The organism is Fibrobacter sp. (assembly GCF_045601785.1).
Taxonomy (GTDB): domain Bacteria; phylum Fibrobacterota; class Fibrobacteria; order Fibrobacterales; family Fibrobacteraceae; genus Fibrobacter.
Genome location: NZ_JAZSAF010000057.1, coordinates 115,057 through 172,727, shown reverse-complemented (window position 1 = coordinate 172,727; position 57,671 = coordinate 115,057). Strand labels below are relative to the sequence as shown.

46 protein-coding genes (2 of these 46 only partly in view) are annotated in these 57,671 nt (G+C 51.3%); 30 read left to right on the top strand and 16 right to left on the bottom strand.

Going from position 1 to position 57,671, the window contains the following annotated elements; genetic code table 11:
- The 6 genes from ACKI61_RS09315 to ACKI61_RS09290 all read left to right on the top strand — a co-directional run.
- A protein-coding gene (locus tag ACKI61_RS09315; RefSeq protein WP_407457458.1) for an MFS transporter crosses the window boundary here: on the top strand, window positions 1–1,109 show its 3' end. The gene continues 2,284 nt to the left of window position 1, outside the view; only the last 1,109 of its 3,393 coding nucleotides appear in the window; its start codon lies off the left edge, out of view; the stop codon is at window positions 1,107–1,109.
- Between the two features lie 119 nt (window positions 1,110–1,228).
- Window positions 1,229–1,735, top strand: coding sequence for a RidA family protein (locus ACKI61_RS09310; protein WP_407457457.1), 507 nt, complete (start codon window positions 1,229–1,231; stop codon window positions 1,733–1,735).
- Between the two features lie 353 nt (window positions 1,736–2,088).
- On the top strand, window positions 2,089–3,807 hold the full coding sequence (ilvB, locus tag ACKI61_RS09305; protein ID WP_407457456.1) for a biosynthetic-type acetolactate synthase large subunit: 1,719 nt from the start codon (window positions 2,089–2,091) through the stop codon (window positions 3,805–3,807).
- A gap of 11 nt (window positions 3,808–3,818) precedes the next feature.
- A complete protein-coding gene (ilvN, locus tag ACKI61_RS09300) occupies window positions 3,819–4,316 on the top strand; it encodes an acetolactate synthase small subunit (RefSeq protein ID WP_072799415.1) in 498 nt (165 codons plus the stop codon).
- Window positions 4,317–4,563: 247 nt separating this feature from the next.
- Window positions 4,564–5,211, top strand: coding sequence for a hypothetical protein (locus ACKI61_RS09295; protein ID WP_407457455.1), 648 nt, complete (start codon window positions 4,564–4,566; stop codon window positions 5,209–5,211).
- Entirely contained in the window at window positions 5,208–6,290 is a 1,083-nt protein-coding gene (locus tag ACKI61_RS09290) for a radical SAM protein (protein WP_407457454.1), read from the top strand. Before ACKI61_RS09295 ends, ACKI61_RS09290 begins: the two co-directional genes overlap by 4 nt.
- 4 nt (window positions 6,291–6,294) lie before the next feature.
- Here ACKI61_RS09290 and ACKI61_RS09285 read toward each other — a convergent pair whose 3' ends face one another.
- A complete protein-coding gene (locus ACKI61_RS09285) occupies window positions 6,295–6,708 on the bottom strand; it encodes a hypothetical protein (RefSeq protein WP_407457453.1) in 414 nt (137 codons plus the stop codon).
- 327 nt (window positions 6,709–7,035) lie between these two features.
- Here ACKI61_RS09285 and ACKI61_RS09280 point away from each other — a divergent pair, with 327 nt between their 5' ends.
- The 4 genes from ACKI61_RS09280 (at window position 7,036) to serC (ending at window position 12,973) form a co-directional block, all read left to right on the top strand.
- On the top strand, window positions 7,036–8,331 hold the full coding sequence (locus ACKI61_RS09280) for a CobW family GTP-binding protein (protein WP_407457452.1): 1,296 nt from the start codon (window positions 7,036–7,038) through the stop codon (window positions 8,329–8,331).
- A gap of 391 nt (window positions 8,332–8,722) precedes the next feature.
- Window positions 8,723–10,996: an aconitate hydratase gene (locus ACKI61_RS09275; protein ID WP_407457451.1), complete on the top strand. Its 2,274-nt coding sequence runs from the start codon at window positions 8,723–8,725 to the stop codon at window positions 10,994–10,996.
- Between the two features lie 150 nt (window positions 10,997–11,146).
- Window positions 11,147–11,671: a hypothetical protein gene (locus ACKI61_RS09270; protein WP_407457450.1), complete on the top strand. Its 525-nt coding sequence runs from the start codon at window positions 11,147–11,149 to the stop codon at window positions 11,669–11,671.
- Window positions 11,672–11,866: 195 nt separating this feature from the next.
- Window positions 11,867–12,973, top strand: a complete 1,107-nt coding sequence (serC, locus tag ACKI61_RS09265; RefSeq protein WP_407449927.1) for a 3-phosphoserine/phosphohydroxythreonine transaminase — start codon at window positions 11,867–11,869, stop codon at window positions 12,971–12,973.
- A gap of 130 nt (window positions 12,974–13,103) precedes the next feature.
- Here serC and ACKI61_RS09260 read toward each other — a convergent pair whose 3' ends face one another.
- The 6 genes from ACKI61_RS09260 to ACKI61_RS09235 form a co-directional block, all read right to left on the bottom strand.
- On the bottom strand, window positions 13,104–13,439 hold the full coding sequence (locus ACKI61_RS09260) for a GerW family sporulation protein (protein WP_407457449.1): 336 nt from the start codon (window positions 13,437–13,439) through the stop codon (window positions 13,104–13,106).
- Window positions 13,440–13,527: 88 nt separating this feature from the next.
- Window positions 13,528–14,367: a hypothetical protein gene (locus ACKI61_RS09255; RefSeq protein ID WP_407457448.1), complete on the bottom strand. Its 840-nt coding sequence runs from the start codon at window positions 14,365–14,367 to the stop codon at window positions 13,528–13,530.
- A 19-nt stretch (window positions 14,368–14,386) separates the two neighbouring features.
- Window positions 14,387–15,253: a hypothetical protein gene (locus ACKI61_RS09250; RefSeq protein WP_407457447.1), complete on the bottom strand. Its 867-nt coding sequence runs from the start codon at window positions 15,251–15,253 to the stop codon at window positions 14,387–14,389.
- A gap of 17 nt (window positions 15,254–15,270) precedes the next feature.
- Window positions 15,271–16,122 carry an archaetidylserine decarboxylase gene (gene asd / locus ACKI61_RS09245; RefSeq protein WP_407457446.1) on the bottom strand — a complete coding sequence of 284 codons (852 nt, stop codon included), beginning with the start codon at window positions 16,120–16,122 and terminating at the stop codon, window positions 15,271–15,273.
- Window positions 16,123–16,203: 81 nt separating this feature from the next.
- Entirely contained in the window at window positions 16,204–18,054 is a 1,851-nt protein-coding gene (locus ACKI61_RS09240) for a hypothetical protein (RefSeq protein ID WP_407457445.1), read from the bottom strand.
- 8 nt (window positions 18,055–18,062) lie between these two features.
- Window positions 18,063–18,887 (bottom strand): TIGR02147 family protein, encoded by an 825-nt coding sequence (locus tag ACKI61_RS09235; RefSeq protein WP_407457444.1) that lies wholly within the window; start codon window positions 18,885–18,887, stop codon window positions 18,063–18,065.
- A 175-nt stretch (window positions 18,888–19,062) separates the two neighbouring features.
- Between ACKI61_RS09235 and ACKI61_RS09230 the strand changes: the two genes are divergently transcribed.
- The 12 genes from ACKI61_RS09230 (at window position 19,063) to ACKI61_RS09175 (ending at window position 37,459) form a co-directional block, all read left to right on the top strand.
- Window positions 19,063–19,821 carry a hypothetical protein gene (locus ACKI61_RS09230; RefSeq protein WP_407457443.1) on the top strand — a complete coding sequence of 253 codons (759 nt, stop codon included), beginning with the start codon at window positions 19,063–19,065 and terminating at the stop codon, window positions 19,819–19,821.
- A 151-nt stretch (window positions 19,822–19,972) separates the two neighbouring features.
- A complete protein-coding gene (locus tag ACKI61_RS09225; protein ID WP_407457442.1) occupies window positions 19,973–21,817 on the top strand; it encodes a DNA topoisomerase IV subunit B in 1,845 nt (614 codons plus the stop codon).
- Between the two features lie 106 nt (window positions 21,818–21,923).
- A complete protein-coding gene (locus ACKI61_RS09220; RefSeq protein WP_407457441.1) occupies window positions 21,924–23,012 on the top strand; it encodes a DUF3300 domain-containing protein in 1,089 nt (362 codons plus the stop codon).
- A 44-nt stretch (window positions 23,013–23,056) separates the two neighbouring features.
- Window positions 23,057–24,736 carry a glutamine--tRNA ligase/YqeY domain fusion protein gene (locus ACKI61_RS09215; protein WP_407457440.1) on the top strand — a complete coding sequence of 560 codons (1,680 nt, stop codon included), beginning with the start codon at window positions 23,057–23,059 and terminating at the stop codon, window positions 24,734–24,736.
- 228 nt (window positions 24,737–24,964) lie between these two features.
- A complete protein-coding gene (locus tag ACKI61_RS09210; protein WP_407457439.1) occupies window positions 24,965–26,722 on the top strand; it encodes an AAA family ATPase in 1,758 nt (585 codons plus the stop codon).
- 66 nt (window positions 26,723–26,788) lie between these two features.
- On the top strand, window positions 26,789–28,117 hold the full coding sequence (locus tag ACKI61_RS09205) for a hypothetical protein (protein WP_407457438.1): 1,329 nt from the start codon (window positions 26,789–26,791) through the stop codon (window positions 28,115–28,117).
- Between the two features lie 34 nt (window positions 28,118–28,151).
- Window positions 28,152–29,330: a LysM peptidoglycan-binding domain-containing protein gene (locus ACKI61_RS09200; RefSeq protein WP_407457437.1), complete on the top strand. Its 1,179-nt coding sequence runs from the start codon at window positions 28,152–28,154 to the stop codon at window positions 29,328–29,330.
- A gap of 40 nt (window positions 29,331–29,370) precedes the next feature.
- Entirely contained in the window at window positions 29,371–31,434 is a 2,064-nt protein-coding gene (locus ACKI61_RS09195; RefSeq protein WP_407457436.1) for a sensor histidine kinase, read from the top strand.
- Between the two features lie 2 nt (window positions 31,435–31,436).
- Window positions 31,437–32,147 (top strand): response regulator transcription factor, encoded by a 711-nt coding sequence (locus ACKI61_RS09190; RefSeq protein ID WP_407457435.1) that lies wholly within the window; start codon window positions 31,437–31,439, stop codon window positions 32,145–32,147.
- A 1-nt stretch (window position 32,148) separates the two neighbouring features.
- Window positions 32,149–34,677, top strand: coding sequence for a tetratricopeptide repeat protein (locus ACKI61_RS09185; RefSeq protein WP_407457434.1), 2,529 nt, complete (start codon window positions 32,149–32,151; stop codon window positions 34,675–34,677).
- Window positions 34,678–34,799: 122 nt separating this feature from the next.
- A complete protein-coding gene (locus ACKI61_RS09180; RefSeq protein ID WP_407457461.1) occupies window positions 34,800–36,551 on the top strand; it encodes an ABC transporter substrate-binding protein in 1,752 nt (583 codons plus the stop codon).
- Between the two features lie 98 nt (window positions 36,552–36,649).
- Complete coding sequence (locus ACKI61_RS09175) at window positions 36,650–37,459, top strand: CDP-alcohol phosphatidyltransferase family protein (protein WP_407457433.1); 810 nt, start codon at window positions 36,650–36,652, stop codon at window positions 37,457–37,459.
- On the opposite strand, the gene mpaA is transcribed toward ACKI61_RS09175, so the two are convergent.
- The 3 genes from mpaA to ruvC are packed head-to-tail and all read right to left on the bottom strand — an operon-like array spanning window position 37,456 to window position 39,386.
- Window positions 37,456–38,130: a murein tripeptide amidase MpaA gene (mpaA, locus tag ACKI61_RS09170; RefSeq protein WP_407457432.1), complete on the bottom strand. Its 675-nt coding sequence runs from the start codon at window positions 38,128–38,130 to the stop codon at window positions 37,456–37,458. The genes ACKI61_RS09175 and mpaA overlap by 4 nt on opposite strands.
- A 9-nt stretch (window positions 38,131–38,139) precedes the next feature.
- Window positions 38,140–38,805 carry a M15 family metallopeptidase gene (locus ACKI61_RS09165; protein ID WP_407457431.1) on the bottom strand — a complete coding sequence of 222 codons (666 nt, stop codon included), beginning with the start codon at window positions 38,803–38,805 and terminating at the stop codon, window positions 38,140–38,142.
- Entirely contained in the window at window positions 38,805–39,386 is a 582-nt protein-coding gene (gene ruvC, locus ACKI61_RS09160) for a crossover junction endodeoxyribonuclease RuvC (protein ID WP_407457430.1), read from the bottom strand. The genes ACKI61_RS09165 and ruvC overlap by 1 nt, the downstream gene beginning before the upstream one ends.
- Window positions 39,387–39,440: 54 nt before the next feature.
- Here ruvC and ACKI61_RS09155 point away from each other — a divergent pair, with 54 nt between their 5' ends.
- The 6 genes from ACKI61_RS09155 to ACKI61_RS09130 all read left to right on the top strand — a co-directional run bounded on the left by ACKI61_RS09155 (window position 39,441) and on the right by ACKI61_RS09130 (window position 46,876).
- Window positions 39,441–41,336: a CHC2 zinc finger domain-containing protein gene (locus ACKI61_RS09155; protein ID WP_407457429.1), complete on the top strand. Its 1,896-nt coding sequence runs from the start codon at window positions 39,441–39,443 to the stop codon at window positions 41,334–41,336.
- On the top strand, window positions 41,336–42,523 hold the full coding sequence (locus tag ACKI61_RS09150) for a glycosyltransferase (RefSeq protein ID WP_407457428.1): 1,188 nt from the start codon (window positions 41,336–41,338) through the stop codon (window positions 42,521–42,523). The genes ACKI61_RS09155 and ACKI61_RS09150 overlap by 1 nt, the downstream gene beginning before the upstream one ends.
- The gene (locus ACKI61_RS09145; protein WP_407457427.1) at window positions 42,520–42,837 is read left to right on the top strand and encodes a Dabb family protein; all 318 of its coding nucleotides are present in this window, start codon (window positions 42,520–42,522) and stop codon (window positions 42,835–42,837) included. The genes ACKI61_RS09150 and ACKI61_RS09145 overlap by 4 nt, the downstream gene beginning before the upstream one ends.
- A 67-nt stretch (window positions 42,838–42,904) precedes the next feature.
- Window positions 42,905–43,399: a hypothetical protein gene (locus tag ACKI61_RS09140; protein ID WP_407457426.1), complete on the top strand. Its 495-nt coding sequence runs from the start codon at window positions 42,905–42,907 to the stop codon at window positions 43,397–43,399.
- A 7-nt stretch (window positions 43,400–43,406) separates the two neighbouring features.
- Window positions 43,407–45,236 (top strand): UbiD family decarboxylase, encoded by a 1,830-nt coding sequence (locus tag ACKI61_RS09135; protein WP_407457425.1) that lies wholly within the window; start codon window positions 43,407–43,409, stop codon window positions 45,234–45,236.
- A complete protein-coding gene (locus tag ACKI61_RS09130) occupies window positions 45,236–46,876 on the top strand; it encodes a hypothetical protein (RefSeq protein ID WP_407457424.1) in 1,641 nt (546 codons plus the stop codon). Before ACKI61_RS09135 ends, ACKI61_RS09130 begins: the two co-directional genes overlap by 1 nt.
- Window positions 46,877–46,881: 5 nt before the next feature.
- On the opposite strand, the gene ACKI61_RS09125 is transcribed toward ACKI61_RS09130, so the two are convergent.
- Genes ACKI61_RS09125 through ACKI61_RS09110 form a run of 4 tightly spaced genes read right to left on the bottom strand, consistent with a single transcriptional unit; the run spans window position 46,882 to window position 52,355 of the window.
- Window positions 46,882–48,450 (bottom strand): glycoside hydrolase family 57 protein, encoded by a 1,569-nt coding sequence (locus tag ACKI61_RS09125; protein ID WP_407457423.1) that lies wholly within the window; start codon window positions 48,448–48,450, stop codon window positions 46,882–46,884.
- 39 nt (window positions 48,451–48,489) lie between these two features.
- Window positions 48,490–49,671: a DUF4912 domain-containing protein gene (locus ACKI61_RS09120; RefSeq protein ID WP_407457422.1), complete on the bottom strand. Its 1,182-nt coding sequence runs from the start codon at window positions 49,669–49,671 to the stop codon at window positions 48,490–48,492.
- Between the two features lie 24 nt (window positions 49,672–49,695).
- Window positions 49,696–50,937 (bottom strand): hypothetical protein, encoded by a 1,242-nt coding sequence (locus tag ACKI61_RS09115; protein WP_407457421.1) that lies wholly within the window; start codon window positions 50,935–50,937, stop codon window positions 49,696–49,698.
- Window positions 50,937–52,355, bottom strand: coding sequence for a hypothetical protein (locus ACKI61_RS09110; RefSeq protein WP_407457420.1), 1,419 nt, complete (start codon window positions 52,353–52,355; stop codon window positions 50,937–50,939). The genes ACKI61_RS09115 and ACKI61_RS09110 overlap by 1 nt, the downstream gene beginning before the upstream one ends.
- A 110-nt stretch (window positions 52,356–52,465) precedes the next feature.
- Here ACKI61_RS09110 and dapA point away from each other — a divergent pair, with 110 nt between their 5' ends.
- The gene (gene dapA, locus ACKI61_RS09105; RefSeq protein ID WP_407457419.1) at window positions 52,466–53,422 is read left to right on the top strand and encodes a 4-hydroxy-tetrahydrodipicolinate synthase; all 957 of its coding nucleotides are present in this window, start codon (window positions 52,466–52,468) and stop codon (window positions 53,420–53,422) included.
- A gap of 168 nt (window positions 53,423–53,590) precedes the next feature.
- On the top strand, window positions 53,591–54,295 hold the full coding sequence (locus tag ACKI61_RS09100; RefSeq protein ID WP_407457418.1) for a hypothetical protein: 705 nt from the start codon (window positions 53,591–53,593) through the stop codon (window positions 54,293–54,295).
- 228 nt (window positions 54,296–54,523) lie between these two features.
- Here the strand turns inward: ACKI61_RS09100 and ACKI61_RS09095 are convergent, their stop codons facing one another.
- Entirely contained in the window at window positions 54,524–56,008 is a 1,485-nt protein-coding gene (locus ACKI61_RS09095; protein WP_407457417.1) for a DUF1846 domain-containing protein, read from the bottom strand.
- A gap of 105 nt (window positions 56,009–56,113) precedes the next feature.
- Window positions 56,114–57,671, bottom strand: partial view of a GGDEF domain-containing protein gene (locus ACKI61_RS09090; protein WP_407457416.1) — the 3' portion only. Its footprint extends 230 nt past the window's final position; the window shows 1,558 of its 1,788 coding nt (coding positions 231–1,788); its start codon lies off the right edge, out of view — the gene reads right to left on this strand; it ends in the stop codon at window positions 56,114–56,116.

The window sequence follows — 57,671 nt, the reverse complement described above, 5'->3', positions numbered from 1 at the left end:
ACCTGAACGATGATGCGGTCATCCTCTTCAGTTCGGGTTCCGAAGGTACACCGAAGGGTGTTGAACTCACCCACAAGAACGTGATCTCGAACGCCCAGCAGGGCGACCACATTATTAAGCTCCGCCGTACCGACGTGATGACATCGCTACTTCCGCTGTTTCATTCGTTCGGTTTTACCATGACATATATGATGCCGCTTTTGGACGGTGTGCCCATGGTGCTCTGCCCCGACCCGACCGACATCAAGACGCTCGCCCGTGTGTGCGCCCAGTACAAGACCACCATTATGATGGGGACTCCGACTTTCCTGCGCGCCATTGCCATTAACCGCTGGGTCCACCCCATGTGTTTGGATTCGTTGCGTTACATCATTGCCGGTGCCGAAAAGCTGCGCCCCGAAATGCGCGAAACATTCAAACTCAAGTTCGGCAAGGATGTTTACGAAGGCTACGGTTGCACCGAGCTCACACCGCTTGCAACGCTCAACGCCCCGAACGTATTGTTGGACGACTTCCTGACCATGGAAAAGTGCAGCGACAATTCAAGCATCGGCATGTCAGTGCCAGGCTCCGTCTGCGCGATCATCGACCCGGAAACCAACGAATTCCTGCCCAACGGCGAAGAAGGCATGTTGGTGGTGACCGGCCCCCAGGTAATGAAGGGCTACCTGAAGGACAAAGAAAAGACTGACTCCGTGGTCATCAATATCGAAGGTCGACGTTGGTACAAAACCGGCGACAAGTGCAAACTTACTCCGGACGGATTCGTACAGATTCTCGGTCGTTACAGCCGCTTTGCAAAGCTCGGCGGCGAAATGATTTCTTTGACAGCCGTGGAACTGCGCATTGCAGAATCGGGCATTATGGGAGAACACGAATTCGCCGTAACCGCTGTTCCCGACTCCGCAAAGGGCGAACGCATCGTCCTCTTGGTCAAGGAGGGCAACGCCGAAGAAATCTCCCGCGCGCTCCGCAAATCGGGCATTCCGCCACTCATGCAGCCCGGCACCGTATTCAGCGTCGATCAAATTCCGAAGCTAGGTTCCGGCAAATGGGACTTCAACGGGATGAAGAAACTCGCCCTGGAAATGATCGAAAAGAAGGCCTAACATACATCCATAAAAAAGCTTTTGCACGGCAATTTGTACTTTTAATACAAATTGCCGTTCTTTTTTATAGATAAAATTGTATATTAAATAACATAGGAGTTGAACAACAAGGAGATTACATGGATCAAATCGTCAAAAAAGTTCAGGAACTGGGGCTCACGCTCCCCAAGTGCCCAGCACCGCTGGCCGCCTACGTGCCCGCCACCCGCAACGGTGACACAATCTATGTATCAGGCCAGCTGCCGTCGGTCAACGGAGACTTTTCCGCTTTCTGCGGATCGGTGCCGACTGAAATCTCTGTCGAAAAAGCTGCCGAAGGCGCTGCAATTTGCCTTATGAACAACGTTGCCGCCGCACTTACGCTGCTTGAAGAAGACGAGACCCTTAGACTCGTGCAAATGCAGGGTTTTGTGCAGTCTGCCGCCGGATTCCATGAACAGCCGGCCGTACTGAACGGCGCAAGCGAACTTGCCGTGAAAATTTTTGGCGAAAACGGAAAGCATGCCCGTACCGCCGTGGGAGTATCGAATTTGCCCAAGAATGTGGCAGTCGAAATCAGCTGCACCTTCCAGGTTTTAAAGGCTGAAGCCAAGTTTAACGGCCGCTACGGCTGGATTGAAGGCTAAAAAAGTCTATTTTTCATAAAAAACGTCCTTTCCGAGACTCTTTCGGCTTCCGAAAGGGTCTTTTTACTTAAGTTTCGCTTCAAAAACACACGATTTACTTTATTCAAAATTTAATTTTTAGCAAATTTAAGCACAAAACACACCATTTTCAAAAACAAAAAACAAAGACTTTTTCAAAAATAGAGTAAAAAACAGCAAACTTTTTAGAGTGCAAGTTATAAAAAAGCACAACTTTTCAAAAAAACTTTAAAATTTTCAGATATTTTAGAGTAAATCTCTTGCCACTGGGGGGTATTCGTTCTATATTTCTGCCATATTTTTTGAACAACAACCCGTTAAGTACAGGAAATTATATGGCAAATTCTCCATTAAGTGGCGCAGAGGTGATTATCGAATGCCTCAAGCGCGAAGGAATTGATACCATTTTCGGTTATCCCGGTGGATCGGCCATCCCGATGTTCGACGCCATTCTGGATTCCAATATTAAAGTCGTGTTGACCCGCCACGAACAGGGCGCTACCCACATGGCCGACGGTTACGCTCGCCAAACCGGCAAGGTCGGCGTCGCTCTCGTCACCAGCGGTCCGGGCGCCACCAACACCTTTACCGGTATCTACACCGCCCTAATGGATTCTAGCCCGATCGTGGTTCTTGCCGCCCAGACGACTACCCCGAACCTGGGTAAGGACGCCTTCCAGGAATGCGATACCAGCGGTATGACTTTTGCTGCCGTGAAGCATTCTTACTTGGTGAAGGATTCCAACGACCTTCCGCGCATTATGAAAGAAGCCTTCCACATCGCACGCAGCGGCCGTCCGGGCCCCGTACTGATCGACTTGCCGAAGGACGTGACCGCAGGCCCCTGCACCGCTCCGTTCACCGACAAGATGGACCTTCCGGGTTACAGGATTCCGAGCTACGCTTCTACTGAAAGTGTGGAGCGTGCCGCCGAATACTTGAAGAAATCCAAGAAGCCGCTTTTGCTCGTGGGCCACGGCGCCATGATTTCGGGTGCTAGCCGCCAGGTGAAGGAACTCGCCGAAAAGTTGAACGCCCCCGTGTGCTGCACTTTGCTCGGCCTCGGCACCTTCCCGACCGACCATGAACTTTCTTTGGGTATGCTCGGCATGCACGGCACCGTGTACGCCAACAAGGCAGTTCTCGATTGCGACTTGATTCTTTCGATCGGTAGCCGCTGGGACGACCGTATTACCGGTAAGCTTGACGTGTTCTGTAAGGACGCCATCAAGATGCACATCGACATCGACCCCGCCGAAGAAGGCAAGGTGTTGCAGCCGGATGTGTTCATGTGCGGCGATGCAAAGCTCGTTCTGGAACAGCTCCTGCCGCTCGTGGGTAAGCTCGACACCGCCGAATGGGTGAAGACTTGCCAGTCCTGGAAGAAGCGTTTCCCGCTGACCTACCCGAAGCAGGGCGGTCTCCGTATGCAGCACATTGTTCAGACGGTTAGCGACCTCACGCAGGGCAAGGCGATCGTCACGACTGACGTGGGCCAGCACCAGATGTGGGTGGCTCAGTTCTTCCACACCAATTATCCGCGCCAGCTCCACTCCAGTGGCGGCGCAGGCACCATGGGCTTTGGCCTCCCGTCTTGCATTGGCGCCGCTTTCGGCAACACGACCGGTTGGCCGGTGGTGACCTTCTGCGGTGACGGTGGTTTCCAGATGACCGAAGCAGAACTTGCAACGGCCGCCATCCACAAGCTCCCCATCAAGATCTTCGTGATGGACAACAAGTACCTGGGCATGGTGCGCCAGTGGCAGGACATGTTCTATGACAAGCGTTACAGCTGCGTGGACATGAAGGGTAACCCCGACTTCGTGAAGCTCGCCGAAGCCTACGGCATCCTGGGACTGCGCATCAAGCGTAGCGCCGACGCCGAACGCGTGATTCAGAAGGCTCTGGAATACAACGAAGGCCCGGTGCTCATTCACTGCGAATGCGAAAAGGAAGACAACGTGTTCCCGATGATTCCGGCCGGTGCTCCGATTACGAGCATGATTACCGAACAGCCGAAGACTCAACTTGAAAAGCCCACGGGATCGACCTAAGGAGATAAGCCATGTTAAAGGATAAAGCACATTCTATTAGTTTGTTAGTTGCAAACCGCCCGGGCGTGCTCGTGCGCATCGCCCTCGTGTTCTCCCGCCGTGGTTACAACATCGACTCCCTGGTCGTCTCCCCCACGCTCGACCCGAACTTTAGCCGCATGAACATCATCGCTCACGGCAATCCCGAGATCTTGATGCAGATCATCAAGCAGCTCGAAAAGCTCGTGGACGTGGTGCAGGCCAAGGACCATACCGATACCGACGCCGTGGAAAAGGAACTCGCACTTATCAAGGTGCGTTGCACTCCGGACCAGCGTACCGAAATTCTGCAGCTTTGCGACCACTTCCACGCCAACACCGTGGACATGACCGCCACTTCGATGATTATCCAGATCACCGGAAACAGCCAGAAGGTCGACACGCTCAAGAGCCTGTTGCAGAAGTTCGAAATCGTCGAATACATTCGCACGGGTAAGGTCATCATGCTCCGCGGCGAAGAACAGACGTAGCGAAGAAAAGACCGCTCGGCTCTATCACAAAAACAAGAATGTGATATCGCCTCGCTCTCGCCTCCACGACTCGTTAAGACGAGTCGCTTGAGGCTCACAGAGACCGTTCGGCTCTTATGCATATTAGAAATCCGCCTTAAAAGGCGGATTTTCTTGTATTTGGTCACAGGTTTTTGCAAAACAGCTTTTCTTATAGAAATCGGGGGCTAGTTTATATATATTTTGATTTGATGGAAGGAGTTCTGCTATGAAAATCGAGAAGAAAATCGTCAAAAACAGCGCGAAGCTCAGTTTGGCCGCCAAGAGCGCCATTGCTGCATCGCTTGGTATTGCGGCCGTTACATTGACCGCTTGCGAAGAAAGTGGCACCGCAGCGGCCCCTGATCAGACCGATATCGAGAATCCTGAAACAGGAGCTCCCGAAAACGAAACTCCGAGCAGTTCAAGCGTTGTCGATATTCCCCTGAGCCACGAGGCTCTTAGCAGTTCGGCCGTTGAAGCGCTGTCGTCTGCAGCAGAACCTTTGAGCAGTTCATCGTTTGAAGACCCGTATCCACCCCCTGAAGCGGGTACCATCGCCGCACCCACCGACGAAGACATTTACGGTCCGAACTCCAGTTCTTCTTCCGAAGAGGAAGCACAAAGCAGCTCCGCTGAAGAACCGGTACCGCTCGCAGGCGACCCAATCTTTATCGACGACTCCTTAAGTTCGGTCAACTCCTCAAATTCAGAAGACCCCGCCTCGTCCAGTTCCTTCAACCGCTATCAGGGCGAATGTCCCAACGGTCCTGCAAGCCCTGACTGCAACGTACGACTTTGCGTAGATCCTGACGGTCCTTGCAACTTGATAGTCAGCATGGTATCCACTTACGAACGAAGCGACATCGCCGGATGAACTTAGTTCTATGCCTTACGGAACAGTGCAACTTGCGCTGTTCCTATTGTTATTATAAAGACACGCAGTCCGCTCGCCACAACGTGATGGACGACAAAACGCTTGAGCAGGCGATTCGCGTGGGGCTTGAACGCAGCCTGTTTTTTAAGCAGACTTACCTGAACATTACCTTTTTCGGTGGCGAACCCTTGCTGCGCAAAGACGCTATTTTCAAGGGCGTAAACATGGCCAAGGCATTCCTTGCCGAGTCCATGGACAAAGGCGAAGCGCCCAGCAACTTCAAGCTCAATTTTGCCGTCAACACCAACGGCACTCTCTTTGACGATTCCTTCTTTGAATTTTGCGAGCGGGAGCATTTCCGCATTTACCTTTCGCTTGACGGTCCGGAACACCACCACAACATCGCCCGCCGTACCGTAAACGGCTGCGGAAGTTTCAAGGAAATCGAAAAGAACATTCCGCGATTCGTAAAGTTAGGCGCAATCGCCTTAAGTACGGTAACACGCGCCCACATAGAAACCCTTGCCGAAAGCGTCAAGTGGTTGCACGAACAGGGATTCAAAAGCCTTACCACGAGCGTCGACTTTGACGGCAAATGGACCGGCGAAGATTTTGACAGACTCGCCTTGCAATACCAGAAGATGGCTTTGTACTGGAAGGAATGCCGCGACAAAGGCGACAAGATGTTCCTTGGCACGATTCAAGACAAAATAAAGTTATACCTTGCGAATTTACGGTATAGGCAATACTCTTGCCATGTATACAACGGAGCTATTGGCGTTGCGACCAATGGCAACATGTTCCCTTGCACTAGGTTCATTACCTCGAACGAGAAACCACCTTACTTACAAGGTAACGTCTTTACCGGATTCGACGAAGGCGCCTGCGAACAAATTAGACAGTTCCTGGACAACGACAAAAAGGAATGCGAGGGTTGCGACATTCGCTACCGCTGTTGCGCACATGAATGCGCCTGCACGAGCTTTTACAGCACGGGTTCTATTGAAGGCGTATCGCCTGAAGTCTGCACGCACGAACGCATGCTCGCCGAGATTACCGACAAATTAATAATCAAATAAAGAATTAAAAACCGAGGACGGCTTCGGAAATTTCGTTAGCTTCGTCGGAATAATCGTCAGCGTAGTCGGGATTGAATTCGCCCCAGCCATCACTGACGCCGCAACCCACGCCCACATCTAACGAAGACCATTTGAATGCGCCGTACACGCGTTCGAAGCGATCCATCAAGTCGGCAAAGAATTCTTCGGGGAGTTCATCTTCAATGAGTACGGAGCCATCCATTGCCAAGAGTTCGCCTTCGGGCAATTCTTCGAAGCGGCATTCATATTCATCCATCATGACGTCGTCAACCGAATACCACTCGCCCGAATCTTCGCTAGGCAGGTCCATTTCAGGATACTGCTCCATCAGGGCATCATAAACGGCGGAAAGTTCATCGGTGGTTCCGACAAAACGCATCAGTATTCGAGAATTCATAGAAACTCCATTCTTCAAGCAAATATAGCCGTTTTTAGCAAAAAAAATGAACTTTTGATTACAAAAGGGGCTTTGAAAGCCTCCTAAAACGCAAAGTGGAACTTTTTGTACCATGCAAACTTTTTATATCACACATTTTTGACAAAAATAAGAAAAAAGTAAGAAAATATCCAGCTATTACCTTGTCACAAACCTCAAATTTTTATATCTTATGTATCAGAACTCTTTGTTCTCCTCCTAACCCCCAAAAAACTAGTCCGGCTCTGCTGGGCTAGTTTTTTTATGGATTTTGCCGAAAAAAGCAAAAAAAGCTAAATTTTGGGCATTATGAAAAAGTCAGTACCTATTACGCTGCTCACCGGCTACCTCGGAGCCGGAAAAACCACCCTTCTCAATTTTGTTCTCAACAACCAGCAAGGTTACCATGTCGCCGTCATCGTGAACGACATCGGTGAAGTGAACATCGACCAGACGCTCATCGAAAAGGGCGGAAACATCACCAAGGAAGATTCTGGAAAGGTCGTTCCGCTTTCGAACGGCTGCATTTGCTGCTCCCTGAAGACCGACCTTTTGGAACAAATTGCCGAACTTCTGGAAATGAACAAGTTCGACTACATTCTGATTGAAGCGAGCGGTATTTGCGAACCGATTCCTATCGCACAAACGATTTGCATGGCCGGCGCCCAGTTGCAGAGCCGCGACGGCCGTCCGCTCCCCTGCCACCTGGACAACATCGTTTCCGTTGTTGACGTGGCTCGTCTCGCCGACGAATTCGCCGGCGGACAGAAACTACTCGACAAGGATCTCGAAGAAGAAGACATCGCCAACCTGCTCATCCAGCAGATTGAATTCTGCAACACGATTGTGATGAACAAGGTTGATAGTTTGTCTAAAACCGACCTTGAACACGTAAAGGCCGTGGTCCGCGCCTTGCAACCCGAAGCCAAGATGATCGAGACGAATTACGGCAAGGTCGAAATGAAGGATATCTTGGACACCAAGCAATTCGACTTCGAAAAGGTCGGCAACTCCGCCGCCTGGGCCAAGGAACTCATGAAAGAAACGTCTCCTGAAGACGAAGACGACCACGACGAGCATGAGCACCACCATGATCACGATGATGACGATCATGACGAACACGAACATCATCACCACGACCATGACGACCACGATCATGAAGACCACAGCCACTGCGACCACGAACATGGCGTGTGCCATTGCGGCCACCACCACGACAAGGATCATCCGCATGGTGACGAATACGGCATCAGCACGTTCGTGTACGAACGCCGCCGCCCGCTGATTCGTGAACGCTTTGAAGTGTTGCTTGACGACTACCCGACTAGCATTATCCGCACCAAGGGTCTCGTGTGGTTCGAAGATGAACGCGACAACAGCTACCTGTTCGAACAGGCCGGCAAGCAGGCGTCCGCCCAGAATTTCGGACCTTGGTTCGCTAGCGAAAGCGAAGCGGAACAGAAGCGAATCCTGCGCGAAAATCCGGACTTGCTCAAGGTGTGGGACGAAAAGTACGGGGACCGCATTATCCGCCTCGTCTTCATCGGCCAGCACATGGACAAGAAAAAGATTATCGCCGCGATGGATTCTTGCCTAGGAGAATAAAGACCGGACTGGCTAATCCCTGCAGATTCCTTACGCTGGAGCCAGTCCTCTCGCCACCGCCCCTGTTTAATAACAGGGGCTTTGTGGCTCACAAAAGACCGAGCTGGCTAAACTCAACCGAGTCCTTACTCTGAAGCCAGCTCTCTCGCCACCGCCCCAGCTTAACGCATGGGGCTTTGTGGCTCACAGAAGACCGAGCTGGCTAAACAAGACCGTTCGTGACAATTCAAGATAAGTCCGCACCTAAATGGTGTGGACTTTTTTCTATCTTTACGCCCGAAAGAAGTAAACAGTATACAGTGATCAGTAAACAGGAATGTAAAAGGAACATTCTTATTACAATCCCAACCACTAATCACTAACCACTAATCACTAACCACTAACCGCTATTATGCTTTTCAATTTCGACATGATCCAGGGCGTGTATGCCCGCATTCCTGCCCGCGTTGAAGCTGCCCGCAAGCAGCTGGGCCGTCCGCTCACCCTCGCCGAAAAGATTATCTACAGCCACCTGATCGACGGCGCCGAGAACAGGACTTACGAGCGCGGCAAGGATTTTGCCGAATTCCACCCGGACCGCGTGGCCATGCAGGACGCTACCGCCCAGATGGCCCTTTTGCAGTTCACCACCGCCGGTAAGGCCCGCGTGGCAGTGCCGAGCTCCGTGCACTGCGACCATTTGATTATCGCTCGCGAAGGTGTCGAAAAGGATTTGCCCCGCGCGAAGGAAGAAAGCAAGGAAGTTTACGATTTCCTCCAGTCCGTGTCCGCCAAGTACGGCATTGACTGCTGGCTCCCGGGTGCTGGCATCATCCACCAGGTGGTGCTCGAAAACTACGCCTTCCCGGGCGGAATGATGATCGGTACCGACTCCCACACCGTGAACGCCGGCGGCCTCGGCATGCTCGCGATTGGCGTGGGCGGTGCAGACGCTGTTGACGCGATGGTCGGCCTCCCGTGGGAACTCAAGTACCCGAAGATGATCGGCGTGAAGCTCACCGGCAAGCTCCAGGGCTTCGCAACCGCGAAGGACATCATCCTCAAGCTCGCAGGCATCCTCACCGTGAAGGGCGGCACCAACGCCATTATCGAATACTTCGGCGAAGGCGCACGCAGCCTCTCCGCAACAGGCAAGGCAACGATTGCGAACATGGGTGCCGAAGTGGGCGCTACCTGCTCCACCTTCAGCTACGACGATTCCATGAGCCGCTACCTCAAGGTCACCGGCCGCGCCGACGTTGCCGCCGCCGCCGACAAAATTGCAGAACACCTCAAGGCCGACCCCGAAGTCGAAGCCGAACCGGAAAAGTACTTTGACCGCGTCGTGGAAATCAACTTGAGCGAACTCGTGCCGCACTACAACGGCCCGTTCAGCCCGGACCGCGCCTACGCCGTGACCGACATGGCAGAAAGCCTCAAGGCCACCGAAACCAAGCCGGAATCTACCCCGGTCGTAAGCGCCGCCCTCATCGGTAGCTGCACGAACTCCAGCTACGAAGACCTGTTCATGGCAGCGAACATGATCAAGCAGGCCCTCGCGAAGGGTCTCAGCCCTAAGTGCCCGCTCCTCATCAACCCGGGTTCTGAACAGGTGCGCTACACCGCCGAACGCGACGGCCTCATCGACCTGTTCAAGCAGTTCGGTGCAACGATCATGACGAACGCCTGCGGTCCTTGCATTGGCCGCTGGGACCGTGCCGGAGCCGACAAGAAGGAACTCAACACCATCGTCCACAGTTTCAACCGCAACTTCGCAAAGCGCGCCGACGGCAACCCGAACACTCACGCCTTCGTCGCCTCCCCGCTCATGGCCGTGATTGCAGCGCTCAGCGGCGACATCCGCTTCAACCCGATGACCGACACCCTCGTGAACAACGAAGGCAAGGCCGTGAAGCTCGACCCGCCGGAACAGTGCGAACTTCCGCCGAAGGGTTTTGAAGTCAAGGATGCCGGCTACCAGGCTCCTGCCGAAGACGGTTCCAAGATTATCGTTTCCATCAACCCCGAAAGCAAGCGCCTCCAGGCCCTCGCTCCGTTTGCGGCTTGGGACGGCAAGGACATCGCCGGTGCCCCGCTCCTCATCAAGGCGAAGGGCAAGTGCACCACCGACCACATCTCCATGGCCGGCCCATGGCTCAACTACCGCGGCCACCTCGAAAACATTTCGAACAACATGCTCATCGGCGCCGTGAACGCTTTCAACGGCGAAACGAACAAGGTCCTCTGCCAGTGCGGCGAATACAAGGAAGTCCCCGAACTTGCGAAGATTTACAAGGCCAAGGGCACGGGCTCCATCGTCATCGGTGACGAAAACTACGGTGAAGGTTCCAGCCGCGAACACGCCGCCATGGAACCGCGATTCCTCGGCGTGAAGGCCGTGATCGTGAAGAGCTTCGCCCGCATCCACGAGACGAACCTCAAGAAGCAGGGCATGCTCGCCCTCACCTTCAAGAACGCCGCCGACTACGACAAAATCCAGGAACAGGACGTGTTCGATATCGTCGGTCTCACCAAGTTCGCCCCGGATTCCGAGTTCACGCTCGTCGCCCACCACAAGGATGGCTCCGTCGATAACATCGCCCTCAGCCACACCTACAACGAACAGCAGTGGGCATGGTTCAAGGCGGGTTCGGCCCTCAACCTCATCCGCGCGAACAACAAATAGGAGCTTTATTCCGGCACCCGCCCAAACAAACGAAAAAAAGTGCCATTTTTTGAAAATTTGACAAAAACGTGACACTTTTACAGGTTTTGTTTATATATATTGAGAGTATGGTGCCGGAGTAGCACCCCAAAGTTTTTAAAAAGGATCATTATGCTTTCTTACGCCGAAGCTTATAAAATCGCCGCCGAAGTCCACAAAGGTCAGACAGACAAAGCAGGTGGCCCCTACATTGATTTTCTACAGAACGTCGCCGACTACCTGAAGAACAAGGGCGAATCCGAAGAAGTGCAGACGCTCGCTATTTTGCAGGACTTGATTACCTCTTCTACCAAGAAGACTCCGGAAGAAGTCATTGCGATGGGCGTGCCGGCAGACATGGTCGACATGATCCAGAAGATGACCTACCACAAGAATCAGGGTTGGATCGATGAATACAGTTGCAAGCTAATGGCCGAAGGAGTCCCTGCCGAAGAAGCCAACTATGAAGCACGCGAAAAAGAATTCGTGAAGTTCATGGAAACGCTCAAGGCAAACCCGCTGATGGCAAAGGCCAAGAGCGCCATTCTGAATGTGCTCATGGACGACAAGTACATCAAGCGCCAGGAACGCCGCGAACTTAAGACCAAGTTCCGCCTGAAAAAGTACCAGGCCGCTATCGAAGCCCTCGGCGTTTAACGTCCAAAGCTATCGACTGATAGCAAAGCAATCAATTTTGATCAAGCCCCGTCCATTCGGGGCTTTTTTATATCCGCTCATCAAAATTTTTTATTGCTTTCAATGTAGCCGAAAAAGCCGTATTTTGCTATTTTTACGCGCGTAATTTAAGAGTCCCCGTAAACCATGCGGGGCAAAACAAAAAGGAACACAACCATGGCAAATAAAGTCTATAACTTTAGCGCAGGACCGTCTGTCCTGCCCGAACAGGCACTCAAGGAAGCATCTGCTGCATGCATCGACTTCGAAAACAGCGGCATCAGCATTCTCTCCATGAGTCACCGTTCAAAGCCGATTGAAAACATGTTCGCCCAGACGGAACAATACCTCCGTGAATTGATGGGCATCCCTGAAGACTATGACATCGTTTTCCTCGGTGGTGGCTGCTCCCTTTTGTTCTGCATGCTCCCGATGAACTTCCTCGACCAGGACGCTACGGCAGACTACGCTCTGACTGGCGTTTGGGCAAACAAGGCTTACAAGGAAGCCAAGCAGTTCGGTAACGCTCTCGCCGCTTGCGACACCAAGTCCGAAACTTACAGCCGCATCGACAAGAACCTCAAGCTCAGCGACAACGCCAGCTACCTCCATGTGACGGCCAACAACACCATCTACGGTACCGAATGGCACAACTTCCCGAAGCCGAAGTCCGGCTTCCTCATGGCTGACGTGAGCTCCGACTTCCTCGCCCGCAAGATCAACGTGTCCGACTTCGGCGTTGTGTACGGCGGCGCCCAGAAGAACATCAGCTGCGCTGGCGTGACTGTTACCATCATCAAGAAGGGCCTCCTCGGCAAGGTGAACCGCACCATCCCGACCATGCTCAACTTCCAGACCCACATCGACGCCGCCAACATGTTCAACACTCCTCCGGTATTCGCCGTGTACGTGATGAACCGCACCCTCAAATGGCTCAAGGAATTCGGTGGTGTCGAAGCTATCGAAAAGGTGAACCGCAGCAAGGCTGCTCTCCTTTACAGCGCCCTCGACAACTCCAAGGTGTTCGTCGGTACCGCTGCCAAGGAAGACCGCTCCATCATGAACGTTCCGTTCGTGTTCAACAAGGACGTGGTTGCCGCTGACAAGGCTGACGATCTCGCCAAGGAATTCCTCGAATTCGCAAAGGCCCGCGGTTTGCAGCAGCTCAAGGGTCACCGCTCCGTGGGTGGCTTCCGCGCATCCATCTACAACGCGATGCCGGTCGAAGGCGTGCAGGCCCTCGTTGACTGCCTCGGCGACTTCGAAAAAAAGGTTCTCGGCTAATATAGATTAGGGAAGGCTTACGCCCTCCCTAGAACCTACCTTACACAAAATAACCCGCTTAACTCTGAGTTTTTTCTCTAGGTGGCGGGTTATTTTTATGGGCATACGCCCTTGGCGTATGCGGATAAATTTATTCTGCGTCAGTTTTCTTGCTGAACTTGTTCACCACGTCGGGCACGATGTCCATGACCTTACTGACAAGCGAACTGTCCTTGCTAATGGGCATTACGCGCACGTCGTCGCCCTTGATGACGAGGAAGGCCACCGGTTCGACCGAGGCACCACCACCAGAAGCGGAGGTGTCCCCTTTGTTCTGGTGACCACCAAAACCGAAGCCCACCGACACGCGACTCACGGGCACGACCGTGGATTCTCCGGCCTGAATGGGGTTACCGATAACAGTCTCCGCCTGCGTAATAAAACGGAGCTTTTCCAAAAGAGTTTCTGCAAGTTTTTCAATAGCCATGACTTTAATATAATAAAAACAGGTATGGGGTATGAGGTCGGCGCTTCGCACCTTTGAGCTATGAGCAGCAATAATCGCGCCGAAGACGCTAGTATCGCGCTTCGAAAATGCGGTCGCTGGCGGTAAAGAACGTACGTTCCAAGTCCGGCCACGACATATAGCCCCAAACGACCGCCACACGTCCACCATCAAGCCGACTCGCAATTCCATAGGAGCCTTCTCCCGCTTCGAAATAAATGCAGTCATTCGCCGTGAAAATGTCGCGGGGTTCGACTTTTTTCAAATCGGACGCCCAAGCATCGAACACATCCTGTTCCACCTGATCCCAGCTACGAGCCACATTCCAGCGAAGGTTTCCGTCGCGATAACTTTGCACCAGCACCGGAAAACTATTCCGGGCGCCTAAAAAGAATTTCGTCTGAATGGACGCACGTCCCTGTTCTCGATATTCAAACGGAAGGCTCAAGAACGCCTGCGGAAAACCTCCATGAAAACCGGGGAAACGGCGAACGTAATTTTCAAGATCAGCCCTTTCATAATGACGGTAGCTGTCATGCTTGAAAATGAAGATGTGTCTGTCGGCTCGAAAGCTCTGTTCCAAGAAGTTTCCTCTCAAGATAGGAATGCTTCCCTGAAAATGTCCACTATTCATATAGTAGTCCAAGGCATACACATCACTCTGGAATTCCAAAATGGACACATCGAGCGTATCGCCCAGCATCACCGCATAGCGGTAGTCAAACCGACGTTCCAGCGATGGAATCTCTGCATTTTTGGAAGAGTCTACCGCAAAGGATACAGGTTTCAGAAACTTATATGCGATCTTGGAATAATCGACAGGAACCACTTTTTCTTCTTGGCAGCCCGCAACAAGCATTACAACACTTGCAAGCAGAATCATCTTAAGGAATCGAGAAGAAAAACGCATAGTCACAATTTAGTAAAAATCATTCCGCGTAGCTGCAATATTCACGCAGGGGGCATTTGCGACAATGATCAGTAGAAATTCTGCAAACAAAGCCGTCAGTTCCATCTTCCAGGTAGAACTGCAAGCCATGCGCAGCTACATAGGCGCTCAAGGCATCCACCTTCGATGTTTTTACCTCGACGTTGTCGGAGCATTCCATCAAACGCTGCACAAGCGCCACATACATGTCCGTCGCGAGTTTCTGCTTTTGTAGAGGCTCCAGGTCCGCAAAGCCGTCGCTTGCTGGCCCAAGAATCGAAAGGTAGCGGCGAGCGCCCATCGTTAAAGGCAGTGGTGGCCATTTGGGCGAGGGCGCGCAGTCCAGCGAAAGCCCCACCGGTGCAGGCGCGAGCAAGCGGTAAATGGCTGCGCAAACTTTCGGGCGCGGGTTTCCCTTGCCCATAAAGTAAATTTCTCCAAGGTCACGCCAAAGTTCTTCGGGCGTGCGGGACTTAAGCCATTCCCGCAAATTCCCGTGCCGGCGCACAAAGAGTCCAACGCTCCAGAAAATTCCCGCTACATTTTCAAACAAACTCCAGGTGCGGCAACCGAATGCTGATTCTACGCAAGATTCAATATCCTGCGCCTTCGGCACCGGCAACGTCCAGAGCTTTTCTCCAGGGAATTTTTCATTGAGCGCCTGCAAAAGCGTCACAAATTCCGAGTAGCTCGCGTCTTGAAAAAGCGCCGTGCCTAAAAGAGTCCACGCGATGCGTTCGTTTGCGCCCTTTTCTTGCCTTGCCACCGCAAGCACCGGGTCGTCGATTCGGGCAAACAACCGCACAAACTCTGCCGTTGCCTTGAACAACGCAGGTTCGTCGTGAATAAATCGCTTGACCGAAACCATCGGCAAAACCTAAAATACTAGAGGGCCTCGCCCACCTTCACGGCTGTTCCTACGCGGCTCTGGAAAAGCCCCGGATTCCTTTCGCGGATTTTTTTGTCAACCACGAGAATCACGGTACTTCCCATTTCGAAGCGACCCAGTTCGCCGCCCTTTTCCACGCGGATTTCTTGCGAAGGTTTCCAGTCGTAGCGCTTGCAGTCCCTGGGGAGCTTACCCGCATTCACAAGGAGTTCATCCGTGTAGGCGACTCCGATGCGGCCCACGTTCGTGGCTCCGACTTTTACCACCAACATCTCGGAGCCGTCGTCCAAACGCAAGTGGCTCGTAAGGCGTTCGTTAATGCAGAACAGGCCTTCTACGCGTTCCACGCTCCCCACATTCACCGGCCAAAGCGTACCCGGGCAGTAGCTGGCATCAACCACTTCGGCCTTTGCCGGGCTATGAATGCGATGGTAATTGAACGGAGCCAAGTAAATCGTCGCGAAGGCGCCACCTTCAAAGCGCATCGCCATTTCTTCGTCGCGGAGCAGGTCCTTGAGCGTGTAAGTCTTGCCCTTCGCCTGGATCAGTTCCTGCTTGCCGTCAAAAACAGCAGTTTGCGAAAGCACGCCGTCTACCGGCGACACAATTTCGGAATCAGCAATCGGGCGCATTCCCGGCTTGAGTCTGCGGATAAAAAGTTCGCCGATGTTTGCGTAATGTTCCAGCGGATATTCCGACTCTTCCATATTCAGCTTGTAATAAGCGGCAAAAGCGTTGCGTGCCTTCTTGGAAATCACGGGCAGCTTGAGACGGGTCAACGCACCGAAGGCACGGCTAGCGGCATTCTTCGGCAACAACTTCATAAAGACGTAAAAAGCGGTATTCATACGGGCAAAGATAGAAATTTAAATCATACAGGAATAGCCGCGATTTCTCGCGGCCATTCTTTTTTCTAACCACCAAACTTTTTACTTACCGCACTGGTCGTAAGATCCGAACTTGTCGATGATATTTTCGCCATCCGTGAGGAACTGGAGCTGAACCCTAGCCACTTTTCCAAGGACATCTTCGATCTTTTCGTTAGATTCCTCATCGATATTCCTGAACGCATCCCAGGAGACCTTGCCCCACACCTTGTCATCGGAATAATCGACATCGGCATACCAGTACTTGTTGGCGTCATAGTTGGTGACGATAACAATCCTGATATAGTTGTAAGTGCTGTAATGTATGCAGAAGCCTCCCCATGCACTGATGTCAGCCGGTTCCATGTTCGAACTGACGGTATTGAATCCAATGGAAGCGATGCTGTCCAAATCAATAGTCCCTTCGTCCGTTTTCACATACATCGTAAATTCATGATACTTGCTCACCAAGGACGGAATAGCGTTCCCGTCAGCGTCATACTTCACATCGTCGGGGAAATTGTAATTGAAGACATCTTCTAACTCAAAAGTATTCGTCCAAACGCCGCCAGCCGTTGCACCGGAAATACCAAGGTCTACCTGGTCTCCGTCAGCCGCGCCATCCCATAGGAAACTCTTTCCGGACTTGTAATCGGACGACTCCGTCGCCTTTACATCCTTGTATTCACCGACATCCTTTACCGCAAGGTTTTCTGGCATCAGGTAGCTAAGCCGTTTAATGGTAAATTCCGTACCAGAATTATTTTCCTTTACAAATTTCAGGCGGATGGTCGTCAACTTCTTCAAGATATTATCAGAATTTGACACATCTGCAAATTGATAGCATCTGGTTTCCATATGGGAGGCTCTCTTTGAATCGTCATAAGAGCTGAGAGTCATGTCGTTTTCGTCTTCGTTCTTGGCAAAAGTCAACTTGAGAAAGTTGTTTTCGTCTGCATTCTCGGGAACAAGCTGCATCTCGATATCCATCATGGATTCATACTCGATACATATACCCTTCCATTTTTCCGACACATCTGCCGAATGAATAACTTCCTTACCATTTTTTGTAGATTTTCCCGCAACAAGGAACTGAAGGCCCACATCCGGATTTGAACTGGATTCATCGAAAAAGACGTTTCCTTCATAGCCACCATCCGTAGGTTCGAATTCACCGTAACTGAATTCAATGTAGGCTTTGGTAGAATCTCCGAAAAGACTCCATTTGCCAGATGTTCCCTCGTCGCCTTCGTCGAAGCCCGTGTTTACATGGTCGCCATCCCTCTTGGACCACCACATCTCCCAGCGGACGTAAGGCGTCAACCGCTGAATGGTGAATTCGCCCGATGCACCCGATTCGCCTACAAAGACCAGCTGCACAGAACGCACCTTCTTGACAATGTCAGATCCATCCGTTTTAGCCGATTTTTTCATCTTGAAATCTTCCCAAGATGCGCAACGGCTTTCGTTTCCGGAATCCTTCATATTCAAGCTCACAAAAGGCACATCCTTGTCTACAGAAGAACTTGCGTAGTCCGCCGTATCGAGGCGGATTTCCACATCAAAATCAGACTTGTACGCAATGCATATGCCGTCGCCGTCCTGAGAAAGGTCGGCGGGAGAACCGTCCGGATTGGAAACATCATAGGCGATACCGGCACGGGCAAGGCCATTTGCGCTCGCCTTTTTAAGCGATACACGGCCTACCAAAGCCATCTTATTATTTTCCAGTTTAATTTCAGACCCATCCATGACATTCCAGGCCGTAAGATTATAAGACTCGTTCCAAAAACCGTTTCTTTCTTCCGTGGTGCCATCACTCACCGAAGTTGCCGATTCATTTGAACAAGCGACCAACGCAAGACTACTCAGAAACCCCCAGCATAGAACTCTTGCTTTTGTAAGTTTATTCATATTAACCCTCATTTTTTTTGTGTATTTTTTGACAATGGAAACATCTGCAAGTTCAAACGATAAACTTGATTTGGTTCCTTACAAGTGTTAGCTATCGCTACAATCTTTCTGCGACAGGATTCCAGTTCCCGCACAATTTGTTCATAAGTATCGCGATCTATTCCCATCGTTATGCCCGAAACATCGCGATCATTGACATCAAACTCATCAATTGCCTTCTGTGCAAAGCAAGCCATTTCACGATGCATAGAACGTAGCACCAAAGGCATCACATCGGAATTTCCGACCAAAGCTTTTTCTGTCTGCACATAGACATTCTTGGACTTGCGCTGCAAAATTCCGACACTCACCATAAAGTTCAAAGATTTGCGAACTTCGTCCGCCGTAATCGGCTGCCAGCACATTTCGGCAACAGCTTTAGGTGTGGCACCTGGCATCATGGCCACCAATTCACGCAAAACCGGATTTTTCCAAGATTCAAAATACGTGAAGGCATCTGCATCGACCACTCGAATCTTGTTCGCTTTCGCGATATCCTTCATGCTTGCGAAAGCATTCTTTTTCGTTTCGTCGTCCTTCGCTTGGTTATAATGCACAAGGCTGCGAAAATATGCATATTCGAAGCCACCCAGATTCATGGCCGAAGCAACTCTTTCAATTCCCAATTCACTGAGACTGCTTTTTCCTTCGCACACCAATTTCAAGTATGTCGGTGAAGTGAAGCCCGCCAAGCGGGCAAATTCACGCCATGTAAACGAGCAAGTCCTCTTACGTTCATCGTAAAAGTCCTGCATACAGCTGCGATAATCGCGATATTCCGTTACTGGTTTCACAAAAAAAACTCCTACCCTTTTTCTTTGCATCCTTAATATACCATTTTTTGTATCATCTGTCAATATTTTTATGATACAAATCAAAAAAAAACTTTTTTTTTCGCGCAACTTTTTTGTATCTTTGGGGCACCGTAAACCTATTACACAAATTAATATCAGTTAGGAGATAAATTAAATGCTCAAAAAAATCATTCTTGCAAGTGCTCTTGCAGCGGCTTCATCCTTTGCCGCGTGGGATTTGTTCCCTGTTCTTGAAAATCATAAGGGACAGACTATGGTCATCTCTTCTTACAGGACCACCTCTATCGAGGATAAGCAATACCACAGCCTTAATCTCTATTTCGGTTCCCGTTACACGGTATTTCCGAACCTTGAACTTGCGCTCATCGTTCCGTACCATGTATTTTCGTACTATGGCGGAAACAAAATAGGGACGGACGGAACTGGTTCAATCAGTCTTTTTACACGTTACCAATTTATTCCCACCATGAACGTGTTTGCGGATATTTATTTTCCCAATGAAGGCTACTACGATGATCCATGGTATTTCCAATTCGGCTTGCAATATTCAAGGAAACTAAATCAGTTGCTCAACTTCGGATCTCAGCTTTCTGTTAGAACAAACACAAAAGGAGAGGGTGAAGACGTTCCTTTATCCACATCCGCTGCGTTGGAACTTGATTTTACCGTTACAGAAAACTTTGCCCCATACATAAGAACGAACGGGACACTGGATCTCGGAGCGTTCTCAGACCATGGATACCAATTCTCTCATGGCGGTGGAGATTTATATCTTTCCTCGGCTATCGGTGTGAAATACGACTTTAACGAAACCATTTCTATCGATGCCTCAGGTTCAATTGGCAAAGTGGTTAACGAAGATGACAGTTCCCTTGAAATTGGTGCAGCTTTGGCCTTTTTGCTGAATTTCTAAAAAAGCTATTGGGTCGGCATTATTTTACTGCACGCTTGCGCACTACCATTATTTTTTGTATATTGTGTCCGGAACGATTTTGACACTCAGCTGTCAAAAAAAATGTTTATCTTTGTACCGACAAAAATTTTAACGAGAGTTTCTAATTACTATGGCAGCAGCAAAGTATACCGAAGACAGCATTAGAACACTGGAATGGAACGAACATATCCGCGAACGTCCGGGTATGTACATCGGCAAGCTCGGCGACGGCAACAGCCCCGACGACGGCATTTACGTGCTGGTGAAAGAAATTATCGACAACTCCATCGACGAATTCGTGATGGGTGCCGGCAAGCAGATTATCATTGACATCGAAGACCACAGCGCCCGCGTGCGCGACTACGGCCGCGGCATTCCGCTCGGCAAGGTCATCGACTGCGTATCGAAGATTAACACCGGTGGTAAGTACGACTCCGAAGCCTTCCAGAAGTCCGTGGGCTTGAACGGTGTGGGTACCAAGGCGGTGAACGCCCTTTCGACCAAGTTTATCGTCAGGAGTTTCCGCGACGGCCGCGTCAAGGAAGCCGAATTCAGCAAGGGCAAGCTTGTCCGCGAAGAACGCGAAAAGAATACGACCGAAAAGAACGGTACCGAAATCTATTTCGAACCGGATGCCAGCATTTTCAAGAATTTCCGATTCTTGCCGGGCTACATGGAAGAAAAGGTATGGAACTACGCCTACCTGAACAACGGACTTTCGCTCGTGATGAACGGCAAGACCTACAACAGCCCGAACGGCCTTCTGGACCTGTTGCAGAACCACGTGGACGATTCTATCCGTTACCCGGTGGCCCACTTTAAGGCAAATGATATCGAAGTCGCCTTTACCCACGGCAACCAGTACGGCGAGCACTACTACAGCTTTGTGAACGGCCAGCACACTACGCAGGGCGGTACGCACCAGCAGGCCTTCCGCGAAGGCATTGTGAAGGGCGCCCGCGACCATTTCAAGAAGGACCTTGACCCGGCCGACGTGCGCAACTGCATTATCGGCGCCATCTCCGTGCGCATCCAGGAACCGGTTTTCGAATCGCAGACCAAGACCAAACTCGGCTCGACGACGGTCGCTCCGGGTGGCGCCCAGCTGCGTACCTGGATTGTAGATTACGTGGCCTCGCAGCTCGACAACTACCTGCACAAGAATCCGGAAACCGAAAAGGCCCTTTTAAACCGCATTACGCAGAACGAACGCGAACGCAAGGAAATCGCGGGCATCAAGAAGCTTGCGAACGACCGTGCGAAAAAGGCGAACCTGCACAACCGCAAGCTGCGCGACTGCAAGATTCACCTGACCGACGCGAAGAACGCGCTCAACCGCGAAACCATGATCTTCATTACCGAAGGTGACTCTGCATCGGGTTCCATCACCAAGGCCCGCAACGTGCAGACGCAAGCGGTGTTCAGCTTGCGCGGTAAGCCGCTCAACAGCTTCGGCATGACCAAGAAGGTCGTATACGAAAACGAGGAATTCAACCTGTTGCAGCACGCGCTCGATATCGAAAACGGTCTCGAGAACCTCCGCTACGACAAGGTGATTATCGCGACCGATGCCGATGTGGACGGTATGCACATTCGTCTTTTGCTGATGACCTTCTTCTTGCAGTTCTTCCCCGAACTCGTGGAACAGAAGCACCTGTTCATTCTGCAGACGCCGCTGTTCCGCGTGCGTAACAAGCAGGTGACCAAGTACTGCTACGACGAAGTGGAACGCGACAGGGCTGCGAAGGAAATCGGCAAGACCGGCCTCGAGATTACCCGATTCAAAGGTCTCGGCGAAATTTCTCCGGAAGAATTCGGCCAGTTCATCGGTGAAGACATGCGTCTTGAAACGGTGGTGCTTCCGCCCGACGCCTCGTTCGGCAAGATGCTCGCCTACTACATGGGGAACAACACTCCGCAGCGTCAGGACCACATCGTACAGAACCTCCGCGCCGAAGCCGTGGAAGAACTGTAATTTTTGCCAAAATGCAGGAAACCGGATCTGCCCCGCGGAAACCCTGATACCGCTCGGACAACGCAGACCGGTTTTTTGTATAATATGTAGGTAACAGGAGGTAAACATGTTTACCGAATCAAAAAAATTTTCTGCAGGGCTCAAAAGAGTATGGCTGTGGTGCGCAACGGCAGCCATTCTATGCCTACCCGCAACAACTTTTGCAAACGAGCAATTTAGCCCTGCAGAGCTGGACACCCTTGTATCAACAATCGCACTTTACCCCGACCCCCTACTGGTGCAGGTTCTTGCAGCATCGGTTCATGGAGATGAAATTCCGGGGGCATCCGACTGGGCTAACCAGCACAAGAATCTCAAAGGAAAAGATCTCGCCGAACAAATCAAGCTCGAAGAGCTCCCCTACGATGAAAGCGTGCAGGCGTTGATTCCGTTCCCGACCGTACTTGCAACCATGGCAAAATACCAGGTTTGGACGGATCAGCTGGGCGATGCGGTCGCGACGCAAAAAGAGGCCGTGATGGATGCGGTTCAGCGAATGAGGACTTCGGCGCTCCACCACGGACATCTGCAAAGTAACGAACAGGTGAAGGTCATCAAGGAAAAGACCATTGTCATTGAACCCGTGCAGAAGGAATATATATATGTTCCTGTATATAATCCACGCGTAGTCTACTACACCTATTCTAGAGGATACCCAGGACTCACCTACCGTTCCGGAGTATGGATTGGCTCCTATTACGACCCCTGGGGATGGAATACAAGCCGTTTCGAATGGGACACGCACCTGATCTATGTCCACGATTACCGCTGGTACCATAACAGGCCGCGCCCGCGCCATCATCATTACGCTCCTCCTCCCCCGAGGTACCATCATTCGGCCCCGCCGAGAAATGATCATTACGCGGTTCCTCCCAGCAGACCCACAAAAGTTCCGATGAACCACCATTCAGCGCCTCGCAACTACACAGCTCCGCAGCCGACATTCAACAAGACCAAGGCCGACATTCAAAGGGAGGCCGCCCACACACCAAGAACCATGACCATTCGAAACTCCAATGACGATTGGCAGGACGATTATGCCGAACAAAACAAGAGACAGAATTTCGGCAATGTCAACTCGACCCGAAGCAGTGGTAGCAGCAACCGCAGCGGCGGAAGCAGACACGGCGGTTTCGGCAAGAGCATAAGAAAATAACCATTTTACTATATTTTGCGGCGTTAAAAACTAAAGGATTAACCATGGAAATCCCTGAATCTTCGAATTTTGTACAGGACATTATCGTTAACGATCTCAAGACGGGCAAGCGCAAGAGCGTGCATACCCGTTTCCCGCCCGAACCGAACGGTTACATCCACATCGGACACGCCAAGTCCATCTGCCTGAATTTCGGTACAGCAAACAAGTACAAGGACTTCGGCGGCATCACGAACCTCCGTTTCGACGACACGAACCCCACCAAAGAAGACGTGGAATACGTGGACTCCATCCGTGAAGACGTGAAGTGGCTCGGCTTTGAATGGAAGGGCGGCGAATACTTCGCCAGCGACTACTACGACCAGATTTACGCTTTTGCCGAAAAGCTGATCGAAATGGGCAAGGCCTATGTAGAAGACCTGACCCGCGACGAGATGCAGGAATACCGCGGTAACGACGCCGGCAAGCCGAGCCGTCCGAGCCCTTACCGCGACCGCAGCGTGGAAGAGAACATGAAGCTCTTCCGTGAAATGCGCGACGGCAAGTATGCCGACGGCGAAAAGTGCCTACGCGCCAAGGTGGACCTTTCGAGTCCGAACATGAACATGCGCGACCCGGTCATCTACCGCATCAAGCACTGCACCCACCACCGCACCGGTGACAAATGGTGCATCTACCCGATGTATGACTTTGCGCACCCGCTTTCCGACTGGATCGAAGGCATTACGCACTCTATCTGTACGCTTGAATTCGAAGCTCACCGTCCGCTGTACGACTGGTTTTTGATTGAACTGGGTCTGGACAATCGCCCGCAGCAGATTGAATTTGCCCGTTTGAACCTCACCTACACCATGATGAGCAAGCGTAAGCTCCTCGAACTGGTGCAGACGAAGGCCGTAATGGGCTGGAACGACCCGCGTATGCCGACGGTCTGCGGTTACCGCCGCCGTGGTTTTACCCCGAGTTCCATCCGCGAGTTCTGCGACCGCATCGGCGTTTCCAAGGCCGACTCCATGGTCGACGTGAACTTGCTCTACTTCTGCATCCGCGAAGAACTGAACCAGACCGCGAACCGCGTAATGGCGGTGATTGATCCGGTCAAACTCGTGATTGACAACTGGGAAGCAGGCAAGGTGGAAATGATCGAAGTGGAAAACAACCCGAACGATCCGAACGCAGGTACCCGCCAAGTTCCGTTCAGCGGCGAGCTCTACATCGAAGCAGACGACTTTATGGAAGAACCGCCGAAGAAGTATTTCCGCTTGAAGCCGGAAGGCGAAGTTCGCCTGAAGGGCGCTTACTTCGTGACCTGCAAGAGCGTTGAAAAGAACGCCGACGGCAAGGTGAAGGTGATTCACTGCGTTTACGACCCGCTGAGCAAGGGTGGCGAAACTCCCGATGGCCGTAAGGTCAAGGGCACCATCCACTGGGTTTCCGCCGCTCACGCCGTGGATGCCGAAGTGCGCCTGATCGACAATCTCTTCACGCTCGAAGACCCCTCGGCAGTTCCCGAAGGCGAAGACTGGCACGACTACCTGAACCCGGAATCCATGGTTGTGAAGCAGGCCAAGGTGGAACCGAGCCTTGCAAACGCAAAACTTGAAGACCGCTTCCAGTTCATGCGCCAGGGCTACTTCTGCCTTGACAGCGAGGATTCCAAGCCGGGCCACCTGGTGTTCAACCGCACGGTTGGCCTGAAGGATAGCTTTAATCCGACAAAATAATGTGAGGTGAGAGATGTGAAAGGCGAGGTTAAACGATCCTCATTTCACATTCCACATTACATTTCTAGCTTAGAAAATATTTTATACAAATTAAAATTCAACATCCTAGAGACTTTTCTGGGGTGTTTTTTCATATTTATCGCCTTTTTTTTTACAATTTTTCATTTTTAATTATTCGTTTTTGATTTAAAAAGCTACATTCAATACGATAAAGTATTCGAGGCGCTTATGGAAAACGCAAAAAAGACCATTAACCTGTTCCTCAAGAACAAGTTTAACAGCGTAAATGAACTCAAAGCCGAACTGTACAAGGCGGGTGTTGCCGCCATGGAAGAAGGCTGGACATTCATGGACGCGAGTTTCCAGCTGGGCGGCAAGGCCCGCGACGACGGCATGGACGGCGAAGAGGTCGAGCAGACCCTTCGCCGGGCGTTCTCCGCCGAGAAGCGAACCTCTGAACGCACCGAAGAAGCCCCCGCAGCGACGGCGCAGAACGCAGCCCCGTCTGCGGAAAATGCTTCTCAGGCCGCATCGACCCCGCAGACGGTCGCCATGCCGATTATCAATCCGCTTTCGGCCAGCATGATTTCGATGGAACAAATGCTTGCCATGGGACTCGACACGCAGTCTCTGGAACTGCTGCAAAACTTCAAGATTGATCCCGAAGCACTCTCCATTCCCTGGCCAGCCGCAGACTGGCGCAAGGACCTAGCTAAGCTTCTGGAAGCCACCTTTGACCCTGATGAAACGATTGCATTCAAGGTGTCAAACACTCCCGACAGCACCGAAGAACTCGTCTCCAACATCATCGGGCAGGACGACTCCATCAAGAAAATCATGAAGAGTCTGGATAGCCCCGAAGGAGCGCTCCTCTGCATCAATGCCACCAAAGGCGGCGACGACGCATCTGACGAATCTTGGCGTTACCGCTATGTTGTGGTCGACAATCCCAAGATGTCCCTGGCCAAGCAGCTCGCCTACTACAAAGCATTGAACTTGCCTTGCGCAGCCCTTGTGAACACGGGCGCAAATTCCGTGCAGGCCTGGATCAAGATTTTTGCCAACGACGAAGAAGAATACAACGAGCGCGTAGACTTCCTCTTCAAGACTCTCGACTCGCAAGGTTTCAAGGTTGACCAGAGCAACAGCAACCCTCACATGATGGTTCGAATGCCCGGTGTTCTCCGCGGAGGCAAGCAACAATACCTGATCGGGCTTGAACAAGGTGCAAAGAACTTCAAGGAATGGCGCGAATGGGTGGAATACTCGCTTGATGGCAAGCCACTTATCGAACTTGCAAGCGACACCGAAGAAGCTCCGAAAAAAGACCAGACCATTGTCGAAAACATGCTCCGTGCAGGAGAATTTTTCCTGTTCACAGCACCTCCTAAGAGTGGCAAATCGCTTGCCCTGATGGACCTTGGACTTTCGATCTGCTACGGTGAAGACTGGTTTGGAAATCCGACTTCTTCCAGCGACGTCCTTTTCATCAACTTTGAACTCACCAAGTCCGTCTTCTTGAACCGTCTTTACCTGCTGGGCGCAAAGCGTAACCTGAACGCAAGCACCCCCAAGTTCGGTTTCTTGAACCTGCGCGGAACAGCGCTATCACCCATCGAGACGGCGCAGCTGATTGCCAAACGAATCCAAGGTGCAAAGAAACTTGAAAACCACGACTACCGCGTTGTCGTGATTGATCCCATTTCAGCAGTGCTTCACAACCCGAAGTCCACTAGACTGAACGGAGCGCCGCACCAGATTCTAATGCAGATGATCGACACCATCATCGCTCTCACGGGATGCGCGGTTGTGTCTTCTTGCAACCTGGATGAATACCCCTATCTCGAATCGCGAGCAGACTCCGTCATCAAGCTCCTGCCGGTCGAAGGTAGCCTGAACCTGTATCAGATCAACGGAAATTTCCGTGAATTTCCGAAGACTCTCGCAAGAGAATGTTCATGGATCTACCCGAGATTCCTGGTGTAGTTGGAAGTAGACAGTAGGCAGTAGACAGTGGTTAGTGGTTAGTGAATTAGTATTGAGTAATGTGTAATGAAACAAGAAAGAATGAAAAAAGATTTTAGAAGTACAAACAACCGCACACGCGGAAATTCCGTTCGTCGCAACAAGGAACAGACGGAAGCCATGAAGGCAGAAAAGCCTGTACGCAAAGCAATGCTTTCGTTCGAAGACATGAAGCAACAGCTCACCGCATGGGTCGAAAACGAGCATATTCCAGGAAAATTCCAGGCTTGGTTCACAGCAGACGCCATTCCCGAGCACTCTGACTGGCGCATTGTCAAGACATACCGTGGTCAGCAGGAGAGCCTTTCCATAGAAACCCCCGCACGCGGCATGGACACCCCCGAACTCATCACCCGAGTTTTTGAACAACTTAAAAAAGAACATCTGCACATTTTCAAGAAAGCACTGCGCCAAATTTGGTTCCGAGCAGTCGGCGACGGACATTTCGCCCTGCTCGCCCAAGTCAACCTGCGGGGTCGATTCTCCGCCCATGGCTACAAGACATTCGTCGACTTTCTGCAAAGAACATGCCCCGAAGTGATCAGTTGCCACCATATCCAATGTATGCCGGACATCACATTCGACCCTGCAGGAACCACCCCCGTCAAAGTTGAAGTGAAGAGCGCCTTCGGAAGCGACTTCATGCCCATCGGCGGCACAGGCATCAGCATGCACGTGCTTGACTGGGCCCCCAAAATCCGCGACGCATGGATGGGACTTCCCTCGCGCATCGAAAAAGCAATTCACCCCAACCGCGAAGACTGTTTCTTTGAGTTCTATTCGGGATCTTCCTTTGTGAGTGCATCGTTGGCAAGCCAATTTAAGAAGGTCGTATCGATGGACTGCCGCGAATACGCGATGCTCTCTTCGAGACTCAACGCACGCAACGCCGTCGACGAGAACATGAAATTCATCCGCGGGCACGTGGAACAGGACTTCTTCTCCAAGTTTTTCGGAAAGAGCGAAAACGAGGGCCGCTGGACATTCTATTTCAACCTGCCCGAGGGAGAACCTCTCGCACAGGGAGTTGTCCAGGCTGCAGCACTGTCCAGACCCGAACGAATCCTATTGCAGACGTCGGACCTGGAAATCGCATCCCGAACCATCAAGCAGTTCCGAAACGAAAGCTACATGCTTCGAAAGAGTATCCCTCTCTACCTTGAAGCTGGTTCCGGTAAGTTCGAAGTACTGTTCCTGTTTGTTCCCGACCGAGCTGGTCTGCTGGGACAAAACCCGGCCCAAAAGACGCATTCTCGAAATGTTCAACGACCGCAGGAACGCATTTACCGCCAAAATTCAGTAAAAAATCCGCATTTTACCCAAGGAACCCCAACTTTTAAGCAAAGAAAAGGTTAAATTATTGGAGTAAAACAGCCTGTAAAGGATATTTATGCGACTTTTAAAATGTGCATTCATCTGTCTTGGCATTACCGCCCTGTTGGCATCCGCCTATGTTGTCAAGGAAGGCGACACCCTTTGGGACTTGAGCGACGAATTCCTCAAGGATCCCTTCGCCTGGCCGGACCTTTGGGAAAATAACCGCCACATCCAGGACCCACACTGGATCTACCCAGGTGACTCCATCTACCTGGGCGATTCCATCCGTGAAGAGACGGTGCTCACGACTGAAAAAAGCAAGTATCCCTGCAACGCCGCCATTTCCGATTCCGCGCTCCCCAAGGGCAAGGGCTACTCGGTGACCAATGCTGGTTGCGACAACGGCGACGAACGCAATTCCGATTTCGAGGACATGCTCGGCAACCTGCGCGACAAGGACAAGAAGAGCATCAAGAAGCCAAAGCCCGTTGACGAATATTATTACCAGAAGCGCCCCGCTCCCAAGATTTTCAACGGCTATTATCAGCTGCATGCCCCAGAAATATACACGCTCGACTCCATCAAGAACGACAAGCGATTCTTCTCCATTCGCTCCGGTGAAAAGAAGGAGCCCATTATCCACCTACCCGAATCAGAAGTCGTCATCGGAATCGGCAAGAAAACCGACAGCACCCTGAAGAGGGGGGATCTCGTTGAAATTATCGACGCTAAGGCGATAGAAGTCCCAACAGCAAAGGGAAGCGGATTCGACAAGTTCGCCCTGCTCCGCCTTTCGGGCTACGCCAAGATTACCGCCATCGGCGACACCCTGTCCCGAGCAAAGATCGTGACGACCTTCCGCGAGATAAAGATTAACCAGTCCAAGGCAAAGCTCAAAAAACCGCTTGAAGTAATCAATGTCAAGGGATACAGCCAAGTCAAGGAAGCGAAGATGGATTCGCTCGCCATGATCCGCTATTCCATGGACCCAATGCTTGTCATCGGTACATTCTCCTATGTCCTTGTCGACAAAGGATTTGGACAAGGTTACAACACGGGCGATGCTGTAGCCATTTGGGAAGAAGACAAAACCGACGCTTCCCTTCCGCCTAGGCTGATAGGACGTGGCATCATCGTCAGGGCTACCGAAAACGAATCCTCCGTCCTGATCCGCGAAGTCTATTCGGCAAGCAGAAGAATCGAAGTCGGACACAGGGTATCGGTAACCCACAGTGCAGTTATCGCCAAGTAAGTCCGCAGGTTCAATCCCCCACTATCGATAAGGACCAGCAATGCAGGTTTCGCACCACAATCTGCTGTTCGTCCTTTTATTTGCCGGAGGAATCATTCTTCCGACGGCCATTCTGTCGGTTCTCAGTTTTAGGAACATCCAAAACGAGATGTTCCTTTCGCAAAAGAATTTCGACGAGAACCTGTCTTCTTTTCAAAGCGATGTCGACAAAGCCATTCAAAAAGAGCAGAGCAAAATTTACCAAGAGACCAAGGCCGCATCGCTGTTCCTTTACGAACAGCCTCAGCGCCTGCTCGATTTCGGCCACGCCGCCGAGTTCAAATCCGTCGAAGGAATTGAAGCCATTTTTCTATTCAACAACGGCAACCTCATCTACCCCGACATTACATCGAAGAACTTTTTCAAGTCGTCCAATTTTTCTAACAGCGTACCGACACTTCTAGACAGGCGTCTTTTCCAAGAAGAAGCAAACGGACTCAAGGACAGCATATCTAAAAAAATCTACCTGGAACAGCGCACCAGAAGCCTCCACCCGGCCAGTTTCTTTTTTGAATCCAAGGAAGAACAGATACAGAATATCCTTGGACTCATCAGGTACTACTATCGCGAAAAAAATTACGACGACGCCCTAAAGCTCCTTGGCATTCTAGAAGCAAACCCGCACCAGCAGGGTTACCTGCATGCCGACCTGACCTATTCCGTAAACCTTCTACATTTCGAGATTCTCGTCAAGCAGCGCAAACACCAGGAAGCCCAAGATTACTGCCTTGCCGTCCTGGCGCATTTCCTTGAAAAGCAGAACATCGACGATATTTCCCTTTCCAGGTATTTCTTCGAATCAGCATTTACGCAGATACTTTCCTTTGAAACACTTTCCCAGGAAAAACGCGAAGCATTCTGGAACCTGAGAGAAAACTTCAACCGTCAACTAGGCTATATAGACATTCTCTACAACAACAAGGACCTGTTTCAAGAAATCCTGGACGACGAAGCATCCTCCAAAGAGGGCATCCTTTACAAGAGCACCGACAACACCACCTTGTTCAAAATGTCATACCCTTACCTCTCTGGAGACCAGGTGGTCATAGCAGTCATCGACAGGGACGCCTACAAGAGCAGGTTTCTGGGAAAGCTCGAATCCGTCATACAAAGCTACAAGAACATTCCCTTTTCCATCACCGGAAAGAGCGACAACTTGATCATGGGCGAAATACCGGAAAATACGCCCATCATCGACCAGCACATTATATCGGAAGCCCTAGATTGGGAATTTACCTTGTACGAAAAAGACATGCAAGATATCCACAAGGAAACACGCCATCGCATGTTCCTGATGTATGGTCTAATGCTGTTCGCTCTAATCACGGTCATCTTCGGGTCGTTCTTCATGTTCCGATTCATTACCCAAGAACGCAAGTTGCTTTCGATGAAGGCAAACTTCCTTTCTAGCGTATCGCACGAACTCAAAACACCACTCACATCCATCAAGATGTTTGCAGAAATGATGGCTCGCGGACGCCTGCAGCGCGCCGAAAAGGTGCAAGAGTATTCCACGCTGATAGGCAAAGAAGCGACAAGGCTCGAGAACCTCATCGGCGCTATTTTGAACTACACGCGCATGGAACATGGCACAGGAGCTTTCAAATGGGAACGGCTAGACTTTTCCATTTGTGCCAAGAAAGTCTTTGACGCCGTCGAAGACATCGGTGTTGAAAAGGGACTCACCTTCTACACCCACTTTGAACCCAATGTTTTTGTAATGGGCGACTACACGGCCCTCTACAGCTTGGTGCAGAATCTAATTGATAACGCCATCAAGTACACCGAAGCTCCGGGCGACATCAAGATTGATGTCAAGGACGACGGGGACTGGGTCGTTTTTTCTGTATCTGACACCGGTATCGGCATTCCTCTATCGGAACAAAAAAATATATTTAACGATTTCTACAGGGTGGGAGACGAAATGACTCGTAGCACCAAGGGATCCGGCCTTGGACTTGCTACGGTAAAACGCGTCGCAGAGACCCACAAGGCAACCATTTCGCTCGTAAGCAAGCCCGGAAAGGGATCTACGTTTACAGTTAAGTTCAAAAAGGCAGAATAGACATGGCGCAAAACTTCAAAATACTCATCGTTGAAGACGAAGAAATCATACGTCTCGGTCTCCAGGACAATTTCGAGATGGAAGGCTATGCGGTAGAAACCGCATGCGACGGAGAAGAGGCTATAGCCAAAGCCGATTCCTATCAGCCCCAGTTGGTGCTTTTGGACTTGATGATTCCCAAGAAGAGCGGTTTCGAAGTTTGTCGCTACATCCGAAACAAGCATCCGGAAACCTATATCATCATGCTCACGGCAAAAACCGAAGAGACAAGCAAGGTGGCAGGTCTTGAAATGGGTGCCGACGACTATGTGACGAAACCATTTTCCATTCTGGAACTGCTCGCCCGCGTCAAAGCATTCAAGCGCCGCATCGAACCGCAAGCAGGATCCAATTCCGTTGCCGTTCCCGATGTATTGGAATTTGCGAACATCCGCGTTGACCTGAAGAAATTCGAGGCTACCAAGGGCGGCGTCCCGCTTGATCTCACCACTCGCGAATACCTGATATTTAAGTATTTCTGGGCTCACCGCGGCGAAGTCGTTTTGCGCGAAGACCTATTGAAAGAAATCTGGGGCTACACCGATGAAAACATGCCGTCGACGCGCACCGTAGACAACCACATTGCCAATCTACGACGAAAGATCGAAGATGACCTTGCCGATCCGAAAATCATCATTTCTGTACGAGGTGCAGGCTACAAGTTTGACGCATAATATGATCCTTGACAGACTAAACATAGATTGCACCCGTAGTTTGCTACGCACGATTATCACGCTCGTGTGGGTTTGCGGGCTTTCTATGACGGCTTCTGCAGAAAAGATGGAGAGCGCCATTCAGGAAGCCATCTACATCTTCGAGATGAAAGGCGAGACAACCGAAGCGATAAAGATTCTCGAAGACGCATCCATCAATGGAGATGAAGATGACAAGGAAAAAGCCTTCTTCTACTTAGCCAAGATTCAGGAGTTATCCAGCAACAAGGCCTCCGCCAGTTTCTATTATGGACAGAGCCTAGCCAAAACAAATGATTTTTCCAAGGCCTATTGGCTTTCGGAACGGGAAAGTGCCACCAACAGCGCACCAGAAGCCCTGCTACGCACCCCAATCAACTTGAGAAGCCCCATTCAGAAAGTCTACGGGAAAGATCCCACTTTTCTGTTCCTGCACGACGGATCCATCTGCAAAATCAACGAAGACCATATCGAAGTGATTGCAAACGCACCTTCGAACCGCCAGGTTTTCAACATATCCAAGCTGGGCATCTGGTACCAGTCCAGCGACAAAGACAGCCTTGTATTCAAGTCGTTTTACGCCAACAAGCAGAACGCCAGTTTTTACATCCCTGACATCACCCACTTTTTTATCGAAGACAACAAGGCAATTGTCCTTGGCGCAAAACAGCTCCACATCTTGAGCAACAAGAAAATTGTAGCCCAGATTGATGACAAGTACAGCGGATGCACGCCAGAAGGGTTCTTCGCCCCCACCAACGACTTCGTCTTAAACTGCACGGACAATGCACTCCATTTTGTATCGTCCCTTGATGGTTCATCGAAAAAATCAATTGCCCAGTTCGACATCATCAAGAATGTCCTTATAGACAAGCGGATGCTATTCCTTGTTTCCGGGAACTATCTGTACTGCTATGCGCCCAAGCAAAGAACAACTCCCCTTTGGAAAGTCTCTGTAGGAAGCATCGAAAACATGTTCATCTTCGGCAAAGACATCGCCTTGCTGGAATCTTCCGGTAAAGTCTCGCTAATCGACAAGTCGACAGGATTCATACGGAGAGCCATCCAAAGCGACGCATTCTCAATCTATCCGCTCGCCAAGGGTACTCTTGGTCTTTTCTCCGATGAAGGAACCATTATCACTGTCGACACGTTGCTCTATCCTCTATGGCATTTTAACTTTTCCAAGCCCATCGAATCCGCCCCCATACAAACAAACGGGAACCTCTACCTAAATTTCGGAGAGCGAAAGCTAGTCTCCATCGCACCGCACTTTTACGGCAAGAAGATCCTGCTTTCGGAAACATACGCCAAGCAGGCTGCCGACCTTGTCGAGCAGGATGAATGGGACGAACTTCCACCCATTTTGGACACCCTGTTCAAGCTTGAACCTGGCAATGCCGAAGGATGGTTCTTCAAGGCACTCTACCTAGAGCAGAAGAACGGCAGCGAAAGAGAAAAGCAAAAGGCCTGGGCCGAAGCGGTCCGCCTTTCCAGCAGTAACCCGCAAGTCACCAAACTTATCCTAAACCGCTACAGTAAGGCCATCGGGGCAAAATTCGTAAACATCCTCCCCATTTCACCAAAGACCAGGTACCCCCAATTCTTCAGCGGCAAAAAGAACCTATACACCATCGACCCCGCCGCAGACAAACTTTTCTGCATCAATGCTGAAACCGGAGAAATCCGTTTCACCAAGCAACTCGGCACCATGGACAATAGTCCCGTCATCGAACATGACGAAAGCACTCTTGCGGTAGCCTTCGGCTACAATCTGTCGCTTTACGACCTGAACCACGACACAGCACCCATCTCCATTCAGCTTCCGGGCAAGGCTTTCAAAGCGAACGTGACCGAAAACGCCATCTACATTTCAACCTGGAACGGATTTCTCCTGAAAATCCTGAGACCCGACAACAAACTCGCCTGGTCAAGGAAAATCTTCTCCGTTCCCTTCTTGCATGCCAAGTCAAATGAGTCCCTGTTCATCTGCAACCTGGAAGGCGAACTGACTATTCTCAGCGACGATTCCGGACAAGCCAGGGAAAACTCCGCACGCAAAATCACGGGGCAGGTGACGCACCTTCTGACCCTTGACTCCACCATTGCCGTTGCAAGCGGAAACAAGCTGTACCTCTTCAATCAGAAGAGCAAAGAAACCCCACCGCTACAAATCCTTATGGAAAGCGCCATATCGTCACTGCAGGTAATTGAAGACCTTGGAGAAAAGCGAATCCTCGTGGGCCTTTCCGACCAGTCCATTCTCCTGTATTCTGAAGCGGGCGCGCCCCTATGGAAATACATCGGCAAGAATTCAATATTTTCCAAGCCTTTTGTCAAGGAAGGCTTCGCATGGATTGACCAGGGGAACGAAGTCATCGGAATTTCTCTGAAAACGGGCAAAAAAGAGCGAAAATTCAGCACCCCAGGGGGAGCAGGAACCCCGTTCGTCCTGAATCGCACCCTGTTTAGCGCGTCGTCAAAAAGACTTTTGTACGGTTTTTCCCTATAACTATCAAAAAAACGTCAAAAAACTGCCTTTTTTTTTGACTTGTAAACAATTTTTGGTGGTTTTTTAAGAAAAAACACACTAAATTTATGTATAAACTGAATAGGATGAATTCATTGAACGTTATGAAAGCAAAAAAGACATTCATATGGGGAACAGCCCTACTTTCTCTGCTTCTTGTGGCTTGCAACGAAGAAAGCAAGACAACGGAAAAGAGCAGTTCAGAATACGACCGCAGTGAAACGCTGTATATCGGCGGTTTTGACTGGGCCCCTCCTTCGACGTTCAACCCTCTAGACTACGATCCCAACTTTCCTATCGACGGGAACTGCAGAATCACCTACGAAGCACTCCTCGTCTACAACCAGCTGAACGGTAAGCTAGAACCGATGCTTGCCGACAGCTATACCAGCAGCGAAGACAAAATCACGGTGCATCTGGATCCGAAGGCCAAATGGAGCGACGGTTCGCCGGTTACAGTCGATGACGTCCTGTTCACCTTTAAAGTAGACTCCCTTCTCCCCACCCCGCGCCATGGCAACTGGAAATTCTTGAGCAAGGTTACCAACGACGGCGAAAACAACATTTCCTTCCATTTCGCAAAGAACAAGAACCCGCTCATCATCCTGAATGCCCTTGCGGAAACATCGATCATCCCCAAGTCTGTTTTCGAGCCCTTGATCCAAGGGGCGAAGTCCGGCAAGAGCTACGACATGAATCTCATCACGGAATTCAAGAACGACTCGGTGCCGGTGGTATCTGGTCCCTACAACCTCAAGACCTACTCGCCCGACCAGATCGTCCTAGAAAGGAACGACAACTACTGGGGTAATTACAAGTACAGCGGCCAGAAACCCGCTCCCAAGTACATTATCCACTCCCTTTACAACGGCAACAACCATTTCAACAGCGCCATGGCAAAGGGCAATCTGGACATTTCCTCTGTGTTCCTTCCGCGCATCTGGGACAAGGCCAAGGACAGCATCCGTGCTTGGAGCCGAAACGAACCCTACCACCTGCCAGGCTCCATCACCACACTTTTCATATCGCACCAGCGCGCCCCATTTAACGACATAGCACTCCGCCGCGCCATGGTCCACGCAATCAATTTTGAAAAGATCAAATCCCGCGCCGTATCCAACTACACGCCGGTCATCCAGCCGGGATTCATCCTTCCCTTCGGAACGGAATCCAAGTACTTCAACAAGGAAGATGCCGACAAGTACGGCTACTCCTACGATATCGAAAAGGCGAAGTCCATCCTGAAGGATGCCGGCTACTCCTGGGACGACAACGGCAAGCTCCTTGACAAGAAGGGTGAACCGGTCCGCAGCTTCACCGTGGAATGCCCGCAGGGCTGGACCGACTGGGAAGACGCCATCAAGGTTATTGTCGAATCCCTGCACGACGTCGGACTTGCAGCCGAGGAAAAGTTTGTCGACTACAGCGTCTGGGACAAGGATCTCCGCCTAGGAACTTTCGACCTAGCCATGAAGACGCAAACCGCAGAACTTTCTGCAGCCTCTCCGTGGAACCGCTTTGAACAGGTGATGGGATCTGTATCCTACAAGGCTGTCGGAGAAGAAGCTTTTGCCAACCAGGGTCGCTACAAGAACGACCAGGCTGACAAGCTGTTGCAAAAGATTCCGGCTCTCACCGACGAAAAGGAACTGAAAGACGCCTACCGCGAATTGAACCGTATTTTCATGGAAACGATTCCTGTTCTCCCGGTGATGTACCGTCCGACCCAATACTACCAGTTCTCGACCAAGCACTGGGGCAACTTCCCCACCGAAGAAAATCCCTACGCTCCGCCACAGAGTCTGGTTGTTGCTGCAGGGGTCAAGGCTCTATGGAGCATCAAGCCCACAAAGTAGCTGACAGGACCTTAACGTTCCTGTCAAGTCTGAGTTCAATATCCAAATTTCCATAAATTATCTATCTTTTCACTAACACTTGATAGTGGAGGTTTTTTATGGGTAAGTCTCGTTTTATTTTGCCGAATGCCTTTACAAGCATGAATTTCTTGCTTGGTGTTTTTGCCATCTGCTGGACCACCGGAGCATTCAGTACCTTTTTTAATGTAGACTCCATCCGTATGGGCGCATACTTCATCATCCTGAGCGTTCTGCTGGACAAGCTCGATGGTTTTGCGGCAAGACTCGTGAACGCCAGTTCCGAGTTCGGAGCCCAGTTCGATAGCCTTGCCGACTTGATCGCATTTGGTCTCGCTCCCGCATTTACAGTCTTCTTTACCTACAAGACACTGTGTCCCGATTGGTTCCAGGCAAACGGAGTTCTTCTGATTGTGACATTTGCCATCTACGTGCTCTGCGCCGCCATGCGTCTTGCGAAGTACAACGCCTGCGACTCCGACACCTACCACCACCACTTCTCTGGCCTTCCGTCCACCTTCGCCGGTGCGATCAACGCCATTCTGGTTGTGTTCCTGAAGTCCAAGGGCCTGTTTGAAAACACCGAATCGACCATGATTTTTCTCCCAGTGTTCGTCATGCTGATTACCGGAATTTTGATGGTAAGCCCGCTGTTCTTGCCCAAGCTGCAACCGCGCAGGAACCAACTGTTCAACATCGGCCAGGCAATCCTGATCGTCATCACCTACATCTGCGGATTCATGTTCATTTCCGAAAAGGTCCCGTTTATTCTGGAATACCTTTTGATTCTTTGCTCCTCTTACCTGATTATCGGATTTACCGTCGGGCTGGTCCAGCGCAAGAGAATCATCGAAAACGCAGAAAAGAACAAGATAGAAGAACGACGCTAACAGCTAAGCCAATCGGCAAAAGCTTCGGCGTAGCGGTCGTACAAGGCTTCTAAAGACATTCTCGGAAGTTCCAGGGTAATGCACCCTGGACTTTTTTGTTCCCTGCACCAGGTGCCAAGACTTCCCGGCGTAGGGTAACCAATATCGGGCCGCCAAGGGAGATTGAAGGCGTCGCACAAGCCATCCACCAAGGATGTGCGCTCAGGGGCATCGACGCAGGCCATAGGGGCATGCATCGAAAGAACGACTTCGGGAGAAAGTTTCCCTATCAAGCGAATCAGGTAGGCCGTTTCAGGTTCACTGCCAGGGGAAGTTCCCGTCGAATAGGCCGTGTCACGGGGGGCCTCGAGAACAGAGCGAGCATAGACCGTTTCACAGGACCAATTCGTTGTCGGAAAGTTTCGGTTCAAGTCCACCCCATTTGCATTGGCGCGAGTTCCAAGCGTCATACCGTCGGGATTGGCGCACAGGACATAGGCTATTGACTCAAAGGGACGTTCAAAAAAACGAAGTACCCGGCTCAAAAGAAATGTCGTTTCAGACTCTTCACCATGAATTCCAGCCACAACAAGCAAGCGGCACGTGCCTGAACATGGAATATAGCGAAGAGATGTTCCCAAGACGGACTTGCCATATTCTTTGAACGGGAGAAGCAAGGTAGAACGAGGCATAAACGCCACCTAGACAAAATAGGGATAGATGTAATCGCGGGCAAGGCTCTCGAGGTTGTCGAGCAGGGCTGACTTGCAGGCGATATCGATCTTTTCGTAAAGGGCACGCAATTCGGAAAGCGAGAAATTTTCCAGATACTTCCGCGAGGTCGGCAAGTGCGCAATGTGCCACTTTTCGGGCTGGATTTTTCCGCGACCAGGCACAAAGACACGATCAAAGCCGAAGGACTCCGCCACCCCGATCAGTTCCGAAAGCTTTTCATGGAAGGGGCGGAACATGCCGTCACATTCGGCGGGAGTGAGTTCCACCTCGTAACCTTCCGGGCAGGCGTTTCCATCGACCACATCAATATCGGTTCCCAGGTGGTGACGGCTTGCACCAGGGAGCGCCGACCAGGTCAAAATGGCATACATCAGCTGTTCTTCGTCCTGCGGGCGCTCCATGGGGAGTCCTTCGGCATTCAGCAGCTTAAGCTCCCCCCCCGCCTTGCGATTCCAGATAGACAACTGACGCTCAAAGGGGCGATACGCAGACTCAATACGCAGTGCAAAACCCGCTTTCGCAAGCGATGCTTTTAATTTATTCAAACTTTTGATAATTTGTCTATCAACAACATATCCGTCAATGTCTATAAAATCAGAAGAATCAACCGGACGCAAGCCATAGCAATCCATTAGATATGTCCTCCCATTTTTTCGATCAAGTCCATCCACTGCTTGGTCGTTGCCTTTTTCTTACGCGTAGAGGTGCGCTTTTTACCCAAAGCCTTTGAGATGGATTCGTCAAGCGGCGACGGTGATGCGTGAGTCCACGCAATGGCAAGGGCGTCGGATGCATCGAGCGGAAGGCCCTCACCCCTGATTCCAAGTCGCGCAAAAATCATGTTCGCCACCTGCTCCTTGGATGCGCCACCATCTCCGGTGACGGCCTGTTTTACGACGCGGGGGCTGTACTCGCTGTAACTGAGCCCGTGTTTGCGGCATGCTACCAGGATTGCGCCACGGATATGGCCAAGCACCAAGGCACTCCTTGCATTCTTTGCAAAGAACACCCCTTCCATTCCAAGAGACACGGGCTTATACTTGTCCAAAAGTTTTTCCAGTTCGCTCACGATATGAAGCAGACGATCCTCTAGCGCCTGGTTGGCGGGTGCATGTAATGTCCCATACTCCAGAATTTTTGGAACATTGGCAGAGGTGTCTAAAAAGGCATATCCGGTGGTAATGGAACCGGGGTCAATTCCAAGGACAATCATAGTCTAAAAATTAAAAAAAATACTAGATTTTGAACATAACGAACGAGGTCACTGATGCTTATCGATCAAGAACATGCCGGAATCATCATGCGTGCTAAGACCCACCCTAGACAGTTGGGAATTCCCCTGAGTCGTTGGGGCAGAAATCTCATAGCATGCTGCCCGTTTCATTCTCCCGAAGAAACATCCTTGTTCTTTTATGACGCCCTAGGTTACTGGCGCTACCGCTGCTTGCAGTGCGGAAGCGAAGGCGACCTGGTCGAATTTGTAATGCGCAGCCGCTTCAACGGACTCGAAGAACAAGCAGCACGTGCAGAAGCCGTTGACTTTTTAGGAACACTTGAACCCGAGCACGACAACAAGCAGGACGAACATCCATGGATAAAAGAAATCGGCGGCGAAAAGTCCAAGGTTCTCGAAAGCTTCGTCCGCTACTGCCACTGGGCCGCCTGCAAGAGCCCGTCTTCTGCGGACTTTTTGAGCGCCCGTGGCTGGAGCATCGGTCAGGCTCAGCTTTACGGTCTTGGATACTACAGCGGTGATCCGGAACCGTTTGTCAGCTATTGCATGCTTTCGGGCATCGAGCGCCATGAAATCAGCTTCTACCTCGACAATCTCGAAGCCTACCACGAGCCGCGAATCACAATTCCCGCACGAAATTCCAAGGGACTGATCCACTCCGTTTATGGCCGCGTCCTCGACGATGCCGACAGCCCGCACCGTTACATTTCTTACGCCTCGGGTCCGGGCGACATCCCCTTCAATATTCAGCCGGACAACAGCAAGCCGCTGATCGTCGAAGGTTTCTTTGACGCCCTTACCGCAGACCTTGCGGGCATTCCCGGAGTCGTCTCGACCATGTACCAGGAGCTCTCCCTGAGCCACCTGTACAAGCTGAAGGCCTGCGGAGCCGAGGAAGTATGCGTCATCCTCCGTCGCGAACAGGACCGCAGGGAGCAGGAATACCGCATCCAGAAATACCTGAAGATGTCCGAAGACCTGGGACTCAAATTCAAGTCCATCATTTTGCCGAAGGGCGAAACAGTAGACCAGGTCATCCGCAAGAACGGCGCAGACCAGCTGATTTCCCTGGTCAAGGAAACCGAAGAGGATACGGTGCACACGCACCGCCGCTCCATGCTGCTGCAGGACATCAAGGAAAACTTCGATACCGCCATGGGATGCCCACCGGATGTGAGCGTCGGCTACTCGCTAAATACATTCCCGAAGTTGACCCACGAAATTGACGGTATCCAGTCCGGCTGCTTCTATGTTTCGTCGAAGCCTTTCGGCTTAAAGACGACGCTCCTTTCCAGCATCGCTCTCGACCTGGTTCAGAGCAATCCGAAACTGAAGCTGATCTATATCGCGCTCGAAACCCCGCGCCGCCAGATTTTCGACAGGCTTGTCGCCATGCTCATCGGTGAATCGGTGCTTACGGTTCGCAAGCAGAGCGAAGACGAATCCGTGAACCAGAAGATCCTCGAAGCGACGCGCGACCTGATGGGTTTCGTGCGCAGCAACAGGCTTGAAATCTGGGAAGACCAGCCGTCCTTCGACAACCGCGAACTACTGTCGACCTTGAAGGAAGAAGTCAAGGAACATTCGAACCTGGTCGTCATCGTTGATGGCATCGACCACCTGAAGGTTTCCGACCATGCCGACCTTTCCGACATCCACGAACGTCGTTCCTCCGTCATCCTCGACTTGTACAAGGCGCTCGACATTCCGATGTTTATCGGCGGAGAGCTGGTTGATTCTGAACAAGGACTTATCGGACCGCGCGCCTACCTGCGCGATTCCGACGCCATCTACTGGCTCGAATCCAAGGGCGGCAACATGTTCCTGTCGGTCGATTCCAAGCGTCTTGGCAATAACCAGCTTTACCAGGGGACGCTCTCAATCGACCCGCTGTCCAACCGCATGCAAGAAGAGATAGAACTCGGCTAATGTTCACGATTGTCGATTTCAATAATTTCTGGAGCCCCTCTGGCGGTGGCGTCCGGCGCTACCACTTGCAGAAGATGGCCTTCTACGAAAAGCAGCAGGAAGTGCTTTCGGTCTTCGTGATGCCCGATTCCAAGACGTTCACCGAAAAGAAAAGTGACGGGCTCATCATCGAACACGTAAAGGCTTTCCGCTTCCCGGGCAAGTGGGAGTACCGCTTCATGTGGAAGCCTTCTCAGATAAAGCCTGTGCTGGAAAAGTACAAGCCGCAGGTCATCGAGGTCGGCTCCCCCTACCTACTCCCGACACTGGTGCGCCGAGTCGCAAAGAAAATCGTTCCTGACGCAGTCCTGCTCAGTTTCTGGCATGCCGACTTTCCGATTACCTATGTGCAGCGGCCCGTTACAAACAAATTCGGAAAGGCTCTCGGGGTCATTTGCAAGAAGCTCGCTTTCTGGTATGCACGTAAGGAATTCAAGCGCTACGATGGCATCCAGGTTTCCTGCGACGAAGTCCTGAAGCGGCTAGAAAGACACCACATGCCCAAAAGCTACTGGATTCCGCTAGGCTGCGATATTCAGATGTTCTCGCCTGCCAAGCGCGACGAGGCCCTGGTCCAAAAACTGAAAGCAGGCAATCCGGAGCGCCTTACCATCTTTTTCCCGCATCGGTTCTGCGAAGAAAAGGGAATCGAGCTCCTGCTCGCCGCCTACCCCATCATTACCAACAGGCTCGGCTGCGAACCTACGCTTGTCTTTGCGGGCACCGGCCCATACCTCCCGCAGGTCCGCCTTGCAGCCCAGAACTATCCTTACGTTCAATACGCCGGTTTCATCTCTTCCATCGACGAGATGGCCAAGATCTACGCCAGCGTCGACCTTGGACTGGCACTGTCAGGATGGGAAACCTTTGGTCTTTCCATCCTTGAAAGCATGGCATGCGGAAATGCCCAAATCGGCGCAAGCACCGGTGCCGCCGCTGAACACGTTCGAAACTCCGGGGCAGGCCGCATCCTTAAGGAACGCAGCCCCAGGGCTCTCGCCGAAGCAATCATCGAGCTTTACCATTCAGACATGGTCAACCTAAAGCAGAAGGCTCGCGCCTACGCCGAAAAATTCAGCTGGGATGAATGCTTTAAGCGACAGCTCCACCTATACCAAGAAATTTATAACAACAAGAGGAATTCATGATTCGCCATATCGTATTTTGGAAATTGAAAAAGGAAGCCGAAGGGGCTTCTGCTAAGGAGAACGGACAGAAGATGGTTGATGCCTTCCATGCGCTGGCTGGTAAAATTCCCGGTCTTTTGAGCATTGAATCGGGACTCAACTTCAACAAGTCTGAACTCGGTAACGACGACGCCGAATACGACATCGCCCTCGACACGACCTTCCATACCAAGGCCGCTCTCGATATTTACCAGAACCATCCAGAACACTTGGCTATCGTTTCGTTCGTCAAAAAGGTGGTGACAGAACGCCGCGCCGTCGATTTCGAATTCTAGTCAAAATCGCCGATTTCTTGCAGAAAATCACCATCTATCAACATTCCTTTTACTAAATTACTCACATATGGTTCAATTCAGTCAAACTTCATGGCAGGAATACACTCTGGCAAACATGCTGGAGACCATGCGCTATGCCCCCATGAACATGACTATCGGCAACAATCCCGTCATCCACTACACCTTGCCCAAGGCGCTCGAAGCGGGCGAAATCGTCCGCTACACCGTTGTCGTCGGCTTCAGAAAGATTTGCTGGACGGGCCGCATCAGCTCCTTTAACAATGGTAAAATTCTTGTCCGACTCGACAAGGGCCCCTTCCGCGGATTCAACGCGACACATGAATTCACTGACGAAGGCAACCTTACCGCCTGCTACGACGAATTCTCGTTCCAGGGTTTCAGCGAGTTCCCCGAAGAGACTTTCGCCAAGGTGATGGCAAGCGCCTCGATCGTGTATGCGGTTGCAAGCCGCAAGGACATGCGCGACGCCCTTCTTGCCATCGAAAGCAAGAAACAGACCCAAGGCTTTGTAGCCATCGACCAGTCCGCAACCGCCGGATAAAATTACCATGTACAAGGACCTGAAACAGGCACTGCTGGATCTCGAAAAAGCAGGGATGCTAAAGCGTATCCATCGCGAAGTAGATCCGTATCTAGAAATGGCAGAAATCGCCCGACAGGCCTTTGAACGCAAGGGGCCCGCCATACTCTTTGAGCATGTCAAGGAAAGCCCATTTCGTGCAGTCTGTAACATATTTGGGACCCGGGAACGTATTGACTTTCTGTTCCGAGACACGCTCGAAGGGACGCAGACGGCAGTACTTTTCAAGTCGAACCCGGTCGAATTCTTTAAGAAGGCGAACTTCGGCACCCTTCTAAGAGCAGCCCGCACCGGCATCCATTCGCTCCCTAAAAAAAACGGAAGCATCAAGGATTTTGTCGAATGCAAGCTTTCGGACCTGCCGCAGCTTGTCTGCTGGCCCGAAGATGGCGGTGCGTTCATCACACTTCCGCAGGTCGCGACGCGCCCAGATGAATCGTCGAGCGTCATGAAGACAAATGTGGGAATGTACCGCGTTCAGATTTCGGGAAACGATTACAAACAAGATATCGAATGTGGTCTGCACTATCAGATTAAACGTGATATCGCGAGGCATCATCAGAAGGCCCTTGAAGAAGGCCGACCCCTCAAGGTAAGCATCTTTATCGGTGGGGCACCAGCACACACCGTTGCAGCCGTGATGCCGATGCCCGAAGACCTAAGCGAACTTCTGTTTGCAGGAATGCTCGGCGGCAGGCGTTTCCGTTATTTTGTCCATAATGGCTATCTGGTTTCGAGCGATGCGGAATTCTGCATTCTCGGAGAAATCCAACCCGAGCTGAAACCGGAGGGGCCTTTCGGCGACCATATCGGCTACTACTCCGGCAAACACGACTTCCCATACCTTAAAGTGGAAAAGGTACTCTGCAAGAAAGACGCCATTTTCCCCTTTACCGTTGTCGGTCGCCCGCCACAAGAAGACACCTTGTTCGGAGATTTCATCCACCGCATCACCAAGCCCATGGTGCCCGCATCGGTGCCGGGGTTGGTCGCGCTGCATGCCGTCGATGACGCAGGAGTCCATCCACTTTGCCTTGCGCTCGCCCACGAACGCTTTCTACCTTACGCCAAGGCTGAAGACCGCGAGCCTATGGAGTTGCTGAAAACCGCAAACGCCCTTCTCGGATTCAACCAGGCGAGCCTTTCCAAGTACCTGATGATTGCCGCCACAGAAGACGACAAGAAAACAGACGTCTACGACATTCCTGGGTTCTTTGCGCATATCCTTTCTCGGATTGACCTCAGGCGCGATCTGCACTTCCAGACGGCAACAACCATTGACACCCTAGACTACACCGGAGCAAGACTCAATCACGGGTCCAAGCTAGTTCTTGCCGCTGCAGGCACTGTCCGAAGGGTGTTGCGTAGCGACGATTCCGATTTGCATAGCCTGAACATCCCAGGAATCGAAAGCATTAAAATTGTCATGCCGGGAGTCCTTGCGATGCAGTGCAACGCAGGTTTTTCGGTTCACGAAATCGAAGTCGCTCTTGAAAACTGGACTTACCGCGAAAACTACCCATGGATTACCCTAGTCGATAGCGCCGATTCGCAGGACGAACTCGATCCTGCCAATCTTCACGACTTTTTGTGGCTCACCTTTACGCGTTCCGATCCCGCCAAGGACATATACGGTTTCCACGCATCCACCAAGGAAAAGCATTGGGGATGCGAAGCCCCCCTGATTGTAGACGCGAGAATCAAGCCCTGGCACCAAAAGGAGCTCAGCGTTCCAAGTTCGGTGAAGGAACGGGCCGTTAAAATTTTGGCAGAAGAAAAAATAATGGCGGGGGCATGATGCAAAAGACATTCGCAATTTTAGCCTTCGTCCTGCTTGTTGCAACAAGCACCTTTGCACATTTTCACTGCAGCACCGCAGAAGTGTTCCAAAACATCCGTGCGCATCACCACGTCAAAGCAATCCAGGCTTCCAAAGAAGCGCGCACGATATACCCCAACTGCGAAACAGAAGACTACTACGACAGCGTCTACACAAAGAAAACGACGCACTTCCAGATATTCTACACTCTCGATGGACCACACAAAACGACGACCGCCTATGTGGATACCCTTGCAAAAGCACTTGAAGACGCATGGAACTTCCATATCCAAAAGACCGGACTCTTAAAGCCCCAGGGAGATTCAATCTCGTACCATTACCAACAGCGCGTCGAAAAGGGACTTTATCCTGTGGAAGTTGTTGAAATGACCCTTTTCCGTGACATCGCCTACATTTTGAAGAGACGCTGCCTAGACGGATGTTACGCCATCACATTGATTAGCGAGGAAGAGCCGTATTCAAGCACCCTCATGATTGAAAACGATTTCATGTACCCAAGCGAATTTTCTTCGTCTAGGGATTCCGTCAGCTACAATGGGAAGAGCTGTTTCTACAACAAGCCCGCTCTTGAAATTTACAACATTCCCCACAACTACTCCTACGCAAAAAAATGGAGTAACGCGCTCCGCGTCACAACCACGCATGAACTTTACCACGCCGTACAGGTGCGTTATCTGTCTCCCAATGCAGGCTCAATCTGGTTCGAGGCGTCTGCAGCAGGAGTAGAAGAAGTCGTCAACCCCGACATTGACGACTACATACAATACCTGTCGAAAATTGCACCTCAAGTTGGCACACCGATTAGCGAACTCGGTAGCGACTACGCCCTAAGCTCCTTATACCTTTTCCTATACAACCATGTCTCACCGAAATTCGACAAGTCCATTTGGGAAAGCTTTTCCAAAAACCCTGTGCAGCCGTTTGAATATCAGTTGACGCAAACCGCCAAGAAACAGGGCCTTTCTGCCGATTCGCTATTCCACGAATTTGCGGTCAGACTTTCCTTCTCGGGTAAGAGGGCGAAACTCGCAAACGAATCTTTCCTGATCAACAAGGACCAATCGAGCTGGCCAGAATTCAGGCACATCAGCACAAACATGCTCACGACTCCTCCCGAGACAGAAAACTACGCCTACAACTTCTACACGGGCGACAAGCCAAACCTGTCCAACTTTGTAGGCAAAGCAAGCGTTGCCATCATCAAGGGCGACTCCTACACCATCCGCTACCTGCCCACGCTGAACAGCGTGGATTCTGCATATAGCGACATCAGAAATGATACCGGGATCGATTCCACCGTCTGGATTCTGAGTCGATTCTCCGAAGAAACGAAGCTTCCCTACGAAGTCAGGGACTCCACCCTGCGCGCCTACCCTACGCCATGGCGTCACGGATCACTCTGTTTCACGCCACTTCCACAGAACAAGGATTTCATTGAAATTCGAAACCGCCGCGGGAACCTGGTGACAAAAATTAATTACGACAACAATACGCACTGCATCGATGAGCGCGATGTGAAGTCGCTATTGGTGCCCGGAATCTACCGCTTCAGGGCTGGCAACAGCGGCAAACTGAAGGACTTCATCATTGTATATTAGCAGGGCTAAAGCCAGCTGAAAATGTTATCGGATTCTTCCAGCTTCGGCAAAATGGAATTGGCGGCAGGCTTATCCGTATTTCTTAGTATCGCCTTGCACGCTTCGGCAAACAGCGCATGGCCATTGTTGTAATGGTCGTCTAGTCGGCGGCGTGCATAGCCATCGGCAGAATGGTTATGGATCATGAACGCCCAGTCCGAAGACTGGAACAGCATCAGTTCGCGTTCCATCTGCTTGATGTAGCGAGTCAGAAGCATTCCGCGTGGAGTTTCACGCCCCATCTTTTCACGAATGGTCATCAGATGATCGATCATGGCACGCAGGCGGTAGGACTGCGGATAATACTTGTCCGTGTCGCCGTTGATCCACACAGAACCAAAGCCACCTTCGCCCCAGCTCGAAAATGCAGGTTCGTGCGCTTCGGGATCGGCAGAAGAAGTCATCACCTGGTCCGCTCCTGCAAATTCAATTACGGACGAAGAGGCTGCACGCTCCATCATCGATTCCAGGAACAGCGGACCTTCGAACCACCAGTGTCCAAAGAGTTCAGCATCGTAGGGGCACAGCATTGCCGCCTGGTTGCCATCCATGTTCACCAGGAGTTCCGAAATCGTCGTTTCACGATTCACCACGAAGAGCCGCGCGTGGTCTTCGGCCAGGCGCATCGCGTTCCACGGACGATAAATTTCCTTCTGTTCGCTGCCGGTAATGCGGTTGTACTTGAAACCCGTATCAATCGGCGTATCGCCCGCGAAAAAATATTCTCCCAGGTAGTCGCGCGGGCGATCCTTTGCGATGTCGGTAAAGAACTCGCGGTATTCAGGATGTCCCGGATAACCTGTACGGCGGCTCCAGACTTCCATGGAACTTTTCTGCTCGCGGCCCATGCAGTAAAGGCCTTGCGTGGTACGTAACGGAGTAAACACGCCGTACTTGGGAGTGGGCGTTGCAAGGAGCGCCCCATGGGTTTCCAGGAAAAAGTAATGTAATCCGAATTCCGCAAGGTACTTGTCAAGTCCCGGGAAGTAGCCACATTCGGGAAGCCACACGCCCATGGGCTTACGGCCGAAGGCTCGTTCAAAGCAGCGCACCGTCACATCGAGCTGCATACGAATCGATGCAGGATCGCTCTGGTAGGCGGGCAAGAACGGGTGCGTTCCGACGCATGTCAACAGGTTCAGCTTGTGCGCCTTTTCAAGCTCCAGAAATTCCGAGAGCAGATTGCGGTGGATGCGATTTTCCCACAAGTCAATTAGAGTCTGCTGCCGCGATAGGTAAAACCTGGAAAGCGATTCCAGATCTGTCCCTGCATTGCGGGCCACTTCCTTTTCAATCAGTTCCAGCTGCCGCTTGAGATGCTCCGAAAATTTTTGAATCAAATTCTCGTCAGAAAGCATCTCGATCAGTGGCGGAGAAATGCTTAGGTTGAGCGTCCCGGGGACGCCTTTTTCCAAAAGGCGCCGCATCGCCTGCACTAGCGGCAGGTAGGTTTCGGCAATGGCCTCGAACAGCCAGTTCTCTTCGAAAAAGCGCTTATATTCCGGATGCCGCACAAACGGAAGATGTGCGTGCATCAGGAAAACTATTTTACCGGGGGCACCCATTGAAGCGGATTACTCCGTACGCTTCACGACGATCGGCACGATGGTCGTCGGGAAATCGCCATCCTTGTCGGTTGCAAACACCGGAATGATCTTCGTGCTATCGGGAAGGTCTTCTTCGAAGCTGAATGTGCCATCCGGATTCAGCGGGAACGGTTCGCCACGCACCTGCAAATGGGCATCGGGGCGGGTTCCGCCGTAAACGATCAGGCGGGTTTTCACCCACAGGAAGAAGTCCTTGCCATAGTTCACGGAATCCTTGGACACTTCGATGTTGTTGGACTGGAGGGCTGCACTGGAAAGTGCCCCCGAGAACATCGACTCCGAAGAGCTACCGAAATTGCCACCCAGCTGCTTGAGCCAGGATTCAGCGGTCTGGCTGGAGAATCCTGAGCTCATGAAGTTGCCGAGCGTGTTTCCGCCAAGGGACGCCTTTGCAAAGGCATCGTCTGCGGCGGGAGCGGCTGCGGACTTGTCAAAGGTCATCACCGGGGCCGATTCAACAATCGGCTTGAAGTTCTTGCCGGATACAGCACCGAGAACGGCAACGCAGGACTTGCCAGCCGTATTTTCGACATACCAGCTGCGAGCGTTGGCGGGCACTTCGATGTCACGGAACTTGCGCTTCTTGCTGCGCTGTACCGTAAGGTCGCCAGCGATATCAAACAAACGAAGAACGATTTTCCCCTTGCCCTTCTTCGCTTCATTGATTCTACTTTCAGAAACCTCCCAGAAGGCATGCATCCAATTCGGATCCTTCTGCATGAGCACCAGGTATTCGGCGTCGAAGGACTGTGCCATCGAAGCCACATCCTTTTCGGATGCCTTGGCAGACTTGGCGGCAGTCCTTGCTGCGACAGGCTTGGTAGCTACAGCCTTGGTGGAAGTGGTTTTAGATGCGGTCGTCTTGGCAGTCGCAGTCTTTGTGGTCGTAGTCTTCTTGGCAGCCACCTTCTTCACTTCGGCGGAAATCTTGGACACCTTCGTCGCGGCCGCCTTCTTCACTTTGGCCACAGCCTTTACAGCCTTCTCTTCGGCATCCTTCATCGTCTTGATCGTCGCAGTCTTTGTCGCGGCCTTCTTTGCGGCAACCTTCGCCACCTTTTCCTTGGCAGCGGTTTCGGTCGCAGCCTTAACCTTCTTGACCTTGTCGGTCACTTTTTCTGCTATCTCTTTTACTTTTTTTACAGCCATGCTAGGCCTCCTTCGTTAAAAATCCTAACGGCGTTCCATCCCCCACGTGGCAATGCCTGTCAAGCCGATTCTCAGTCCAATAAACATCTCTTCCCATTGCGTATCGGTATCGGCAAAACGTTTACCACCTTGCAAGGCGACATCGAGAGTCGTTCCCTTGCGGCCAAGCGGGAACCCACCACCCAGGGAGCCTCCCACTTCAAACACGTCCTTAATGTACCAGCTCCTGTACCACGCACCGGCACGGTAATTGATACGGTTCCAGTATGACTCGTAGAAAAGCGGGCTTCCGTCACATTGATATCCCAGAGCCACCATCACATCCTTCTGCGTTTCCGTCACTTCAGGCATGCTCCAGCCTCCGGCAATGTTTTCAATGTCCTTGTCCCAGGCTCGCCATAGCAAATCAAGCATCACATTGTGGCGCTTTGCCAAGCGGTAGTTGATACCGGTCGCAAGCAGAGCGGGGACTTCGACTTCACGCGTGTAGCGATTTGCCGCAAGCGTATCAATTTCGCTAAACCTGAAGTTGTAGTCTAGAACATTTTCTAGGGTATAGCCCGTCGTAAAAGAGAAGAAATAGGACACCATCTTTCCGCGATACTGGAGTGCCGCCGTGTAATAGGCCGGATGATCCTTGATTTCCCATGTACCGTCGACATAGTCCGAAATCTTGTAGTTACCGGTCGCCCAGGAATCCTCGTCCGCGACATCGTCCGTATTGGCGCCCAAAGTCAGATTTCTCGAAGTATTGCCCATGACCATGTGTGCCGACGCACCCAAAGAGAGCGAACGGAAAAATGGAATGCGAATCGCATAAGTCGGCACTAGTTCATAGACACTGCCCTGGTATTCCAGCTTGACATCGGAGGAGTTCTTCTTGTTTTCAAATTCCTCGTTGAGCGACGACGAATAATGCTGCCACAGCGAAAGACCCACGGCCCCATAATTACCCATAGGAAACGACAGGTTAAAAGACGGGAGTGAAAAATCGGAGAACGAATAATGGTGACCTCTCTTGCGGGCTTCGTCCAATTCCATCGAGAAGTTCAAGTTGAAAACGACCTTTGCATCAAATGCCAGACGGGCCGGGTTTACCACGGAAAGGCCTTCGGCATCACCGGGTTTCGCGTTTCCTGCAAAACCGCGACCTGCAGCAGAGGCCGTACCACCCATCACTTGTTCCTGACCAAGGGCGTCAAGGCCAATCATCGATGCACTTGCAAAACTAGAGATAAGTCCTAAAGCGAGCAGCAACTTTTTCATTATTCATCCCCCCGCTTGGAAGCAAGCCAAAGTTTCAGGGACATCGGATTATCCACAGATGTCGAGAAATCATAACGGGCATAATCGAAGTAGGAGAAGTAGAGACGAACCGTATCGCCTTCAACCGTCCTATAGTCACTATAGGTCGTGTCCTTTTCCTGCAAGAACGGGTAGCCCAAGCGCATAATGAATTTCATTGAACGGCCATCGCCCGCCTTGTTTACAAAGTCACGCACACCGTTTGTGAGCTGAACCGTAAGAGAGTCGCCATCGTGGAACACCAGATTCTGATGGCCCTCGTCTAGAACGACATCGTTGTTCACTCGATAGGATTCCATACGGCGAATGACCATGTCGGCGCTATCCACATAGGAACCGACCACTACCTGAATAGGCAGTCCAAGTTCGTTTTGCCCCTTGGAGTCGTCGCGCGCCATCGTAAGTTCGGCATGAATCACCGTCTGGCGAACATCGACCTTATCGCCTTCGGTATAGGGAAAATCGTCGCCATAGAAATCGGACAAGGCTTCAAGAATCGGTTCAGGCGGGAGCTCCACCACAATTGAATCGTAAACTCCACCATGCAAAATGGGGCACTCCTCGCATTCCTCTTCGCTGCTAATGATATTCGCCATGCGAGCCGGGTTCGGTGAAACCGCATTCACCGAGTCAGCATAGAGAGCAAGTTTTGGCGGAAAACTCGTCGCATCGCCATAGAACCTGTAGGCGCGGCCCGACTTGGGAGCGGAAAGGCGCAGCTGCAAATGAGCGGCACCCTTCACCTTCTTCAGCGATTCCACCAAGGCAGACGGGAGTTCCATACGGAGTGCGGTATCGCCCTTGGGTACCTTCATCTTGAGCGAAATGTCTTCGGACGCATCGGCTTTCCATTCCAAAAGGCTCTTGTACCAGCTGCTGTCGGCAATGTCAGCGATGCTATCTAGGAAATCATCATCTTTTCCCTGTTCCAGCTTCCAGCTCACGGTTACATCGACTTCTTCGCCCTTGGGTACAGAATCCTTCGGGAACTGTTTTGCCTGGTAATAGGGGCGCAACCAGAACATGGCAAGGAACGCTCCCGACGTGTCAGACTTGGCAAGTTTCTTCATGAAGCTAGTGTCCGGCATGAAAGCAAGATCCAGCACCAGATCGTGCGTCAAGTTCGCAGAGCGTCCCAGAACTGCATGGACATCGGCTGATTTTGGGAACGTACTCAGATGCGTTTCAACAGACATAGGCTTCAGATTGCTCACGCTGAGCGTCTGCACCTTGTAGCTGCTGGGCATACCCTGGTCCGAAAGCCACTTTTCGAGCCCATTATCGTCAGATTCAAAAAAACACGATGTCAAAACGGCACTCAGCAAAACCGCAACGATTGATGCAGTCCTAGCCGATAAACCAAACCACTTTTTTTTCACGAAAGACTCCACATGTAATCTTCTATATTCCTTTGCATAATATAGAAAAAAGAGCCTTTGAAGTCTTCCAAAATACAGGTGGAATAAATAATTACTACATTATAGGCATTATGCAGATTACTAACGCTTCTCAACTTACTGGTGTTTTCCCCGCGTTGTTCACCCCGCTCAAGAACGACGACCCCAAGAACCTTCGCAACTCCATCGACTACAAGAAGATGGGCCAGATGATCGACGATGTGATCGCGGGCGGCGCAAGTGGCGTGCTCCCTGCCGTGACCACGGGTCAGAGTGCGACGGTTTCTCCGCAGCAGCACCTCGATGTCATCAAGTTTACGCTCGACTATGTGGACGGCCGCGTGCCCGTGATTGCCGGTGCCGGTTCCAACTGCACTCGCGAATCTATCGAAATGATTGAAAATGTCCAGAAGATTGCCCCGGTGGCAGTCCTCTGCGTCACGGGCTACTACAACAACCCGCCGCAGGAAGGCCTCCTGAAGCACTACCGCACGCTCAGCAGCGAGACGGGCGCCAAGATCGTGATTTACAACGTTCCGGGTCGCACCTCCAGCTACGTGCACCCCGACACCTTGATTGAACTTGCCGAAGACAAGAACATCATCGGTCTGAAGCAAGCCGTCGAATTCGGCTTTGGCGAAAAGTTCCACGAAGACACGATGCGCGTCATTAAGGAAACGAAGGGCAAGGACTTCGCCGTGATGAGCGGTGAAGACGGACTCTTCGCAGACTTACTCGAAATGGGCGGCACGGGCCTCATCAGCGCTTCGGGCAACATCCCCGAAGCAACGAAGACCTTCGTAGACTTGTACAAGGCTTTCCAAGCTGGCGACAAGGAAAAGGCTCACAACCTGCAGAAGGATGCTCGCGACTTTATCGACATCACATTCTGCCGCAAGAACCCGATTCCGCTGGGCACGCTGTTCAACAGCCCCTTGTTCCAGCCGCTCGTGAGCGTGAAGGATACCGCAAACGGTGCAGACGCCGTGGCCCGCATCATGAAGTTGATTGAAGAAAAGGCACCGAGCCTCAAGAAGTACCACGTATAGCAATGAGCTCGCGCCTTCGGCGCTTTGAGGAATGAGGTCGCACCCTACAGGTGCTCTGAGGGAACGCTCATGCGAAAACTCAAAGGGAGTCTTGGAGCGAAGCGATAAGACGACCGACCTCAAAGCGAAGCGACCTCGAACATCAAACCTTTTTTACTGGAGAATCCAATGGCTAAGACTCAGAAATCCATCAGCGACATCGTCTGCGACTACATCAAGAAGCAGAAACTCTCCCCCATTCCCGTTCAGACCTTGAACGAAGAAGCCGAAACCACCCGCTACTTCGGCGGGGATCTCAAGGAATTCATCGCAGCAGCAAAGACCCTCGGTGCAAAGGGCGTTTTCGTCGAAACCCTTTACCTTGAAGAAGACGAATTCTACTACGACAGCGGCATGGACGACGAGGAATACATGGCCCTGTACGGCAACGACGACTGCTGCGACGGGCAGTGCAAGTGCGGCAAGTGCGAAGGCAAGAAATCCAACAAGAAGGCAAAGGAAGACGATGATTCCGATGTAGACGGCGTCTGGTTCGAACCCGAAGACCTGGATGGCCTCGATCTTACGCTTCTCAAGCCGCAGATGGCAAAGTATCTCGACCGCGTGGGCGAAGCCTGTGGCGTACGTCTTACTGTTCCGGGCGTTGACCACCTGGAAGTCGAAATCTTTGCAGACTGGTACGACGACTTTGCCGAACTCGTGGACGAAGCTTCCGAAGCGATTGAAATCAATCCGACCGAAGCCCTGAAGCAAGCCCAGGCCATTTTTGAAGCCGAAGAAGAGGAACTCGCCAAGGCTGAAGACAAGAGCGTGAAGAAAATCGCGGCACATCCCCCGAAAAAGTCTTCCGCCAACAAGTCTAAGAAGAAGTAATTCTTCCAAGCAAACTAAGCATTTGCATACAAGCTAAAAAAGTCGCGACTTTGTCGCGACTTTTTTTCAATAGCACAAATTAGTCAGCGTTTGTAAAAAGTTGGATTAGCAAATCAATTCATCAAAAACGCTGAATAATCAAGCAAGACAAGGCGCGAGTCCCCGTAGCGTACTAAAACGTACGTGAGGGGACGAGCAACGCTGTATTGCGCAGATTAGTCTGCGTTTTTACCCGTGGTAGAGATTGCCGGACTGATAATTCGGTTCCGTCGTCAAATTCACACCCAGCCTACGGAACACGCCCACGTCAACTTGCGAAAGAATCACGCTGGCATGCACTTCACAATGGCGAAGTTCAGGCAACTTTTCAAGCGCAATCTTTGCGTTGTAATCGGTCAGAGCGCAAACAGATAGAGCGACTAGAGCTTCATCCATGTGCAGGCGCGGATTCTTGTGGCCGAGCTGCTTTGTCTTCAAATTCTGAATCGGTTCAATCACCATGGGCGAAAGCAGGCGAACTTCGTCGGGGATTCCGGCCAAATGCTTGAGCGCATCCAGCAGCATAGCGGAACATGCTCCCAAGAGCGAAGAAGTCTTTGCCGAAATAATGGCTCCGTCATTCAATTCGATTGCAATGGCAGGGCCGCCTGTCAGTTCAGCCTTTTGGTTCGCAGCCGCAATCACGGGGCGGTCGGCGGTGCTAATCTGCGCCTGCTCCATGATCAATTCCTGCTTGTAAATCTGGTCCTTGTCGGCGTTGCCCTTACGTACGTCGCAAAGCGTATTGTAATAGCGGCGGATGATTTCTTGCTTGGCGGCGGCACAAACCGCATCGTCATCGATGATGCAATTGCCGGCCATGTTCACGCCCATGTCCGTTGGGCTCTTGTACGGGGATTCGCCCAAGATGCGAGTAAACAGGGCATTCAGCACCGGGAAGATTTCAACATCGCGGTTGTAGTTGATAGTCGTCTTGCCGTAAGCTTCCAGGTGGAACGGGTCGATCATGTTCACGTCGTTCAAGTCGGCGGTAGCCGCTTCGTACGCAAGGTTCACCGGGTGCTTCAGCGGAATATTCCAAATCGGGAAGGTTTCAAACTTGGCGTAGCCGGCCTTGACACCGCGCTTATTTTCGTGATAAATCTGCGAAAGGCAAACGGCCATTTTTCCACTTCCCGGCCCCGGAGCAGTCACCACCACGAGTTCGCGGGAAGTTTCGACAAATTCATTCTTGCCGTAGCCGTCGTCGCTCACCACCAGCGGTATGTTGCTCGGGTAGCCTGCAATCGGGTAATGGCGGTAAACCTTGAGGCCAAGGTCTTCAAGCTTTTTCTGGTAGGCAACGGCACTCGGCTGTTCCTGCCAGCGGGTCAGCACCACGCTGCTCACAAAAAGGCCGTAGCCGCGGAACGCGTCAATCAGGCGCAAGACATCTTGATCGTAGGTAATTCCAAGGTCGCCGCGGACCTTATTTTTCTCAATGTCGCCGGCGTTAATCGCAATGATGACTTCTGCCTTGTCCTTCAGCTTTTCGAGCATGCGAATTTTACTGTCGGGCGCAAAACCTGGCAACACGCGGGATGCGTGATGGTCATCAAAAAGCTTTCCGCCAAATTCCAGATAAAGTTTTCCACCGAACTTCGCAATGCGCTCGGCAATCTTTTCGGACTGCGTCCTTAGGTACGCGTCGTTATCAAAGCCTACTTTAAACATCTTTTTTATCCATCTAAAAATTATCTGCACAAAAATAAAAAAAAGATCGAAACAAAAGAATCCCCGATTTTGCGAGGATGACTTTTGGCAGATATGGAGAAGACCCTAAATGGTCGTTCTAGCACCAATCGTTCTGATGATTGTGTTCAGGATTTCATCGCGGCCGCCCTTCAGGGCCATTTTGTTCCGATACATCATGGCATCGGCCCTTTCAAACACCGCAGAGACACTCTTGTCATGCTTCTGATCGAACACGGAAATGCCACATGCCAAGACAACCTTGTCTTCATCGGCATTCCTTTTCACTGTATCGTAAAGCTGCTGCTCCAGCTGTTCGCGGTTCACGAAGTCGGCCCCGCGCAAAATTGCAACAAATTCATCGCCTCCCACGCGGAATACGGGACTATGCTTGAATGTCTCGCACACAAGTTTAGACGCCATTCTGATATACTTGTCCCCCGCAATGTGTCCCTGCGTATCGTTAACGGTTTTTAGGCCGTTCACATCACAAATGGCAATAGCAAATTCGACTTCCTCACCCGACTGAATTTGCTGGTCCAGTGCCCGTTCAAATTCGCCGTAGGCATTCTTGTTCTTAATGCCAGTCAGGTCATCTCGGCGGGCCCTTTCAAACGCAATGTTCGTCTCTTCCCTCATCTTCTGTTCGCGACGCACCTGGGCATCGACATTGGTGATACTAATCACCATGTGTGTTTTGTCGGAATACACCACAACGAGATTCACATACAAGGGACCGTTCGGCGAATTGAGTCGATAGCTGATTGTAAACAAGCCGTTCTCATCGAGTTCCCCCAATAAAGTTTCGCGTGTGAGGGCGGCCTGAACAAGCGGGATATCTTCGGCGTACACGACCGACTGGGCATCCTTCTGCAACTGGTTGAAGAAATCTTCCCCTTCGGCAGCGACACTCAGTTCGCTGTACATGCGCTCGGCCTTGTACTGAGCAAAATGATTCGTTTCCAAATCCACCATATAAAGCGCATCATAACGTTCAGCCAAAGCCATCACAATTTGGCCGTAGACTTCACTTTTGGACACCTGCCTTCTAAGTTCTATTTCGCGACGCATCTGTGCATCTATGTTTGTCACGCTGATGACAATGTGTTTTTTGTCAGAATACACAGCAACCAACTTTACATATTGCGGCCCCTTTGGAGTATTCAGGCGGTACGTCAGGGAAAACACGCCGTAATCATCCAATTCCTTAAGCAAGATTTCCCTAGTAAGCGCAGTCGTTATTAGACCAATGTCATCCTTATAAACAACCGAAAGAGCATCCTTGCGCAGCTGGTTAAAAAAGTCATCGCCTTCAAAAGCAATGCTCAACTCGCAAAAAGTCCGTTCACTCTTGTACAGCACATAATGGTTCGTTTCAAGGTCCACCAAGTAAAGAGCATCGTAACGTTCGGCAAGGGCCATCACAATTTGTCCATAAGTTGTGCTCTTGGAGGCTTTCTGTTCTAGGTTCAGCCGATCTCGTTCCTGTTTATCGATGTTTGTTATTCCAATGATCAAGTAGTCCTTTCCATTCGACTCGCCGAGAACCACTTTCATCAGGTACCATACAGGTACGCCATCAACAACAATACGATATTTATAGGTATAGGCGCAGTCATTTTGCACTACAGAGAGCAAGTGATCC

What these genes read in the sequence shown, in the direction of transcription:
- asd (WP_407457446.1), bottom strand. Translation starts at nt 16,122, where the DNA reads ATGAATACCGCTTTTTACGTCTTTATGAAGTTGTTGCCGAAGAATGCC.
- ruvC (WP_407457430.1), bottom strand. Translation starts at nt 39,386, where the DNA reads ATGATTGTCCTTGGAATTGACCCCGGTTCCATTACCACCGGATATGCC.
- ACKI61_RS09225 (WP_407457442.1), top strand. Translation starts at nt 19,973, where the DNA reads ATGGCAGCAGCAAAGTATACCGAAGACAGCATTAGAACACTGGAATGG.
- ACKI61_RS09175 (WP_407457433.1), top strand. Translation starts at nt 36,650, where the DNA reads ATGGGTAAGTCTCGTTTTATTTTGCCGAATGCCTTTACAAGCATGAAT.
- ACKI61_RS09150 (WP_407457428.1), top strand. Translation starts at nt 41,336, where the DNA reads ATGTTCACGATTGTCGATTTCAATAATTTCTGGAGCCCCTCTGGCGGT.
- ACKI61_RS09120 (WP_407457422.1), bottom strand. Translation starts at nt 49,671, where the DNA reads ATGGCTGTAAAAAAAGTAAAAGAGATAGCAGAAAAAGTGACCGACAAG.
- ACKI61_RS09230 (WP_407457443.1), top strand. Translation starts at nt 19,063, where the DNA reads ATGCTCAAAAAAATCATTCTTGCAAGTGCTCTTGCAGCGGCTTCATCC.
- ACKI61_RS09255 (WP_407457448.1), bottom strand. Translation starts at nt 14,367, where the DNA reads ATGCGTTTTTCTTCTCGATTCCTTAAGATGATTCTGCTTGCAAGTGTT.
- ACKI61_RS09135 (WP_407457425.1), top strand. Translation starts at nt 43,407, where the DNA reads ATGTACAAGGACCTGAAACAGGCACTGCTGGATCTCGAAAAAGCAGGG.
- ACKI61_RS09280 (WP_407457452.1), top strand. Translation starts at nt 7,036, where the DNA reads ATGAAAAAGTCAGTACCTATTACGCTGCTCACCGGCTACCTCGGAGCC.
- ACKI61_RS09185 (WP_407457434.1), top strand. Translation starts at nt 32,149, where the DNA reads ATGATCCTTGACAGACTAAACATAGATTGCACCCGTAGTTTGCTACGC.
- ACKI61_RS09270 (WP_407457450.1), top strand. Translation starts at nt 11,147, where the DNA reads ATGCTTTCTTACGCCGAAGCTTATAAAATCGCCGCCGAAGTCCACAAA.
- ACKI61_RS09125 (WP_407457423.1), bottom strand. Translation starts at nt 48,450, where the DNA reads ATGCACGCACATCTTCCGTTTGTGCGGCATCCGGAATATAAGCGCTTT.
- dapA (WP_407457419.1), top strand. Translation starts at nt 52,466, where the DNA reads ATGCAGATTACTAACGCTTCTCAACTTACTGGTGTTTTCCCCGCGTTG.
- ilvB (WP_407457456.1), top strand. Translation starts at nt 2,089, where the DNA reads ATGGCAAATTCTCCATTAAGTGGCGCAGAGGTGATTATCGAATGCCTC.
- ACKI61_RS09240 (WP_407457445.1), bottom strand. Translation starts at nt 18,054, where the DNA reads ATGAATAAACTTACAAAAGCAAGAGTTCTATGCTGGGGGTTTCTGAGT.
- mpaA (WP_407457432.1), bottom strand. Translation starts at nt 38,130, where the DNA reads ATGCCTCGTTCTACCTTGCTTCTCCCGTTCAAAGAATATGGCAAGTCC.
- ACKI61_RS09205 (WP_407457438.1), top strand. Translation starts at nt 26,789, where the DNA reads ATGAAACAAGAAAGAATGAAAAAAGATTTTAGAAGTACAAACAACCGC.
- ACKI61_RS09210 (WP_407457439.1), top strand. Translation starts at nt 24,965, where the DNA reads ATGGAAAACGCAAAAAAGACCATTAACCTGTTCCTCAAGAACAAGTTT.
- ACKI61_RS09195 (WP_407457436.1), top strand. Translation starts at nt 29,371, where the DNA reads ATGCAGGTTTCGCACCACAATCTGCTGTTCGTCCTTTTATTTGCCGGA.
- ACKI61_RS09155 (WP_407457429.1), top strand. Translation starts at nt 39,441, where the DNA reads ATGCTTATCGATCAAGAACATGCCGGAATCATCATGCGTGCTAAGACC.
- ACKI61_RS09140 (WP_407457426.1), top strand. Translation starts at nt 42,905, where the DNA reads ATGGTTCAATTCAGTCAAACTTCATGGCAGGAATACACTCTGGCAAAC.
- ACKI61_RS09165 (WP_407457431.1), bottom strand. Translation starts at nt 38,805, where the DNA reads ATGGATTGCTATGGCTTGCGTCCGGTTGATTCTTCTGATTTTATAGAC.
- ACKI61_RS09200 (WP_407457437.1), top strand. Translation starts at nt 28,152, where the DNA reads ATGCGACTTTTAAAATGTGCATTCATCTGTCTTGGCATTACCGCCCTG.
- ACKI61_RS09260 (WP_407457449.1), bottom strand. Translation starts at nt 13,439, where the DNA reads ATGGCTATTGAAAAACTTGCAGAAACTCTTTTGGAAAAGCTCCGTTTT.
- ACKI61_RS09250 (WP_407457447.1), bottom strand. Translation starts at nt 15,253, where the DNA reads ATGGTTTCGGTCAAGCGATTTATTCACGACGAACCTGCGTTGTTCAAG.
- ACKI61_RS09290 (WP_407457454.1), top strand. Translation starts at nt 5,208, where the DNA reads ATGAACTTAGTTCTATGCCTTACGGAACAGTGCAACTTGCGCTGTTCC.
- ACKI61_RS09275 (WP_407457451.1), top strand. Translation starts at nt 8,723, where the DNA reads ATGCTTTTCAATTTCGACATGATCCAGGGCGTGTATGCCCGCATTCCT.
- ACKI61_RS09130 (WP_407457424.1), top strand. Translation starts at nt 45,236, where the DNA reads ATGCAAAAGACATTCGCAATTTTAGCCTTCGTCCTGCTTGTTGCAACA.
- ACKI61_RS09285 (WP_407457453.1), bottom strand. Translation starts at nt 6,708, where the DNA reads ATGAATTCTCGAATACTGATGCGTTTTGTCGGAACCACCGATGAACTT.
- ACKI61_RS09220 (WP_407457441.1), top strand. Translation starts at nt 21,924, where the DNA reads ATGTTTACCGAATCAAAAAAATTTTCTGCAGGGCTCAAAAGAGTATGG.
- ACKI61_RS09295 (WP_407457455.1), top strand. Translation starts at nt 4,564, where the DNA reads ATGAAAATCGAGAAGAAAATCGTCAAAAACAGCGCGAAGCTCAGTTTG.
- ACKI61_RS09310 (WP_407457457.1), top strand. Translation starts at nt 1,229, where the DNA reads ATGGATCAAATCGTCAAAAAAGTTCAGGAACTGGGGCTCACGCTCCCC.
- ACKI61_RS09190 (WP_407457435.1), top strand. Translation starts at nt 31,437, where the DNA reads ATGGCGCAAAACTTCAAAATACTCATCGTTGAAGACGAAGAAATCATA.
- ACKI61_RS09215 (WP_407457440.1), top strand. Translation starts at nt 23,057, where the DNA reads ATGGAAATCCCTGAATCTTCGAATTTTGTACAGGACATTATCGTTAAC.
- serC (WP_407449927.1), top strand. Translation starts at nt 11,867, where the DNA reads ATGGCAAATAAAGTCTATAACTTTAGCGCAGGACCGTCTGTCCTGCCC.
- ACKI61_RS09115 (WP_407457421.1), bottom strand. Translation starts at nt 50,937, where the DNA reads ATGAAAAAGTTGCTGCTCGCTTTAGGACTTATCTCTAGTTTTGCAAGT.
- ACKI61_RS09095 (WP_407457417.1), bottom strand. Translation starts at nt 56,008, where the DNA reads ATGTTTAAAGTAGGCTTTGATAACGACGCGTACCTAAGGACGCAGTCC.
- ACKI61_RS09100 (WP_407457418.1), top strand. Translation starts at nt 53,591, where the DNA reads ATGGCTAAGACTCAGAAATCCATCAGCGACATCGTCTGCGACTACATC.
- ACKI61_RS09180 (WP_407457461.1), top strand. Translation starts at nt 34,800, where the DNA reads ATGAAAGCAAAAAAGACATTCATATGGGGAACAGCCCTACTTTCTCTG.
- ACKI61_RS09145 (WP_407457427.1), top strand. Translation starts at nt 42,520, where the DNA reads ATGATTCGCCATATCGTATTTTGGAAATTGAAAAAGGAAGCCGAAGGG.
- ilvN (WP_072799415.1), top strand. Translation starts at nt 3,819, where the DNA reads ATGTTAAAGGATAAAGCACATTCTATTAGTTTGTTAGTTGCAAACCGC.